Below are 57,671 nucleotides of genomic sequence, written 5' to 3'. Positions count from 1 at the left end.
TGTGACTCAAATTTATTACTAGCGAATTGACTTCGCAAATGTTGTCCTTTTTCAAGGCCCTGCACATTTGTTTATCGAAACTTTGTTCAGTTTTCAAAGGTCTACTTGTTTAACACAACTATTACAGTGTACCTAACAAAAACACCTCTGTCAAGATAATCTTGAAACAAAATTCAAACTTTTTCAAGAGCCTCTTTGATCCATTGATCTAAACGGATTTGAATTGGAGAAAATCCAGTTTTAACTTTTCGACTTGTCCAATAGTGTTTATGATTACAACGTACTTTAATTTTGGTAGCTCGCTGAGGCGGGTTTTCAATACACCTTAATGAAAGACTTATTTTATTTGTATACTCATCGATATCAACAATCATCACCTTCACTTTTTGACCGACACTGAGTATTCGGTGAATATCCACCACAAATCCAGCATGACATTCAGAAATGTGAATTAATCCCTGAGTTTCTTCATCAAGTGCTACAAAAGCTCCATAGGGCTGAATGCCGGTAACTTTTCCTTTGACAATCATCCCGATCCGATATTCCAATTTTTTCACCCCTTACATCGTATATCTTATGAACTACAAATTTTTACTAGATCCACATATTTTTTACACCGGAGCTAGTCGCTAATTGTTATTGATCTTGATCAAACATTTATGTTCTTCTCACCTCACAGCACAATTGCTTGCAAAAACCGCCGACCAGATGATCACTTAACGTTTAAACCACACATTTTATTATCACAAAATAACTGCCTCTTCAATAACAATATCAGCTTGTGGTCGATCATTAACCGTTTTGACATTTGCAATCTGATCTACAACTGTTAAACCCTTACGGACCTGTCCAAAAACTGTATGCCGATGATCTAGCCAAGGAGTACCTCCCTGTAAATATTGTTGAATAACTTCTGCTGGATAACCGGCTATTTTCATTTGTTCTTCCATTTGTGCTGGCAAGTTTTTATTTTGAACAATGAAAAACTGACTGCCATTGGTATTAGGACCAGCATTCGCCATTGAAAGAGCACCGCGAAAATTAAATAGTTGATTGGAAAATTCATCAGCAAATGGCTGCTGCCAAATGCTTTCTCCACCCCGTCCCGTACCGGTTGGATCACCGCTTTGAATCATAAAGTCTTTGATCACCCGATGAAAAACTACATTAGTGTAATAGCCCTTTTTAATTAAACCGCAAAAGTTTTCAACCGTTTTGGGCGCATAGGCTGAAAAAAGTTCAAATTCTATCTCTCCCAAAGTAGTTTTTAGCTGAACTTTAGGTGTACCTTCACTTGGTACTGCTAACTGTGGAAACATAATCGTTGGCTCCTTTTACTTAAATTAATTTCTATCTCTACTTGCAAATTATTCGCTAAATTTAATTTTAACCAAAAAAAGTAAATTTTTCCAATTTAATTTATTTTGACTTATATTTATGCTAAGGTATTTTAGTGTAATCTTTTATGAAAGGGGAACAAACCATGTCGTTTGAAGTTTACGATTTGATTATTATTGGTGGCGGTCCAGTCGGAATTTTTGCAGCAACTTACGCTAAAATGCGGCAAGCAAAAGTTCAAGTTATTGAAAGTCTGGATCAATTAGGAGGTCAAGTTACGGCACTCTTTTCTGCCAAAAAGATCTATGACATTCCTGGCTATCCAATGATCAAGGGAACAAATCTAATTCAAAATCTGATCAAACAAACCAAACAATTTGAACCTGAGATCCATTTAAATGAAACTGTCCAAAAAATCGATCAAGAACCCGACTGTTTTAAGTTAACAACTTCTCAACGTCAATTAATGACTAAATCAATTATTATCGCTACAGGAATTGGTGCTTTTCAACCTCGCAAATTGAAATTACCAGAAAGTTCTGTTTTTGAAGGAAAACAACTCCAATATTTTGTAAATGATCCTGATCAGTTTAATGATAAAGATCTGATTATTGCTGGTGGTGGCGATTCAGCAGTTGATTGGGCCTTAGAATTTGCTGAACGAGCAAAATCTTTGCATATTGTTCATCGACGAGAAAACTTTCGAGCTCTCGAAAGCAGCGTTGCTCGACTTAAAGAAACCAAGACTGTTTTTGAAACTCCTTATTTAATCAGTGGTTTAAAGGCTGCTGACCAACAGCAGATTCAAGTTCAACTTAAAGAAGTTCGTGGAAAAAAGCAAAAAACTATTAACGCAGATTTTTTGTTAGTCAATTATGGAATCATTTCCAGCAACAAGTATTTAAATGCTTGGGGATTGAATGCCCAACATGGCTTAATCCCAGTTGATTCAACGATGCAAACTGCTGTCAAAGGAATTTATGCGATCGGTGATGTCGCAACTTACCCGGGAAAGCTTAATTTAATTGCAACTGGTCTTGGTGAGGCTCCACTCGCTATTAATAATGCAATGAATATGTTATATCCAGATCGGCGACAACCTGCTCATAGTACACAACTAGTTAAAAACTTACCTCAGTTTAAAAATAATTAAACTCGCTACAGGGAGAAAATAATGAATTTCTTAATAGACTTTATTTTTCATATCGACGATCATTTAGTTTCGTTGATCAATACTTTTGGCAATTGGACCTATTTAATTTTGTTTTTAATCATTTTTATTGAAACAGGTGCGGTTATTTTACCCTTTTTACCTGGTGATTCACTTCTGTTTGCAGCCAGTGCTTTGGCAGCTAACGCTAACTATCATTTAGAGATTTGGCTGCTGGTCGCTATTTTTTGGACGGCTCCGTTACTGGGTGATGGATTAAATTTTAAAATTGGTCAACGTGTTGGTGATCATATTACACCTAACTCATTTTTGGGACGTTTTATCAAAGAAACTGATTTGACCAAAACGCGAAATTTTTTTGAACGCCATGGAGCTTTGGCGATTTCATTAGCTCGTTTTATGCCAATTATCAGAACTTTAGCACCATTTATTGCCGGAAGTAGTGGCATGCCATTTATGGATTTCTTTAAATATAATTTTATGGGAGCGACTGCTTGGATGGCGCTTTGCTGTTCTGGGGGCTTTTTCTTTGGCAACTTGCCATTTGTTCAAGAACATTTTTCGCTGATCATCATTGGAATTATTCTTGTTTCTTTACTGCCAGCAGCGATTGGTGCGCTGAAACACAAGCTTTCTTAAAGCGTTGGTCCTGATATAAATCTAAACCCTTTAAAATTCAAACCCATTAAAAATTATTGTTTTCAGCGAATAATTCACGAAAATTAATCTAAGAATAGCAAACAGCTAAAAGAATTTGAATTTTCTTTTAGCTGTTTGCTATTTATCTTTTAGTAATTTATTTCTAGTTATGATAAAGCAGCTCAACAATCCTCCAAAAAAGAGAATGGCGAACCATCCAAACATTGCCGCAAAAAAGCTCTCGGGCAACACTTTAATAATTGGATCAGTTTGCGGATCAAAAACCCAGTCTTGATTGCGAAAAAGCAACTGATGAAAGGCAATAAAGAAATCCGAGAAGTCTAGTACCGCAAAAGCCAAAATAATTGCTGCAGCTGTCAAAAGATAACAACTGGGCAAATATAGTTGCCACCAACTATCAAGGCGCTGCATCTGCCGTAGCTTTTTGATTGCTGGCCAACTGCTAATCAGTAAACATAAATAATTGATCACTACTAGTTTCTTAACATCTTGAAAATGTATTAAACCTTCAGTTGACATTTTAAATTTGAGCTTTAAATCCGTGATCCATGGAAAATTCAAGTAAGCAATTAATTGATGGTACTGAGTAATCAATTGATGATTAGACAGATCAACTTTAGCACCAAGATGATAATGATAAACAAAATAATAATAAATCGGCGTAAAATTGAACGTTAAAATAATACAGCAACTTAAAAAAAATAGCACTAAACAAATCAACTGCAATCGCTCAAGCCAGGCTGGCAATTTCAAATTAAACCTCCCACTGATCAAGCGAATCAATTTGAAAGGTTGGTTGGATCTGCTGTTTGGCCACTTGCTCTTTAGTCGAAACTCCAGTATAAACTAACAAAGTATCAATCCCAAAGTTGATCCCGGCTTTAATATCAGTTTGATAATTGTCCCCAACCATGATCACTTGATTCTTTTTTAACCCGATTTTTTTCAAAGCTTTTTCCATAATGATTGTTTCGGGTTTGCCAATATAAGTAGCCTTTTGCTGGGTTGAACACTCAACTAAAGCAATCACCGATCCAGCCCCAGGAACCAATCCGCGCTCATTCGGCAAATTTGTATCCGCATTGGTTCCGATAAATTTAGCACCACGCTTAATGGCTAAAGTCGCTAATTCAAATTTATGATAAGTAACATCATAGTCTAAGCCTACTACAGCATAGTCCGGATCTTTTTCTTCAAAGCGAAAACCTTGGTCTAAAAAAGCTTGTTTCAATCCCAATTCGCCAATTACATAGACCGTTCGTTTATTAGGATCTAAATCAGCTAAATAATCAGCTGTCGCCAAGCCGCTAGTATAAACATTTTCAGGTTTAACATGAATATCAAAATTTTTGGCCAGATTAGCTGCTACAGCTTTTGGCAGCTGGGTACTGTTGTTGGTAACAAACAAAAAAGGCACCTGTTTTTTCTGCAGCCGTTCAATAAAACGTTTAGCTGCTGGAATCTTAACCTTGCCGCGATACATTGTTCCATCCAAATCAATTAAATAGCCTTGATAATTTTTCATTCTCTTTTTTACCTGCCTTAAATTAATGTTTTTGTCGAATTGTAAAATGACGCTGATGTGAATTTGCAGTTTTATTTTGATTAACAACCGGTACCGACCGCTTTTTATTAATTTTATTTTTACGTTCATGGATCTCAAAATCAATTTTGGCAGTCGGACGGCGATTACGATTTTTAGCTTGCGTATTGTCCCGTCTAGCAGTATGTTGAACTTCTTTTTTTCTGCGCCGGTAACGTTTAGCTGGGGTCACAACCTGCAAATTTTTCAGAATAAAATAAGCACAACCAAAATTGCAATATTCATATAAGTAATCTTGTAAATGGGTAATGTTTTGCGAAGGATACCCCCTAGTGTTACTTTCACCATAAAAGCCATGCAGTCTCAGTTGATCAAAGCCCCAGTCACCGACTATATAATCATATTTTGTCAGGATTTGACTAAATCTTTCTTCTAACTTATCAACTTGAAAACCGTCACGATAATTTTTGATTAAAAGGTACGGTCGTTCATCAATCAGTAACTCATTTTTCCCTGTGACCTGCACTTTACTGGCATATTCTTTTAAAGTTTCAGCCTTTTTAGCTAATTGTGCTTGGCGTTTTTCCTTTTTTTCGCTATTCATAATCACTCTTCTTTCTCAGTGGATACTTGGTTGCCAAATAATCGCCGACAACATCCCGCAAAAAACAATCACCCCAATAGCTGGCATGGCCGGCTATTTCGAGCGTCGGGAAATATGGACAATAAATAAAATTATCAACCGTTCCCAGCTCGTATTCCGATCCCAGATCAATTGATTGCCCGTTAATTAAAACTTCCTTAGTCAATGAGTTATATTGAATGCCATTGTAAACTAATTCACCAAAAATTTTACCGCGAAAACCATTTCCCTTAACAAAAGCGTTTCGCAAATGATTGCGATTTTTTTCCATTTCACGAATCAAACGCCATAAATTGTAACCGTTCAGCCGAACACGAACAATTCGCATTGGATGCGGTAATATTCGATGTAAGTCATTCTTAGTAATAATTCCTTGATGTAAATCTCCTAAAAACAAACCGCCATTCAAAATCGCCAATTTAGTTTGCGTCAACTTCTTCACTGCAGCCAAACCAATCCTAGTCAGGGGTGAATTGCCAATCAACGAAGCATTCAAAGCAACTGGCAACTCAGCTATCTTGAATTGTTGCAGCAACTGCTCACCTTTTTTTTGATACCCATCGATTTCAAGCTGATCACCAGCTGCTTCAGGCAGTTGTTCTGTTTTAATTACTTCAGCTTTAGCAGCCGTTAAATGCTGTTGATCAAAATTCAAGGTAACCTTGCCAATGTATCGACCCCATTTGCCCGCTGCACACAACAGAGTTTTACCCACCCATTCACCCCTCGGCAGTAAATGATGAGTATGGCTTCCTAAAATCAAACCAATTTGCGGATACTTTTTAGCAATTTGCCGATCCAAATTGATCCCTAAATGTGACATTAAAACGATCAAGTCAACCTTAGGCTGGATTTTGGCAAGTAAAGCCGGCAAGACTTGATCAACTGACAATGCCTGCCAATCATTCATATCATAGGTTGCGGCAAATGGCATTGTACAAGCAATTAAGCCAATTTTTACGCCTGCTTTTGTTTCAATGATTTCGCTTTCTTTTGTCCAATAAGGTTTTTGGCCAGTTTGACGATCAATTAAATTGTCTAAGATCAAAGGAAAATTTGCTTGCCGATATAAAGCTGCTAGTTGTTGATGCGAATTACCGATTCCCTCATTATTACCAATCGTTGCTGCATCATAACCGACTTGATTCATTAATTTAATATTGATTTGACCATCAGTTGCTTCAGTATAAGGATGGACTCGATCCATCGTATCTCCTAAGTCAACAGTAATAATTTTGATATTGTTTTTTTTTAACCTAGCTCGTTGAGTTAAAATGTATCTTCTGATCCGCGGAAAATTTTCAAAATGCGAATGCAAATCATTAGTATGAAAAATAACTACTTGCTCATTGGCCAAAAATAATACCTCCTCAATGTATTAGAACAGCCTCTTTTGAAAATCAATCTTTTTAGCTTGAACCATTTCGTTGACTTGAGCTTGTGAAAAAGGCGTTCCAAATGGTACCTCTTCTCTTAAATAATCACTCTCCGGCGTATCAACGCCAACATTTAAGTTGGTAACTGAATTTAAACTGGCGTGATGAATGTGACCATGAAGATTAATTCCATTTTTGGAAACTCCTAATAGTAACGGATAATGGGTCAAAAAGAATTGATGATGATCAAATTTTAACAGACAACCAACATCATGGAAAATAAATTTTCTTCGCTGATTTGCTAGTAAATAATTATGCTGTTGTAAAAACTTAAAGAAAGCCCGTGAATCATGATTACCTTTGATAAACACAATCTGTCCAGCCAAAGTTTCCAATAAGGACAAAGTTTGCTGGTAAGCCACCTTTTTACTAGCAATTAAGGCCACATCACCTAAATGATACACGATATCATTATCGGTAACTGCTTGATTCCAATGGTCGACGATAGTTTGATTCATCCATTCAACATTTATAAAAGTTCTTTTAGCAAATTGTGGACTGTAAACCATTTTTTGATCATAAAAATGTGTATCTGCAGTAAAAAAAAGCATTTTACTCCCTGCTTTCAAATCCTTTCAATAATTATCTTACAACTATGTTTCAAATAACAAAAGAATAACTGCATAAAAAGACTGCCCCTCCAAGATAGAACTTAATCTAATCTTGAAGAGGCTAATTAATAATCGTCTTCAGTTTCTTTTTAGTGATTGAAAAAGGCCGCCTGATCCATAAAAGCTAAATTATCACCTGCTAATTTTCAATCCAGTCACAATTACTTAGCTTTGATCCTCACATTACTCAAAGACCATAAAACCAATAGCCAGATAACGGCTGCTAATAAGGCAATTAAAGTCATTTTATCCAAACACATCACCCAAGCAACAAACAGCAAGAATCCGAGCACCAAATAATCAGTTATCGGTCTTTGGACTCTTTTGGTTTGTAGCTTTATCTCCTTGCGACATTTTAAATGCGCACAAATGATCATTGCCCAAATAAACAAGAAACAAGTAGTCGCCACACTAGCAATAAAAGAAAACAATATCGTATTTGGAAAAACAAAATTGGCAATCACTGCTATTCCGATTACCGCCGTTGAAAATAGAATACTATTGGCGGGAACTTGACGACGAGAAAGATGACTCAACTTTTTAGCCAAACTGCTTTGTTGTCCGTGACTAAGTGAAAACAGCATACGGCTAGTACTAAAAATCGAACTGTTGCAAGCCGAAGCCGCAGCTGTTAAAACAACAAAATTAATAATTCCGGCGGCAGCTGGAATCCCAATTAATTTAAAAACTTGAACAAATGGGCTCTGATCTGCTGGAATTTGATTCCAAGGATAAATACAAATCAAGGCCAGCATTGATCCAACATAGAATAAAATAACTCGGAATGGAATCTCATTGATTGCTTTAGGAATTGTCATTTGCGGCTTTTGGGTTTCTGAAGCTGTAACACCAATCAATTCGATCCCAATAAAGCCAAACGTAACCATTTGAAAAGCCTTCACAAACCCAGAAACTCCAGTAGCAAAAAAACCGCCATAATTAAACAAATTCATTACTGAAGCTGTCGAATGTGGAGTTTTAAAACCAACAATCACTAAAAAAACTCCCGTGATGATCAAAGCAACAATTGCCACAATTTTAATCAAAGCAAACCAAAATTCTGTTTCACCAAATAATCCGACTGCCGTTAAGTTAGTCGCTAAAAGCAATAATAAAATTATCATTCCAGGCAACCAGCGTGGTACATTGGGAAACCAATACTGAAGGTACAAACCACTGGCGGTTAAATCTGCCATAGCAATCGTGATCCAGCAAAACCAATAGGTCCACCCCGTCACAAAGCCAATTTTTTTGCCTAAATATTTTGTTATAAAATCAATGAACGAATGTTGCGTTAAATCCGATAACAATAAATCACCCATTGACCGCATTAACCAAAAACAAATTATGCCGGTAATTAAATAAGCCAAAATAATTGCTGGCCCAGCAGAATGAATTGATTTACCAGATCCAAGAAATAATCCGGTTCCAATCGTCCCACCAAGAGCAATCATCTGAACATGCCTACTTTTCAAGCCACGTGCTAGGTCTTGATCATTATTCAACTAAAAAGCACTCCAATCATTTTGCAAAAACGCACTTATATAATTATACCTTGCATTTTGAATGAAGTAAAATTCAAGCTTTTCAGTTTTAAATGATTAAAATTCATCACTAATTAAATCCACCTAATTTGAATACATCTTCTGCTATCATTAGTTCTTCATTAGTTGGAATCACCCAGACAGCTATTTGAGAACTTGCCTGGCTAATTTTAGTAATTTGGCCAATAGCTGAGTTTTTTTCTTCGGCTAATTTAACACCAAAAAGACCAAGCTGATCGCAAATCAGTTGCCGAATAACTGGCACATTTTCACCAATCCCGCCCGTAAAAACTAAATTATCAACCTGACCTAATTCAGTAATATAAGCACCAAGATACTTAATGATTCGGTTAACGAAGATCTTAATAGCTAATTTGGCCTGCGGATCAGAGTTAACCTTAGCTAAGATATCACGTAAATCTGAAGAAATTTGTGAAATCCCCAATAAACCGGATTTCTGATTTAAAATATCCAACATTTGCTGCGGAGAAATTTGTAATTTTTCCTGTAAATATACCAATAAGGATGCATCAACATCTCCAGAGCGAGTTTGCATCGTAATCCCTGAAACGGGTGAAAAACCCATCGTGGTATCAAAGGATTTGCCATTTTTAATTGCACAAATTGAAGCTCCCGAACCTAAGTGCATAATAATCGCATTACTTCGCACAGATGGCTGTCCAGTCAATTCAAGTAGCCGGTTAAAGACATACCGGTAGCTAATCCCATGGGCACCGAAACGACGCACATGATATTTTTTAAAATATTGATAAGGCAAACTATAAAGATAGTTCTCTGGTGGCAATGTTTGATGAAAACCGGTGTCAAATACTGCTACACTAACTGCCGCGGGCAATTCCTGCTGAAAAGCTTTGATTGCCAAAATATTACCTGGATTGTGTAGAGGGGCTAACTCCTTAACTTGTTCCATTAAATTCAAATTGGCCTCATCAATGATAACAGATTTTGAAAAAAAGCTGCCGCCATTTACAAAACGATGACCAACACCCTTAATTTCAGTTAGTTTCTCAACAATCCGATATTTTGTCAAAATTTCCAGTAAGCAATCAACAGCAGCTTTATGGTCAGGAATCTTTAATTGCTCCCGATATTTTTTATTTGCAACTGAAAAACTGAACTCGCTTTTTTTCATTCCGATTCTTTCAATCAGTCCCGCTGCTAGGATCTGTTTTTGTGGCATCTCAAAAAGTTTCCACTTCAAGGATGAACTTCCCGCATTAACTGCCAGTATTTTAACCATACTCAATCTCTCCTAAAACTCTAGTAAAATAAATTCCTATGCTGCCAAATCTTGACTTGTTCAATAAAGTTTTCCAGTTCGGCATGATCTTTAATCTTTGGAAACTCGCCAATCAAAACTGGAGCTGCTTGCTTTGCAACTGAACCTTTTTTTTGCAAGATTAATAATGACTTTTGAGCTTCTTTTGAAGCAAATAAATCTGGTGGCAAATTCAGTAAGCCTTGAAAATGAGAAAAATTTTGAATAACTTTCAATAACGCTTTAGCTTCATCTGTTTGAAAAATGATCTTTGGAACCAAAAAAATCCCTAAGCCATTTGGTTTTAATTGCAACAAAGATTGCTCAATCAGTAAATGATGAACGAATGAATGCCCCTTAACTGAACGACTAGTAAAATTTTTAGTTTTCTCATCTAGTGGGTAGTACCCGACTGGCAAATCCGCTACAACAGCATCTGCTTTCGGAGTAATCCAGGGATCAATCGCATCTTGATGATATAACTCAATTTGTGCTTGTTGTAGTTGAATACTCATCGAAGCAATTGCTAAAAGCGTATCATCGTTATCGATTCCCCAAAATTCAAGATTAGAAAAACCTACTTTTTTTAAAAATTGATCCAATGTTAATAATAAATTAGCCGTTCCAACGGTTGGGTCAACCAGAACCAGCGGCTTAGAAGTTGGCAGAAAGTTTTTTAAGAAATCAGCAATTAAAACACCGATCGAATCTGGTGTTAATTGATGGTTGGCTTGAATTTTGTCAACGCTTTGGGCGCGAAATAAAGCAAACTGGATAACTTGCCTTTTTTGTTCAACTGTCAAAGCTAAATTTGAAAATTGCCGATAAATTTCTGTCAGTTTTTTTTGCTCAGCTTCGGTTGGGCGATTATTTTCAACCATTATCTGCCCAGTATTTAAATTATCCCCAGATTCAATCAAAGCATCTAAAAAAGACGAATTAAGTGACTTCATCAATAAATTAACTGATTCTAAAAATAGATCGAATCCTTGTTTTACTTTTTTTATTTCCATAGCTAAGCTCCTGTTTCTATTGTCAAACTACTTTTACTAGTTTAATGATTTCTAGACTTTATTTCAAGAGTTATATTTTACTCATTCAAATTTAAGGGGAAATTTAAAGTAATCTGACGACCATTTTCTAACGTTATGTTATATTTAGCGCCTTGACATTCAACCCTTTGTTGAGCAAATTTCATAATTTGATTCTTCTTAATACCATTAGCAATTGCTACATTTCGAAGAATTACAGCTTGATTATGATCTAATTGACTCTGATAGCCGCTCATTCTTTGCTGATACCATAAAATTTGCAGACAACTCCAGGAAGCAAAAATCATTAAAAATATAATACTTGGAAACAACATAAAAGCTTTAATTTTCATTTTTAGTTAAAACATACCTCACTAAATGATAATTTTTCTGGTGAATCATAGCAGTAATTTTTAAATAACCAGCAGCATAGTCAATATGATAATCATCTACATTATACAATAACGGTAAATATCCGCCCTCAGTTGCTACTAGTTTGATTAAATTCTTTGAACTATCAAAAACTAAATGGTATTTTTTGTTAGTCACTGGACTATAAAAAAGACTTGCTGATTGATCAGCTACATGTTGTAATTCTAAATTATCGCCTAAAAGCGTCGTTGAAAATCTTTCCCAATCTAGCTGATCTATTTTTGCCTCACTAAAAAGCTGTCCACGTGCTGTTGTTAAAATTGCACTGACTAAGAGTGTAAAAGTTAGCGTAATTCCTAAGGCTAACAAACATTCAAGCAAAGTAAAAGCATCTCTTTTCACTCCTATTTCACCGCCTCATTTAAGAGCTGTTGTTCTTTTGAAGAAAGTTTTTTGGCTGACTGATCTAATAGTTTATAACTTATATTAACTGTTTGTTGGCTTTTTTTTAACAGAACGCTTTTTTGCACTTCTAAATTGTTTAAATAGTGGCTTTCTTCAAATAAAAAAATTATTCCCAGACAAAATAAACTTAATGCAATAATCGTTTCGGCCAAGACGAATCCCGGCTTGCTCGTTTTGTTTGACATAGTACTTCCCCCAACCAACCTGAACTACAATTTTGAAATGCCGTTTTTCATCCGTGGAATTGATTAAAATAGTTGTACCTTGAACCTGACCTGTTTCATTAATTAAAATTTGTTTGAAACTAAAAATATACAAGGTTTTAGGCAGGTTAATCGTCGCAAGCAAACGGTTTTGTTCGTAAAAAGTGATCTTGTCTTTTTCAAATTTAATAATTCCCCTTTCTTTACGTTGCGAAACTAGTGTAAATTCTCGGTTCCAAGTATATTTTAAACTGTTCCAGAAAGTTCTTTCTTGATAAACTGCGGTCAAACCGCCAGCTGGTTTAATCGTAAATAATAGCAAACTGGTAAGCAATGTCAGCACTACTAACATCTCAATCAACGTAAAAGTTTCATTCCTGAACTTTAATGTCAGCTTTGACCGCCTTTTGATATTGCGCATCATTCAAAAAACCTTCCTTTTTTAAGTCATCAAGTGAAACGCTTTGAGTATCATGCTGATCACGATATAAATCTGCTTGAGTCTGAACAACTTGATTTAAAGCTTGATTGCTAACCGTCTGGGCGCGATTCTTTTGTGAATTAATATTCGGCAAAATCAACAAGATCAGCAAAGCAATAATAAAAAGCACTATCGACATTTCAATCAAGGTAAAAGCATTTGTTCGGCTTTTAATAATTTTCATGAGAAATTCCCCCAAGGTTTTGGTATAAAGGTAATAATATTTCGAGATAGGTACCGACGATCACTAAAGCAACTAGTATAAACATGATTGGTTGAATCAATTCGATCAGCCGGTTAAAACTTGCCAGCAAGCGTTGATAGGTCACGGTCGAAAAATACAGCAGCTCCTCACTTAATTGATTGGAAGTATGCCCTTTGCTGAAGAACAGCCGAAACTCGGGCGGTATGAAAGCTCGTTGATCTGGCAAACTTGTTAAAGTATTTCCTGATAGCGAGGCTTTATGCAAGCAACAACTAAATTGAAATAACAATGATTTTTCATCAAAATTCGTTAACAATAAACAGATCTTTTGCAAATCCAAACCGCTTTTTAACATCAGGCCCAAATTAAAAGTTAAGTAATAATAGGCATATTCACGAAAAATTTTTCCTAAAAACGGTAGTTGACAAAGCCAGTCCCATTTAGAAAGATACTTTTTTTGAAAAAAGTACTTTCTAACTCGTAACAAATAGACTCCAACTCCGCTCACTGCAACTCCGATTAAAATCTGCATAAGAAAATCAAATGAGTTTAGGCGATTAGAGTTAGTTTGAAAATCTGCTAATTCTGGTTTTAACCAATAATTGACCATGATTGAGAGCATGACCATCAAAGCAATCAATAAAAAAGGATAAAATAAAATTCCTTGCAGATGTTCCTTTTGCCGTTGCCGTTGACCATAAAATTTGGCAAGTTGCTCTAGGCTAAGCAATAGCATCCCATGCTGCTCAGCAATCCATAACTGATCCGCAATATCACGATTAACAAAAGGTCGCAAGCTTGAACTTAAGCTCTTGCCTTGCAGCAATTCTTTTTCTAACTGCTGATACTTATTTTTACTTTGTGGAAAGAGCAGCGGTAAATCATTCGCAATTTTTTTGATTGAAAAACCAGCCTTTAGTAAATCACTGCAAGTTTGAAAAAAATCGGTTTGTTCTTTCAAGGTCCATTTTGAATTATCCAGACCAAAAATTTTCTTTTTCAATTGCTGAAATCCAATTCTGTTTTTGACAAAAATCAAGTTTTTTCCTCCAATCATTTGAAATTTCTGCTGTCAGCTCACAATTAAATAATTCTGGTGTAATTGGTAGTTGTTCACAAAGAAGTTTAAATTGCGTGTCGACTGTTGGAATTAAGCGCTGATAATTGATCAAGCGAATACTAGACCATAAATCAGATGCAGCAATTTGCCAATCAATTAATCTCTTTAAAGCACTGCTTGCGCAATTGGCATGCAACGTACTAAAAACCAAATGACCGCTTAAAGCCGCATCGATCACGGCACTAGCCGTTTGCGCATCGCGAATTTCTCCAATAATCAAAATATCCGGACGATGTCTTAAAGCCGCTTTCAATAATTCTAAGTAGGTCATTTGTGCCTGATAATTGACTTGAAATTGCTGAAAATCAGGCTCGTAAATCTCGACTGGATCTTCAATCGTCATAACTTGAACCCGGCTAAAACTTTTAGCTAGTTGATACATCGTGGTAGTCTTACCTGATCCCACTGGACCGCAAAATAAGATCAGGCCTTTTTCTTGAGCTTTAATTTTCAACTGCTGAAGTTGATCAGGAAAGAAAAAATTATCCTGCTGAAAAGCTTGTTGATAAATCAACCGCATAACTAATGATTCAAAGCCTCGGAAATCACCAATCGTTGAAATTCTACCAAAAACTTTTTGCTTTAATTGACCATCCTCCGCAAAAATCATTGAACCAGTTTGTGGTCGCCGGTGTTCTGAAAGCATTAACCCCCCTTTGAATTTTAAAAAATTGATTAGCTGTGTCCCTTGTTTGACAGATAATTTTCGATATTCTTTCAGAAAATTGCCCGCCAAAAATTTTACTTCCACAAAATCATTTTTTTGCGTAATATAAACGTCACTGGCATTTTGACTGATAAAAACAGCGATGAACTCTTTGACAAATTTTTCAACTTCCATTTTTTCACCTCCCTGTTGGTTAATACGTCAGACAGGCAAAGTTTCTCCATAAAAAAAACCTTTAAACATTTCTCGGCTTAAAGGTTCCTAAGAACTAATTAGTTATTCTTTTAAAAAACTTAAAAAAAACTGCAAATGATCTTAATAAATCATTCGCAGTTCACTAGTTAAAAATTAATTTTCCGGTAACTCCCCGGCATGAAAGACTTCAGAAACATCATCTTCATCTTCCAAGCGATCAATCATGCGTTCAAATTGTTCCACCTTATCAGTAGGTACTGCAACATAATTTTTAGGGATCATAGTTAATTCCGCATTCGCCAAATCATATTTTTTTTCTAAAGCATCCCGAACTGCTGTGAAATCTTTTGGATCAGTGTAAATTTCAAAAACATCAGTTGAGGTTTGCAGATCCTCTGCACCGGCATTGATAACATCTTCAAACATTTGATCCTCAGTTACATCAAGATCCTCTCTTGCAATGGCAATATAACCTTTGCGATCAAACATAAAACTAACCGAACCAGTTTCGCCTAAGCTCCCACCATTGCGAGTAAAATCAGCTCTGACAGCTGAAGCAGTCCGATTGCGATTATCTGTTAAGGCATGAACTAAAACTGCAACGCCCCCAGGACCATAGCCTTCATACGTAATCTCTTCGTAGTTTGCTCCATCTGCTCCAGTTGACTTATCGATTGCACGTTTAATATTATCTTTTGGCATATTAGCTGCTCGAGCCTTATCAACCATTAAACGCAATTGTGGATTCCCATCTGGATCAGGACCGCCAGTTCTAGCCGCCATATATATCTCACGTGATAATTTTTGGAAAACTTTACCACGTTTTGCATCCTGAGCATTTTTTCGGCCTTGGATGTTATTCCATTTAGAATGTCCTGACATTTCTAATACCTCTTTCCAATTAGTAATAGCAAATTGACGTTACAGTCAAATAAATTTTAACAAAACAATTAATTTAAAGCAAATTTACTTACTACCTTCTTTTACGTTTAATCAGCATTACTAATAAGATGCCTGTCAATGCCCCAAAGCCATCCAAAATCACATCTTGAAACAATGGTGTCCGGTCACCAGTCAACATTTCATGAAATTCATCCAAAGCCGCATAACCCAGCGACATTAATGTACACACAAAAATTGTTAATAAATTATTCTTAAGTCTGGTTCTTAAAGCCAACACAAAGAAAGCACCTAATGCCAAATAAATAAAAAAATGGGCTGCTTTACGCATAAAAAACTCAACAAATTTATAGTACCCACTAGCCGCAATACTGATTGTCTGACCAGCATACGTAAAAGAAATTTGCGATAATTGATGTTCAAATGGTTTAAAAGACAAATATTTTTCAAGAAAAGGAACTGAGGTCTGTTGCTGATAGGTCATTGAAGAACTGATAAACAATCCCCCCATAACTAAAAGCGCCAGCAGTAAGTATAATCGTGTATCATTTTTACTTTTCAAAAAATCCCCGCTTATTATTTAGTTGATGACCGTTTAATAAAACCATATGGCAATTCAACGGTCTTTTCAGCTATCTCTTCTTTATTCATTAATTTCGTCAAATATCGCATTGAAACAGCCCCAATATCATATAATGGCTGAGTGATCGATGAAAGTTTAGGACGAACGATTTCAGTAATTTTTGAGTTATTGCTAGTAACGATTTCAAAATCCTGAGGAACTTTAACTCCAGCATCCTGTGCACCATTCAAAACTCCAGCTGCCAATTCATCATCACCAACAACAGCTGCAGTTGCTTTAGCGGAAACAATTGCTGGCCATAACATTTCACCAGCATGATAACTATAATCAGTCTCAAAAACCAATTCTGGATCAAATTCAATTCCATTTTTTGCTAAAACTTTTTTATAACCAGCCAGTCGATACTTGCCGTTAATTGGTTCTTTCAAAGGTCCAGAAATAAAAGCTACTCTTTGATTGCCGTGATTTAATAAATCGGCAACCGCTTCTTCTACCGCAGCTGCATAATTAATGTGCACACTGCCAAACTCTTCTTGATCATCAATTGATCCAGACAAAACAATTGGTGTCTTGCTATGAGCAAATTGCGAACGTAACTCAGAGCTGATACTGTTGCCCATGTAAATGATACCATCAACCTGCTTGGCTAATAAAGTGTTCAAGACCGAAATCTCTTTTCGTGAATTGCCATCAGAATTTGCTAAAATAATATTATATTTATACATTGTGGCAACATCATCAATTCCTCGAGCTAATGAGGAAAAATAGATATTAGTAACATTGGGGATGATCACCCCAACTGTAGTGGTCTTTTTGCTGGCTAGACCTCTAGCAACCGCATTAGGACGATAATCCAAGCGATCAATGACTTCTAGGACTTTTTTTCGAGTAGTTGGTTTTACATTTGGATTTCCATTGACAACTCGTGAGACGGTTGCCATTGAGACGTCAGCTTCTCGCGCTACATCGTAAATCGTAATTGTATGTTTTTCCATTATGTGTCTCTCGCTTTCATTTCATTTTCATTATCACTATCTAATTTAGCAAAATAATTCGACAATTGCAAGCGGTTAATTAGCTGAAATGGCTTATTTTCATTAAGTTTTCATTATTTTCAAAGAGTCAGCTGCTGTGAATTTAATTCAAATCGCTAAATATGCTATAATCAAAGTAATTAAATTAGGGGAAGCGGTCAAATGTCACATCTTGAAAATATTCAAACCTGGTTAGCTAAAAATAATTATCAAATCGGTTATATTAGCGATTATCAAAATATTCAATACTTTACTGGTTTTAGCAGTGATCCTGTTGAACGAACGTTGGCACTGTTTATTTTTCCTGATCAGGATCCATTTATTTTTGCTCCGGCTTTGGAAGTTGAAGCAGTTAAAGAGGCGGGTTGGAATTTTCCGGTCTATGGCTACCTAGATCATGAAGATCCATATGGCATTATCAAAGACAAAATCTTACAGCGAATCACTCAGCCGGAAGACTGGGCAATTGAAAAAGGCAATCTTAATGTTAGTCGTTTTGAACAATTACACCAAAAATTTCCTAATTCAAAATTTAATGGTAATTTGACACCCGTGATTCAAAAGGAACGTTTGATCAAAACCGCAGATGAAATTGAAAAACTGCGAATTGCTGGAAAATGGGCGGATTTTGCTTTTGATGTTGGATTCAAAGCCTTAACGACCAAACGGACAGAACAAGATGTTGTCGCTGAAATCGAATATGCACTGAAACAAAAAGGAATCATGCATACGAGTTTTGACACAATCGTTCAAAGTGGAACCAACGCGGCTGAACCACACGGGGCACCTAAAAAAGATTTTATTCAACCAAACAAGCTAGTCTTATTTGATTTAGGAGTAATTTATGAAGGCTATATTTCTGATGCCAGTCGAACGGTTGCTTTTGGACAGATCGATCAAAAGTCACAAGATATTTATAAAGTCTGCCTTGAAGCACAACTAACAGCACAAGCTGCTGCTAAACCGGGAATTACGGCTGCTGAATTAGACCAGATTGCTCGAAGTATCATTAAAAGATCCGGTTATGGTCAATACTTTATTCACCGTTTAGGACATGGTATGGGGCAAAGTGAGCACGAATTCCCGTCAATCATGGAGGGAAATGACTTAGTTCTCAGGCCTGGCATGTGTTTTTCAATTGAACCTGGCATCTATATTCCAGGAATTGCAGGTGTCCGAATTGAAGATTGTGTTTATGTCACCGCTGATGGTGTTGAACCATTTACGCATACTTCCAAAAACTTAAAAATCTTACCAGTTAAATAACCCTTACTACCCTTTAAAGATAATTAACCTTTGATAATAAAGAACCCCCTAAATTATTTTTTCAATTTAGGGGGCTTTTAAGAATTACAATTTTTAATTTCGTTATTCTCCATGCGGGAAAAAGGTCTCAGTTGGATGGTCCTCTTCAAAATCAGCTGCCGCTTTAGCTTCTCCAAATGCTGAGCGTCCATCGATCACGATCTCATCATCATTTTCACCATCAAGTTCTTCTTGCTCTTGGTGCTGATTCGCCAATTCTTCTTTTAGTTCATCAGTTGCATCTTTTAAAGAAGTAAACGCCTGCTGCAACTTATCATTGTTTTTCAAACTATCTGCCGCATCGAGCACCCTTTCTTTTAAATCGGCAAATGATGTTTTAACATCGACCTGATTATTCAGATAATCTTTAGCATAATCGTAATAACGTAAGCCAACTTCAGTTCCGTTATCTTTAAGTTCTTGCAGCTTAGCTTTAATTTCTGGTCGATGCTCTTTTAAAACTTTTTTGGTAACTGTATAAGCTGCGATCCCTGCAGCTAAACCAAATAAAAGTGATGTTTTTTTACTCATCCTAAATTCCTCCTCAAATTGAACTAATGATCATTTTTGATTATGTTTTTTATATAAATGGCTAAGCATATTCCAAACTATCGCAGTTTTCCCAACTTTTTTTGAAGAACTTGTAACCCTTTTAGCCAAATTTTTGCTGGCATCATTTAAGTCTGAAACACTTTCACTCAAGTCTGCAACTGTCTTAAAAAACGGATCGATCGTCTTGACTTTATGATTAACGTCATCGAGTAAAACATTGGTTTTGGCGAGTAGATCTTCAACTTCTTGGGAAATTGAATCAACATCCTTGGTCAAGGAAGTAACTGATTGCTGCGTTTCTTTAACGACCTTACCTAATTTGACGATCAGCATACACAAAAAAACGACCAGCAATAAAAAAGCTAAGGCGGCAATCAAGCCAGCCAACTGTCCAAACGTAAGTGTCATCCAAAATGTCCTCCTATTTTTTTCACTTTGCTTAACAATAGCATTGCTGAAACAAAACTGCAATTAAAACAATACTTAGTCTCTTTCTTAATTATACTGCAGTTTGTCTTAAATTTTGCTATGATAGACAGAGAAATAAAGGAGTGTTGCTGCAATGCATTTTTTTTACTTAGCTAAAGATAACGGATCATTATCATCTTCTGTTTCCAAGCAGATGAGTCAACAAACGAATATTATCACTCACTATTTTACTAATATTGACTGGGATAGTGTTATTAGTAAAATAGTGACCACTTTCCTTTCAATTATTCTGCTTTCCATTTTGTTTTTTATGATTAATTGGATTGGTAAAAAACTTATTAGCCGCAGTTTCAAGCATCCTAAAAGAAGCGACCATCTCTCGGCCAATCGACTGCAAACAATTTATACATTATCCCTCAACATTTTTCACTATAGTATCCTATTTTTTTACTTTTATGCAGTTTTGTCAATTTTAGGAATCCCTGTTGGTACCTTGATTGCTGGTGCAGGAATCGTCAGTGTTGCCTTAGGTTTAGGTGCTCAAGGTTTTGTCACTGATGTCGTAACAGGATTTTTTATCTTGCTGGAACAGCAATTCGATGTCGGTGATGAAGTGAAAATTGGAACGATTTCAGGAACGATCCATGCAATCGGTCTACGAACAACACAAATCGTTGATTATGATGGTACCTTACATTATATTCCTAACCGAAATATCACCATCGTCAGCAACCTATCTCGTAATGATATGCGTGCTTTAGTTGATGTCTATTTTGATCCAAATGAGGATATTCAGGGGATGAGTGCGGTAATAAAGCAGGTAAATCAACAATTGGCACCAAATTATCCTGAAATTACACAAGGGCCAACTTTATTAGGAACCATTGATAATGGTCATGGGAACTTAGCATTGAGAGTCATCATCTACACTAAAAACGGAGCGCAATATACTGTGCAACGTGATTTTCTGGCGGCTTATCTGGAAAAACTTACGCAGGCTGGTTACAAAATCGCCAATTCACCATTAAATTTGACCACATCGTCTTAAACAAAAACTTCAATTGAGATAAAGCTAAATAAAGTCTCCTAAACTGCTATTAAAGCCACTTTATAACGCTAGATGTTTTTGACCTATCATTATATATACAGCTTTTTTACCAATTAGAAGACCTTAACTTAATTATTTACTTTTAATTTCATTTTGGCGTCGTTTCAAGAAACCAATCATAGCAGTCACGCCCTTGATGATTGCTCCTTCATTAGGTGCCAAATGCTCAGAATGCAATGAATATGGGCTCTCAACTCCTAACCAAAACATCGTTCCCGGAATTTTTGATAATAGAAAGCCAAAATCTTCTCCAGTCATTGCTGGTCGCGTTTCTTGATAAACGACCCCTGGAGCATTTTCCATGTAGCTAATAAATGACTTGGTTGTTTGCAGATCATTTTCAACTGGGTAATACCCACCTTGATGCAAATCTAAATCCAATTGGCATTCAAATCCAGCAGCAATTGATCGTGCAATCGTTCGTACCCGTTGCTGAATCTTTAAGTTAATTTCTTGGGTCAAAGCTCGAATCGTTCCATCGATTTGTGCTGTCCCGGCAATTACATTACCAACCGTTCCAGCATTGAAATGCCCTAAAGTGACTACGCCAGCTTGAATTGGATCAAGATTGCGGCTAACGATTGTCTGAATTTGAGTAACAAAGGTTGAACCTGCCACGACCATATCATTAGCATTTTGCGGAAAAGCCGCATGACCGCTTTTTCCAATAAATTTAGCATGGATTTCACATGTTCCGGCAAATAAGGTCCCTTGGCGACAACCAATAACCCCAGCCGGCAATTGCGGATTATCATGAAAAGCATAAATTTCATCAGGCAGCCACTCATCCAAAGCTCCTGCCTCATATAATTGTTTGCCACCACTGGCATTTTCTTCAGCTGGCTGAAAGATAAACACTAAATTCGTCATTGGCTGATGTTCAGCAAAGTAACTTAAAATTCCTAATGCGACTGTCATATGAATATCGTGACCGCAAGCATGCATTTTGCCAGGATGCTGCGAACTAAATGGCAAACCGGTTTCTTCAGTTACTGGCAGGCCGTCAATATCCGTGCGATAGCCAATTGTATAACGCGACTGGCTACCTTGAACATGAACTAAAATTGCCGTTTTCCAAGTTTGAATTTGTAAATAGGTCTGCGGCATTGCCTGAATAATTTTCAGCAACAAAGCCTGGGTTTCAAACTCCTCCATGCCAATTTCTGGAATCTGATGCAGTTGTCGCCGAATTGCAATTAAATTTTCTGCTGATAGACTCATCTTATCATTCCCATTCTTCCAATTCGCTGATTAGATTTTACGCAAATCATCGACTAGTTCTTTTTTCCCTTCAGCAACTTGGGCAACATCCTTAATTTTACGTGCTGGTACCCCAGCGACAACTGTTCCCGGAGCGACATCTTTCGTTACAACAGCTCCAGCTCCAACTACTGAACCAGCACCAACTCGCACCCCTTCTAAAACGACTGCATTTGCACCAATCAAAACATTATCTTCGATCACAACTGGCTGAGCAGAAGGTGGTTCAACGACCCCGGCTAAGACCGTTCCTGCTCCAATATGACAATGCTTGCCAACAATTGCTCGTCCACCCAAAATGGCACCCATATCAATCATCGAGCCTTCTCCAATTTCTGCGCCAATATTGATCACAGCTCCCATCATAATAACCGCATTGTCACCAATTTCGACTTGATCACGAATAATTGATCCTGGCTCGATTCGTGCATTGAACTTTTTCTTATCAAGTAATGGAACACCAGTATTCCGACCATCATTTTCAATTCGATACTTTTTAATCTTAGCTTGATTCTTTTTTAAAAATGTCGCTACTTCTTTCCAGTCACCAAATAATACTCCAGCTTTTTTACCAAAGTAAGCGTCAAGCTTTTTTGGAACTTTGAGTTCATTTAAGCTCCCCTTAAGAAAGACCTTGACTGGCGTAGTTTTTTTTGCATCCGCAATTGTTTTGATAATTTCATTGGCATCTAATTTTGGCATATAAATTCTCCTTAGCTTTCTTGCTTAATTTTTTCTGTTTGTTTTTCTGTTACTGTAAAATAATGTTCCAACTCATGAGCGGTATAATTAAATACTTTCATGATCTCACGGCGGGTAACAATCCCAGTAAATATTCGATTTTTGTCAACCACCACTAAAAATGGCTGGTCAACTAACAAATGTAGAATTTCTTCAATATCATATGGCAATTCAATCGTTGGTACATCAGTCTGCATGACTTCTTTTACCTGGTGTCTTGCTAATGTTGATGGATCAATTCCATTCATCCCTAACATTGTTTCAGTTATCATTGATAGTGACAACAGTCCTTTAAAATGCTGCTCATTATCAAGAACCGGAATTCTTGAATATTTGATTTTAGTCAAAACTAAAAATGCATGATCCAAATGGTTGGTTTCCTGCACATTAGCAACAATTTCGGCTGGAATTAAAAAATGATCCTGGCGCTGGTCAAATAAACTTTCAATCGACTTAGCAATCAAAATTTAGCCCCCTTAGTTTGAGCTTGCTAAGTTTATTTTAGGTTATTTAAAAAATAAAATCCAATCTTTTTCTTACAAAAAAGAAAGCTTTAAAAAATTTTAGAAGTCAACAAAAAAAGCAAATTGGTCTCTTGACCAGTCAGCTTTTAATAGGGTTAATTCAAAGGATCACCGTACCATTGCTGATAAAGTGATTCAATTACCTTTCGCGAACTTAAAATAAGTTTTGCAGCAGTTGTTATACAGTCCTGATTATTGGCAGCTAAACACTGATCGAACCAATCAAGTAAATAAACTAAATTATCCGCTGTTTGCTGATCAGCCACCAGATTTTTTGACCGTCCTGGCAGCAGTAAAACAGCTTTTTCAGTTTGCTGATCAAAATTCAAAACTTTAATTTTGCCATCAGTCCCATACAAAACAATTTCATTTTCAAAACCTGGCTCAGCGGTAATCAATACATTACTCAAAATGTTTTTGGCCTTGAACACTAAATTGCAACTTGAATCTGCCTGACCAATCTGACTATTTTCTAAACCTTGCCATTGAGTAATTGGATGACCACATAAAGACTGAATCAGTGCAACAATCATTGATCCGCTATGAAATAATGCCCCACCACCAGCTGATAAATCAGTAAACCAAACCGGTGGATTTTTGATCCCTAGTTTGACATCAATAAACCTTAAATCACCAATTATTTTTTGAGCTACCAAAGCTTTGACTTGTTGCATAAGCGGCGAAAACAGCGGTGAAAAGTCCTCAAAAACTAGTAAATTTTGCTGTTTTGCTAAGCGCAAAATTTCATTAGCACCAATAAAATGCCGCGTTAACGGTTTTTCAATTAATAAATTTTTATTGTTTAACAATCCCTGCTTTGCTAATTCAAACTTTGACTGTTGATCAGCAGCCAAATAAATTACATCAAGATCCGCTGTTAACAGTTTTCGTTGATCAGAAAAAACTGTTAATTGCGGATTGAGTTGCGCTAATTGTTGATTTACCGTTGAGTTTCCAACTACTCCACTTAAAATACCTGTTTGACTAGCTTCTATTGCAGCTGCAAGTCGCTGAGTTGCAACTTCATCACCAATAATGCCGTACCTAACTGCCATTTTTTTCACCTCATCTGGAATTGAATCATCTGGTTACTACTGTCATTGTACCAAATAATTTACTAATTCCACATGTTAAATTTTTTAGCATGATTTAAAATCAGCAATCAGTTGACGTAACTGTTGACCATCAGCTTCATCACTAATTGTCAACCTCAGCCAGTCTTCAGCCAAGCCTCGACGTAACTGAAAACCATTGTGTAATAAATTATCCGCTAACTTCAGCGCCTCTGGAAACTTAAAGAAAATAAAATTAGCTTGACTGTGGAAGTATTTGATTTGATTTGCGGCAAAGAACTTTTCCCATTTGTCTCTTTCTTGGGCTGTCCTTTCGATTGATGAGGTTACAAATTTTTGATCTTGCAAGGCTGCCAAAGCGCCAACTTGAACTAAAGAATTTAAATTATAAGGTAACCGAACAGCTTGCAGATAATTAGCTAATTCTTGATCCATTACCGCAAAACCAACTCGCAAATTAGCTAGACCATAAACTTTTGAAAAAGTCCGCATTACCACCACATTTGGGAATTGCTCTAGCAACGGCAAAGCACTTGGCTGATCAACCTCAGTAACATAATGAATATAGGCTTCATCAATCAAAACTAGAACCTCTGAGGGAACTTGCTTTAAAAATTCTGCTAGTTCAAATGGCGTTTGATACGAACCGGTCGGATTGTTAGGATTACAGAGCCAAATTAATTTAGTTTTTTGATTAATCTTGGTCAGCATTTGTGATAAATTATTTTTTCCAGTTTTGGGATCACAGGGAACTGAAACAACTTTAGCTCCTTCAATCTGCGCATGAAGTGCATATTCAGAAAAAGTTGGTGCTGTTTGTAAAATTTCATCCCCAACTTCTAAGAAAATTCGCGAAATCAGTTCAATAATTTCATCAAGACCGACTCCAAAGACAAATTTTTCTGGTGGAATCTGCAGTTTTTGAGCAAGCGTCATTCTTAAAGTCGTCGCATTGCCATCAGGATAACGATTTGTTTCACCAAAATTCCAATTAATAATTGCTTGTTTAACTTGCTTTGAAGTCCCAAAAGGATTTTCATTAGCTGAAAGGCGAACCAATCTTTTCAATCCCAACCGTTTTTTGACAGCAGCTAAAGGTTCTTCTGGAACATAACTTGATAATTGCTTAATCTGATCTTTCACTTGGCAACCTCCCTTAAAGTTTTTTAATCTCACGTCTTTCTTGCGTTTTGCTCATTAACCCTTCACGCTTGCCCAACTCTTCTTTGATTTGATCGAAGCTAACTCCTTGCTCAACTAACAGAACCATCAAATGATATAATAGATCAGCTGTCTCATAAACTAGTTCACTTTTATCTGGGTTTTTAGCAGCAACAATTACTTCTGTCGATTCTTCTCCGACTTTTTTTAAAATTTTGTCAAGTCCCTTATCAAATAAATAGTCCGTATAGGAACCTTGAATTGGGTTTTTACGACGATCAACAACTGATTGGTACAATTCATCAATTTCCTGTTTCATTTTTTCTCTCCTTGATCTCATCTGATTTGATTGAAAAAGCAACTGCGATGACCAGTATGGCAAGCTGGTCCAGCTGGAATAACTTTGATCAGCAAAGTATCTTGATCACAGTCGAGGTACATTGCGGTCACTTTCTGTGTATTGCCACTGGTTTCACCTTTATGCCATAAGGTTTGCCGTGAGCGTGACCAAAACCAAGTCTGCATAGTCGTTAAGGTTTTTTGAAAGCTTTCTTGATTCATCCAGGCAACCATTAAAACTTCATTAGTTGCTTGATCGACCACAACTGTTGTCAATAAACCCTTCGAAAAATCTGGTGTTAACATCTGACACTCACCCCCGCGGCTTTTAACCTTTGCTTGACTTCAGGAATCGTTAATTCGCCGTAATGAAAAACTGAAGCTGCTAAAGCTCCGTCAACTTGAGCCTGTTGAAAAACATCAATAAAATCTTGTATCTTGCCAGCTCCACCCGAAGCAATGATTGGTACATCAACAGCGGCGACCAGTTTTTGGTAAAGCTCAATTGCAAAACCATCTTTAGTTCCATCTTGATCCATGCTAGTGACCAATAACTCTCCTGCTCCTAAAGCAACGACCTTTTTAGCCCAAGTCACCGCTTCTAAATCAGTTGCTTGTTGACCCCCATGAGTATAAACCATTAGCTGACCGGTTTGGGGATCTGTTTTAACATCAATTGCCACCACGATGCATTGATTGCCAAACTTTTTAGCGCCAGCGGTAATCAGCTGCGGATCAGCCACCGCGGCTGAATTAAGTGAAACTTTATCTGCTCCAGCCTTTAAAAGTGCTTGAATCTGGTCAACTGAAGAGATCCCGCCTCCAACAGTTAATGGCATAAACACTTGACACGATACCTTTTCAACCACATCAACCATTGTTCGACGCTGCTCATTGGTGGCTGTAATATCTAAAAAAACTAACTCGTCTGCTCCCTGTCGCTGATAATTAGCTGCAATTTCAGCTGGATCACCAACATCCCTTAAATTAACAAAATTGATTCCTTTTTTGACCCGACCATCATCGACATCCAAACAAGGAATAATCCGTTTAGCCAACATTTTGATTCACCTCCGCAATCTTTTGCAAACTGATTTTACCAGCAAATAACGCTTTGCCAATAATTACATCTTTAATGCCCTGCTGTTGAAGCTGCTGAACATCAGCTAAATCGCGAACACCACCGGAAGCAACAATTCGGCAACTAGTAAATTGCTGTTGTAAGCGAACTAGCAATTCAATATTAGGTCCTTGCATTGTTCCATCACGATCAACATCAGTGACAATAAAAGTTTTGGCTCCAGCTACTGCAACTTCAGCAATCAAAGCTGACATTTTGGTCTGAGTCTGTTCTACCCAACCATTAACAGCCACCTGTCCATCTTTACCATCGATTCCGATCACAATTTTTTCAGGACCATACTTTTTCAATGCTTGACGAACGAATTCGGGGTCATCCAAAACAGCTGAACCAATGATCACCCGATCAATTCCTAGAGCTAAATAATAAGCAACTGTTTCTAAATTCCGAATTCCACCGCCTAGCTCCAACTGGCCGCTAAATTCCTGACGAATAGCTTTGATCACGGTACTGTTCTGCGGTTTGCCTAATTTTGCTCCGTCAAGATCGACCAAATGTAAACACCCAACTTGAGCCCGTTCGAATTCTTGAGCTTGTTGCTTGGGACTGGCATTGATCAATGTCTTTTGATCAAACTTTCCTTTAAATAAACGGACACTTTGACCGCTTTCTAAATCAATAGCCGGAAAAATCACGCTGAGGTCACCACCTTTTGTACAAACATTTCTAAGACCTTCAAACCAACTTGACCACTTTTTTCAGGATGAAATTGAGTTCCATAAATTTTGCCACGTTTGACCATTGCAGGAACCTTAACTGCATAATCAACTTGGGAAATTATATATTGGGAAGCACATTTTGCATAATAGGAATGGACAAAGTAGGTATACTCATCAGCTAAAAAAGCAAACGGACTTTGAGGTTGAAGCACTTCATTTTGATTCCAACCCATTTGCGGGACTTTAAAGCCTGGTCGATTTTCAAAAGCAATTACCTGACCAGGAATCAGTCCTAACCCTTGATGCAAACCATACTCCGTTGAACTATCAAATAAAAGCTGCATTCCCAAGCAAATCCCCAATAACGGTTTCCCTGCATTAACCTGCTGCTTAATAATTTGATCAAGTCCAGTTGCTTGTAAATTAGCGATTGCTGGAGCAAAAGCACCGACTCCCGGTAAAACGATACCTTGACATTGTTCAATCACAGCTTTATCAGCTGTTAAAACCGTTTCAAGCTGCAAATAATCAAAAGCTTTTTTTAAATTATAAGTGTTCCCGGCATCATAATCGATAATTGCTAGCATTAAATCACACCCTTTGTCGAATTGACTCCCTTGATTGCTGGATTAATCGTAACCGCCTGACGCATAGCCCGACCGAGTGCTTTAAAAAGACTTTCAATTTTATGATGCGTATTGCGACCGTATAAAATCGTTGCATGCAAATTCATCTGATTACTAAAGGCAAAAGCCTGGAAAAAATCTTCGACCGTTTCTGTTTCAAAACTTCCCAACCGCTGATTTTCTAAATTTGCTTGAAAAACTAAATATGAGCGTCCACTTAAATCCACGCAGACCCGACCAAGCGTTTCGTCCATTGGTACAAGGGCTGTCCCGTAACGTTCAATTTGTTCTTTATTGCCCAAAGCTTGTTTAAAACATTCACCTAGTACAATTCCTGTATCTTCAACCGTGTGATGTGAATCCACCTCCAAATCTCCATTAGCTTTAACAACTAAACCAAAGCGACCGTGTTTGGCAAACAAGGTTAGCATGTGATCTAAAAAACCGATCCCAGTTTCAATTGAGATTTCTGACTGTTGATCAATATCTAATTTAATACTGATCTGGGTTTCCTTTGTTTTTCGTGTTATTTTGGCACTGCGCATAAAATGACCTCCTCATTTGAAAAAAGTTCTAAAAACTGGGCAATTCGAAAGTGCTGTTTTATTTAAAGCGCTGCTCAACTGCTCGGGCATGTCCTTCAAGGCCTTCCGTCCGGGCTAATTTAGTAATATCTGCTAAATCTGCTTTGAGAGCCGGCTGGGAAAATTGGATAAATTGGGTCTTTTTAACAAAATCATAAACTCCCAATGGTGATGAGAACTTCGCAGTCCCACCAGTTGGCAAAACATGATTAGGACCAGCTAAGTAATCACCCAACGGTTCGGAAGCGTAACGTCCTAAAAAGACTGAGCCGGCATTACGGATCAAACTCAAATATTGAGCTGGATCTGCCAACTGAATCTCTAAATGTTCTGGCGCAACTTCATTCATCAAAGCAAACATTTCTGGAATTGAATTCATTACTGCAATAAAGCCACGGTCAGCTACTGAGGCAGCTGCAATTTCTTTTCTTGGTAATCTTTGCAACTGATCGTCAACCGCTTGACTGACTTTTTGAGCCAATTCTAAACTATTAGTGATCAGCATTGGCCGTGCTCGTTTATCATGCTCGGCTTGAGATAAAAGATCAGCCGCTAATTCTTTAGGATCGGCCGTTTCATCGGCTAAGATACCAATTTCTGATGGTCCAGCTACCATATCAATTGCTACTTGACCAAAGACCTGCTTTTTGGCAGTCGCAACAAAAATATTACCTGGTCCAACAATTTTATTGACGGCCGGGATTGATTCTGTTCCATAAGCTAAAGCAGCAATTGCTTGGGCACCGCCAACTTGATAAACTGCATCAACTCCAGCAATCTTGGCTGCTGCTAAAACTGCTGGTGCAATTCCAGTCTTTTGCGGCGGAGTGACCATGATCACCTGATCGACCCCAGCAATTTTAGCTGGCAAAGCTGTCATTAAAATAGTTGAAGGATAAGCGGCGGTCCCGCCTGGAACATATAATCCAACTCGCTCTAACGGAGTAACTTTCTGACCGCGAATGATTCCCGGGACATGGGTATCGATAAAGCCATTTTCCAATTCCATCTGATGAAAACTGGTAATATTCTTTTTGGCATGTTCCAATGCTTGTTTCAAAGCTGGTGAAATTTCATTCAAAGCCGCAGTCAACTGTTCAGCTGGAATTTCAAAATCTTGGATCTTGGTCTGATCAAACTTTAATTCATATTCTCTTAAAGCTTGATCTTTTTTTTGACGAACATTAGCTAATATTTCACGAACAATTTTTTCAATTTTCAAATCTGTTGTTTGTTGTGTATAACGTTTAACAACTTTCTTCATTTCAATTAGTGATTGTTGATAAATTTTCATTTGCTTGCACTCCCTTGTTTAACGACTTGTTCCAATTGATCAGCGAGTTCAAAGATTTCTGCTGCATGTTGTTTAAGCGACATCCGATTAGCAACCAGTCGGGTTGATACTTGGTCAAGATAATCATAAACATACAAATTGTTCTCTCTTAATGTTCGACCTGTTTCAGTAATATCAACAATTGCATCCGCCAACCCAATTAATGGTGCTAATTCAACCGAACCTTCAATTTTAATAATTTCAACGTCTTGCCCCAATGATTCAAAATAACGCTGAGTAATCAAGGGATATTTTGTGCCAATTACCTTGCGGCCAGGTTGATTAAAATTAAAATCACTTGTCGAAGCTAACACAAATTGACATTGACCAACTCTTAAGTCCAGTAATTCTGATTGCTGATTACGATGTTCCGTTAAAATATCACTACCAACGATTCCTAAATCAACTGCTCCTGAATTGAGATAGGTGGTTACATCAGGTCCTTTCGCTAAAATAAATTGAAATCGGCCATCAACCGTATTAATGATCAATTTGCGATTTTTTTGTTTTAGGCCTGAGCAATCGATTCCAGCTGTTTCTAAAAGCGGAACGACTTGTCCTTCAACACGGCCCTTGGTTAAAGCAATTTTAAGTGGCATCTTCAAGATCTCCTTGTGCATTTAAACGATAAAGTTTCACGCCTAGGCTTTGAGCATTGCGCTGAGCATGGCGCAAATCCAGTGATAAACTTAATTCCAGTTCTGGATATTGTTCACAAATCTGGCTGACCAAGGCTAATTGTTCTGGCTCAAAGAAAAGCAAGTCATGCTTATGACTATCAGCTGAAATTGTAGCTTCATCAACTAATAGATCAATATCAATCCCCATCCCAACTGCTGGTTCAGGCTGAGATTGAAAATTTTGCAATAGTTGATCGTAACGACCGCCGCTAAATAAGTAATCCGAAATGTCTTGCATAAAACCTTTAAAAGTCAAACCGGTATAATAATCTTGCGGCGGAGCTGAGCTTAAATCGACCGTGACTTGCTGATTAGGCAACTGCGCCGTCCAGTCGGCAAACTGCATAATTTTTTCAAACAGTTCTCGAGCTTGACCACTTAGTCCCACTTTTAAGACCTGTGCTTGAACTTCCTGATAATCTCCAAATAAGCGGGGCCAAATTTTCAAAAACTTAAAAATCGGTTGCTCAATAAATTGGTCGATCAGTTGCGAATAAAGCGGTATGTTTTTTTGATATAAAGCAGCTTTGATTGCCTGTTTTAATTCTTGATTCGAACTTAATTCATTTAAAATTGTATCAATAAAACGTGCATCTGCTAATTCAAGCTGAATCTTACCTTGCAGTAAACGCCGACTCAATCGATTGATCAATAACAAACATTCACACTCAGCTTTGGCCGAAGCATAGCCAACAATTTCAATTCCAGCTTGAGTTTGTTGATTATAGCGGCCAGAAAGCGGTGGAGCAATTTTAAATCGATCACCAACATAATAAAACTTTTGCGGCAGTTTCAAATTGTTAGTCGATAAAAAGCGCGCAATCGGCAAAGTCAAATCTGGCCGTAAAACAACTGTCTCATTATTATTATCTAATAATTGATAAGTTTGCATTTGTTTCAAATCAAAATCAGCAAAGACTTCTTGATATTCCAAAACCGGTGTTGTTACTTTCATATAATTCCGTTGTTGCAGTTCCGTTTCAACCAAATTGATCAATTGGGTCTTTCTTTGCGCTCTTTGACCAAATTCATCACGCGTTCCCAACGGAAGATTAACTTTATGCATTTACCTCACATCCTTACTTATAAAAAAAATCCTCTTGGCATGATAGCCAAGAGGACGATAAACCGTGGTTCCACCTCAATTTGTCTATTTTTTTCAAAATAAACCTCAGTGCTTGTTAAGCAAAGGATAACGGACTGACCGGACACAGCTTACTTTTAAATTCAGCCATTCAATTTGCAGATGTGGTTCATACTTGGATTTGACTTCCTTTCCCATTCACGGAAGCTCTCTTAACAAATTACCAAGTACTACTCTTCTGTTCATCATCATTAAAAACATTAAATTACAATTAATTTACGGTTAGCATACCCTTTAATGTTTTCTTTGTCAAGTCGAAAATCCAGTTCATTTAAACAATGAGCGCAAATGCCAACCATGTCCAACCTCAGCCACTGAATGTGCATCAGAACCAAAGATTAGTGGAATTTCTAATTCTTCTGCCAATTTAGTAATTTGGATTCCAGGATAGAATTGGTTGCAATACGGTTTATATAAACCAGCCGTATTAAAATCTAATTCTCGCCTCTGTTGTTTAATTATTTTTAAAATTTTTTCAATCAATTGCAAATTTTGTTGATCAAATTCAGCCGGTAAATGAAAATAATCTTGATATTTTTGGATCAAATTTAAATGTCCCAAGCGTTGTGGTCGATATAAACCTAAATTAGCTGTAACTTCTTGTAGGACCAATTCAAAATACTGCCGATAAAGCTGCTGGGGAACTGACAGCCATTCAGCAAAGCCGGTCGCAAAATCAGCTGTTGTATAATCCACACACCAGAGGCCGTCATCTTTGCCAGGCATAAAATGAATCGACAAAATATTTTGATCCGTTTGAGGTCCGACCTGATCGAGAAACTCTTGAATTTGTTTTTCAAATCCTGGTAAATAATCAACTTCAAACCCAATCGAGATTTTGATTTGATCTTGATATTTTTGCTTCAAATGATTAACCAATTTAAAATATTCATCCAACTGCTCCCAAGTTAAAGAAGCAGTTGTTAAACCTTCTGGGTCACCTCGATACTTTTGTTCAAAACCGCGGGGTAAAGGAGCATGTTCTGTAATACAGTAATGGTCAAAGCCTAATTTGATTGCCCGTTCAATCATTAATTCTGTTAGCTCGTGGCTACCATGCGGGCAAAGCTCTGTATGAGTGTGTCCATCGATTTTCATTTTACTTACTCCTCCTAACGACCAAAAAATTGATTTGACTCGCTAAATTTTAATCGTAATACTGAATCAAAAACTTTTTGATCCGTCGCTGATATTCAGCTGGATCGATCCAGTAGCTTTCAGCATGCGTTGCATTTTGGACGATCCATAATTCTTTGGGAGCACTGGTTGCCCGAAAGTTTTCCAAAGACATCTCACTGGGAACAAATTTATCCTTTTCCCCATGAATAAAAAAAATTGGCAGTTTGTTTTTCCTTAATTGCTCAACTGAAGATACATCGCCTAAATAATAGCCTAAACGATGATGATTGATCGTGCTGACAAGTGGATAAAGCGGATATTTGGGCAAATGATATTGCTCTTTCAACAAATAAGTCATCTCACGATCAATACTCGAATAACCACAATCAGCAATTAAGCACTTAACTTGTGGTGGCAATTTTTCACCACTCAGCATTTCGACGGTTGCTGCCCCCATGCTAACGCCAAATAAAACGATACAAGTCGAATCTCCCAGACGATTAATCACTTTATTGATCCATTTGAGATAATCTAAACGATCCAGCCAGCCAAAACTAATATACTTGCCCGCACTTTCCCCATGGGCTCGATCATCAGGCAGTAAAACATTAAAACCCAAATCATAGAACATTTTTGCGTAATTTGACATCGTTTCACCATTACCCTTATACCCGTGGGAGATAATCACCGCCCGGGTTGAAGGTTTCGGTGCTGGAATAAAATAAGCAGACATTTGTTCATCTTCACCTGCCAAAGTAAAAGTCCAGTGTTCCTTATTGACCCGTTTGAACCACGCAACAAACGACCAATATTGATTGGCATATTTCTGCTTTTCTTGGGATGTTTCCGGTACATAGTTGACCCTTTTAAAAGCAATCTTAAATAGATACTCACTCGCCAAATATGACAGGGCTCCTGCCCCAATGAACGTTCCAAAGAAAAATTTCTTTTTTTCCAACTCTGAAGTCGATCCCTTCTAAATCCGTTTAAACAAATTATATTCCTAAAATGCTGCTTATGTATAGAAAAAACTGCGGCTTGAGCAAGCTGCAGTTTTAATTAACCGGGTTAAATTATTATTTATTTAAACGCGCATTAAGTTTTTGGCTAAGTTCTTCAAAACCCGGGCGATTCAACAATGCAAACATATTATGCTTATATGCTTCAACACCTGGCTGATTAAATGGATTGATACCATTCAGATAGCCAGAAACAGCTACAGCTGCTTCAAAGAAGTAAATCAAATAGCCAAGTGTATATTCACTGCGATTTGGAATGTTAACAATCATGTTTGGCACATTGCCATCAGTGTGAGCCAAAACAACTCCTTGAAAGGCCTTAGTATTAACAAAGTCCATTGACTTACCTTCCAAATACTTCAAACCATCTAAATTTTCGGCTTCTTTAGGAATCTTAACATCGTGGTTGGGCTTAGCAACTTTAATGACCGTTTCCATTAAATTCCGCCGACCCTCTTGGATATACTGTCCTAATGAATGCAAGTCAGTTGAAAAGTTAGCTGAAGATGGGTAAACGCCCTTTTGATCTTTGCCTTCTGATTCACCCATTAATTGTTTCCACCATTCACCAAAATATTGCAAGGTTGGTTCATAGTTTTCCAAAATTTCAGTTGTATAACCTTTACGATAAAGGATGTTCCGCAAAGCAGCATATTGATAAGCCTCATTCTTCTTCAGATCTGAATCTGCATAAGCTTCCCGAGCATCAGCTGCACCTTGCATTAATTTATCAATATCAGCGCCAGAAACAGCGATCGGCAAAAGCCCAACTGGAGTTAAAACAGAAAAGCGGCCACCAACATCATCGGGAATTACAAAAGTTTCATAGCCTTCAGCATCAGCTTCGGTTTTTAATGCACCTTTAGCCCGGTCGGTTGTGGCATAGACCCGTTCTTTAGCTCCCTCTTTGCCATATTTAGCAATTAACTTTTCCTTGAAAATTCTAAAAGCAATTGAAGGTTCAGTAGTTGTTCCTGATTTAGAAATAACATTAACTGAAAAATCACGATCACCAATTAAATCTAACAAATCATAAACATAGGAAGAACTGATCGAATTACCTGCAAAGAAAATCTGCGGAGCGTTCCGTTTTTCCGCTGGCAAAAGGTTAAAGAAAGTATGCTGCAAGAATTCAATTGCTGCCCGCGCACCCAAATATGAGCCGCCAATTCCAATAACAACTAAAACCTCAGAATCAGACTGAATCTTTTTAGCTGCTTTTTTAATTTGCTCAAATTCTGTTTTGTCATAATCAACTGGCAAATTCAAAAAACCACGAAAATCATTGCCGGCACCAGTACCTTCGCGCAATTCATTATCAGCAGCACTAACCAAGGCCTGCATTTCGTTTAATTCATTAGGATGGACAAATTTAGTTAAATTGGAACTATCAAAAGAAATATGAGCCATTAAGAATCTCTCCTTTACATTTTATTACTAATGACATTATACAATTTTAAATTCTGTTTGTAAGCCCTTTTTAACGATAAATTATGAATAATACTTAAAATCACTTAAAATCAAGTATTATTAAGCTCTGACTTTGACTAACAAATCAAACCAGTTTGCAAATAATTGTCGACAATCAGCTAACCATTGACCCTTGATCTGCTGATTCTGGGAATCAAGAAAATAATTTTTCGGCGGAATTATTTGCTTCCCTAATTTTAAATCACGTCGATACTCGTCAGCCAACATGGTTAATTGATATTCAGGATGACCGGTAATAAACAGTTGTTGCTGATCACTAGTTTCACAGATTGCTGGTCCAACTTGTGGCGAACCAGCTAAAATCCTTAAATCACTCTTACTAAAATCAAGCGAACAATTCGTAGTATAGCGTGAAAAAGGCAGTTGCATCGTCCGGTTTAATTTTTTAAACAGCGGATGGGTTTGCTGAAAATCAATCGCATAAATACCGAAAATTTTATTTTTTACAGGATATTTTTTGATTTGGCCTAAAATATACATTCCGGCTTGAGCAGCCCAGCAAAGCGAAAGGACACGCGAACAATGGACTTGTGACCAGCTATAAATCTGGCAAAGTTCCAACCAGTAATCTACTTTTTCAAAAGCTAATTTTTCAACAGCCGCGCCCGTAATGATCAGGCCATCGAAATATTGATCTTGAATTTCTGGAAAGCTTTGGTAGCCAGCGATATCCACCATTGACTTTTGATTTTTAAAATGATGAGTCGCTGGGTAACAAAAAGTCGGCAAAATTTGATAGGAGCTTTTTTTAAAGAAGACATTTAAATTAGCTTGCGTTTTGGCCTTATCAGGCATTAAGTTTAAAACTAGAATTTTTAAAATTGGTTTACTATCCATTTTATTTCACCCCAAATCAAAAAACCTCCATGCTAAAATTAGCATGGAGGGACGTTTTTACTCGTGGTACCACCCAGATTTGTCTTGTTCTCACAAACAACACCTCAAAAGTACTCCAAGGAATACTCAGACACGTTATCGGGTGTCACCGGCAGGCAAGCTTGCACTCACCTGCAGCTCCGAGCTCATTTTCTCTTCTCTTAAGGTTCCACCCTTTCACTCTCGGTGGTCGCTAGCTACCCGCTAAAAAGATACTCTTCTCATCAACACTTTATTGCAAATTATGATATGGCATTTTCAATTTAAAGTCAAGTAAAAATTACTTCAACGTTGGTAAGTTACCAGTGTAATGGTTAACTCGTTTAGTCTTGCCAAAAATACAAAGTCCAAGAAACTTTAACTGCTGATCGGTCTTATTTACCAAGGACTGACGATAATCTTCATAAGTTGGCGCATGCTGAGCAGCATCAGTAAATGAAATTACTTCTAATTCATCCTTAGCGATGGATTCTTTTAACCCGCGTAATTGATCACCATTAGCAGCTAAAACCGGAACTGGGATTTTGATTAATCCTGGAAAAGGTTGCTCATCGAGATTTTGGAGATCTTCACCATTGATTTCGGGATGCCTTTTTCCCAGGGCACACCCCAAAATCGACACCGTATTAGCAATCATCCCAATTGGCAATTTATCATCAACAACCATCACACATTTTAAATTCACTACTAATTCCCCCTATGAAATTGTTTTCAAATTTAATGTTAAAAGTATAAAGCTGATTTTCATAATTGTCAAACTGCTTTAAAAATGATTTCATAATTATTCTTTAAATCGGAAGCTCAAATTGACTTGATTTTATAGAATGGTTTAGAATAGAGCGATAGTTACTCTGGAAAGGACGGTTGTTTTAATGCAAAAAATCAAAACCAAACTAAGTACACGCTGGGGATTTTTTGAATTACTAGTGTTTCTTTTTTGGTTAAAGACCGTTGCTGTATATTTGATTGATTTTCGGCTAGGAGTTAGTGGCTTGGTTGGATATGCTACATTATTATTCAATCCATTAGCAACAACTTTATTATTATTTGGAGCAGCACTCTATATCAAAAGAACTGTTCCAGCTTATCTGACCTTGATCATTATTTATTTGGCAAATACCGCTTTATTGTTATTCAATGTCATTTATTATCGTGAATTTACTGATTTTATGACGTTTAATGTGATTTTTGGCTATTCAAGTGTTTCCGAAGGCTTAAGTACTAGCTCCGTGGCGCTTTTAAAACCGCAAGATATCGTCATTGTTGCAGATTTGGTTTTACTAATTTTAGGTTTCATTACTAAAATTATTCGTTTTGATCCGCAGCCAATTCCTAAAAAACAAGCAATTGCATTAACATCTTTTTCAATCTTTTTAATTTTTTTTAATTTAACAATCGCTGAAGCACAGCGACCACAACTATTAACCAGGACCTTCGATCGCAGTTATTTAGTCAAATATCTAGGACTGGATGCTTTTACTTTTTATGATGGTGTAAAAACTGCTAAGAATAGCCAAGTTCGCAGTGAAGCATCTAGCACTGATCTCAATCAAGTCTTAGCTTTTACACGCAAACATTATGCCAAGCCTGATTCCAGTTTATTTGGAATTGCTAAAGGCAAAAATGTGATCGTCATTCATCTTGAAAGCTTTGAACAATTTTTAATCAATTATAAATTAAATGGTCAAGAAGTTACGCCATTTTTAAATAGCCTTTATCACAGCAAATCAACTTATAGTTTTAGTAATTTCTTTAATCAAGTTGGTCAAGGCAAAACTTCAGATGCTGAAAATATGTTGGAAAACAGTGTCTACGGCTTACCTCAAGGTTCATTGTTTTCAGCTCTTGGGACCGATAATACCTTCCAAGCTGCTCCTGCTATTCTAAATCAGCGTGCTGGTTATTCGAGTGCTGTTTTCCATGGCAATAAAGGTTCTTTCTGGAATCGTGATAACGTTTATAAGAATTTTGGTTACCAATATTTTTTTGACTCAAGTTATTTTAATACTTCAGCTAATAACTTAACTGAGTATGGTGTTAAGGATAAATTACTATTTCATGATTCCATTAAGTATTTGGAACATTTACAGCAACCTTTTTACGTTAAATACATTACTGTTACTAATCATTTTCCCTACGACCTGGATAAAAAGAATTCAACCTTTACAGCGGCTAATACTGACGATGACTCTGTCAATAATTATTTCGTAACCGCTCATTACCTTGACCAGGCGATAAAAGAGTTCTTCACTTATCTTAAAAAGTCTGGTCTTTACGATAATTCGATCATTGTGATTTATGGTGATCACTATGGGATTTCTGATTCTCGTAATTTAAAGTTGGCAACACTTTTAGGAAAATCAGCAGCCACCTGGAATGACTTTGATAACATGCAAATGCAGCGAGTACCATTTATGATTCACATTCCCGGCTTAAAATCTGGTGGCGTTCAAACGACTTATGGTGGCGAAATTGATGTATTGCCAACTTTACTGCATCTTTTAGGAATATCCTCCAAACGTTATATCCAGTTTGGTACCGATCTTTTTTCTAAAAATCATGATCAAACAGTGGCCTTTAGAAATGGCAATTTTATTACCCCTAATTACTCATACGTTGACGGTGATATTTACCAAAACAAAACGGGTGAGCAAATTACCCACCCGTCAGCTAAGTTGTCTGCTAAAATCAAAAAGAATAGTCAAAAGGTCAACAAAGAGCTTTCGCTATCAGATAGCTTAAATAACAAGAACCTGTTACGTTATTATGTGCCTAAAGGATTTAAACCAGTCGACCCTAAGAACTATAATTACAAAGACGACTTTGGTCAAGTATTGCAAATTGAAAAAATGCTTAAGCAAAAGTCTACTAGCTTATGGTCAAAAAATGGTGATCATTCGACAATTTCTGATTATACTTCAGATGCACCAGAGATTAAAACAACTGATAACAATGAGAAAAACTTGGAGAGTGCCTACTCATCAGTTGATCAAGCTGCTTCATCTTTATCATCCAGCCAAGCAGCTCAAAGCAGCAAGTAATTATTATCAGTCAAATAAAAAAAGGGTTACTGGAACGACTTTTACAAGCCATTCCAGTAACCTTTTTTATTAACCTTGAACGTCGTCATTAGTTAGATTTTCATCTGGAAAAATTAGAGTAAAAGTCGTTCCTTGATCTGGGTGACTAATAACTTCAACCTTTCCATGATGAAGCTGCATCAATTGCTGAACGATTGCTAAGCCTAAGCCTGATTCACCATATTTGGTATTTTTCCGTGAAGCATCTGCTTTGTAGTATCTCTCCCAAATATTTTTCAGTTGATCTGGCGTCATCCCAATTCCAGTATCACTGATTCGAAAAATAGTACTTTCAAAACCTTTTTCAGCGGAAATCTGAATGTTGCCGTTTTGCGTGAATTGAATTGCATTTTGAGTAATATTAAAAATCACTTGGACAAAGCGATCATAATCGGCAAAAACGTTAAGTTTATCAGGTCCAGTAACTTCAAGCGTGTCTCCAGCCGATTGAGCTTTTTTCTTTAGCTGTGTCTGGATGTTATGCAAAACATGCATAGCTTCAAAAGCCTGCCGTTTAAGCAAAATTTGACCACTCCGAATTTTTTCATAATCAAGATTTTCGTTAACTAGCCGAATTAAGCGCTTTGTTTCATTACGCATCAATTCAATGCTTTTAGCTTTGCTTTCTTCTGGGATCGCATCATAAGCTAAACCTTCCAATAAACCGTTGATTGTCGTCAGTGGTGTCCGCATTTCATGAGCCGCATCAGCCATAAACTGACGACGCCGTTCTTCTTGCCGCTTGATTTCTTTTTCTGATTTCTTCAAAGAAAAAGTCATGCTGTTGAAATCATTGGCCAATTCATCGATTTCATCACGATCTTTATTAGGAATTTGAATATCAAAATTACCACTAGCAACTTGTCTGGTCGCCCCTTGAAGCTGACGAATTCTTTTAGTTGTATAATGCGCAACTAAATAGCTGATGGCAACTCCAATCGCTGCCGAAATCAGCAGCATATAAATCAGACTTCTTTGAATTTTTGCAAAACTTTCCTCAAGGCTTGAGACCTTGGCACCAACAGAAACGACCGCCACCAGATCACCTTGCCGATCAAAACATGGCGCAAGAATATCTGTCATTTTTTGTTGCTGGCGATTGCCCTCTTTGAAATCACCGGGCCCTCTTTTCCAACTAAGATCGTTTTTTCGGCGGATAATATTACCTTTTTTCAGCTTCCGCCAATCTTTTTTAGAAATTGTCGACTGAAATCCCATTGTCTGAGGATAAAGAACTCGATTACAACTGGTATAAATCGTAAAATGAACCTCCTGATTTTGCAACAGCAACTCATAATTCCTTAATTTTTCACTATCTAAAGAGAAAATGACTTTTCCCTTAGAAGTTTGCGTCACACTCATTGCATCAGTTTTTAAACTATAGGCATAGCCTTCAAGCTGATTCCAGGTGTTCTCATAAATTAAAGATTTAGTCAATTGAAAGGAAAAGATTCCCAAAAGTGTCAGCAGTACAACAATAATCGTAAAAAAAGCCAGCATCTGCTGATAAATGAGTTTCATTAGCTTTCAACCTCAGAATCATCAAATTTATAGCCCACACCCCAAACTGTTTGGATTACCTGTGGCCCAACCTGCTCAATTTTTTGGCGCAATTTTTTGATGTGCGCATCAACCGTTCGCTCGTCACCATAAAACTCGTAGTGCCAAACCAGCTGTAATAACTGATCTCGTGAAAAAACTTGGCGTGGCTTTTGAGCCAAAGTCTTCAATAAATCAAATTCTTTAGGGGTTAAATCCGGGATCAGTTTTCCATTTAGATAAGCTTCCCGTGTTTTAGTATTCATTTTGAAGTGATCAGTCACTACATCAAATCTCTGATCTTCATCTGCTATCACTGTACCAGCTTGGTGAGCAGTTAATGCTGCCCGACGATGCAACGCCTTAATTCGAGCAATTAAGGTAATTGGGCTAAAAGGCTTGACTACATAATCATCAGCTCCCATTTCTAAACCCAAAACCTGATCGCTTTCCGAATCCCGGGCTGTTAAAATAATAATCGGGACAGTACTTGAAATCGCACGAATTTCAGCATTTACCTGCATACCATCCTTTCCAGGTAGGTTCAAATCAAGGGTGATCATATCCCATCCATTTGGATCTGCTTTAAATTTTTCCATTGCTTCGATTCCATCATAAGCATAGACTACATTCCAATGTTCTTTTTGAAAAAACATCGACATCATCTCGGCTACCGATTTATTATCTTCAATCATCAATAATTTCAATCTGCTCCACGTCCTTTAAAAGTTCCTACACCTCAACACTTGACTATCATAACGCAAATTTGCAACTTTTCTTTGAATTTTCAGTAAAAAAATCTGGCTGTGAAACTAATTCTTAATTACTTAACAAAAGCTTGAGACATCTTTGCCCCAAGCTTCTTAAAAAAATATTAAATGGAGATGGCGGGGCTCGAACCCGCGTCCAAGCATATTGCCATTCGAATATCTACGTCCATAGTCATGTTATTTAAATTTCATCACTGATCACGCCACATGGCCTGGCTAACATCAGCGACTAACCTGTTAATCCTCTTTCAGTTACCTCAGATGGTGCCAACTGACGCAAGTCCATTATTGTAGGACCCAGCACTAGTACATGGACAATACTAGGTGGATCTACGCTACTGCGCTTAGGCAGCTAAAGCGTAAGAGTTGTTATTATTTTTTGCAGTTATATTTAACTGAGCGTCTTTACGTCACGCAACTACGAGACGCAATTCGAACTCAACCTATACCTGTCGAATCCAAAACATCCCCATGACTTTATTTTACCATGAGCAAAATCAAAAACCAACTAATTTAAATTTTTAATAAACAACAACTGCTTCTTTTTGACTCAGATTATTATAAACATTAGCCATAACATTGCTTGGCGTATTGACACAGCCACCAGATCCATTATTTAAGTAAGCATCACTTGCCCAATTTGTTCGCCAGCTAGCATCATGAAAGCCACAGCCACTGCTGGTAAATTGAGCCCAGTAATTGACATTAACTGAGTAATTAGCGTTGCCAGCTTCACTGCCTTTTAACACGGACGGTGATTGTTTATACATAATGTACCAGAGTCCCTTAGGCGTATCTTCACCAGTGCTATGTTTGCCTGTCACAACATTGGTAGAAACGACCTCTTGTCCATTTTTATAAATCCACAAATGCTGTTGCGAAATTGAAACTTCGGCATAGCTATCACCAATACCATTATTGCTCAAACCATAGCCCGTTCCATAAGTCAAGTAGCCAACACCATAAATATCTTGCTTAGCTTCCAGTGATTTTTTACCTTTCAACAAAGCCTGTTCAATATGTTCAACTGCCTGCTCAGATTTTAGTGCCCACCCATATGAACCGCCATCAGCAATTTGAACTGTATTGCCATCATGAGTTTTAAATGAAATACCTTTTTGGAGAGTGGCATCTTGTTGATTGATCTTGGCAATTTCATCAGTAAGGTTGGTTGATTCAATTTTATACTTACCATTTGCATAAGTTACTCGCTGAAGATTACTTTTAGTTGAAAAGTTGTATTTATTATTTTGAACTTGATATTCAACTGATCGCTTGCTTATTTGTTCAAGTTTTCTTTTTTCATGCTGAACTCGTTGACTTTTTGCCTTGACTGGTTGTAAATAAACGGCTGTCAATTTAACTTTAGGTAAAAATTGTTGCTGACGATATTGTTTCAATAACGCCTGCAGATTATACTTATTGCCGGCTTTAGCTTGGATAATTTTGATTTTACCACCAGTTAAAACTGCATACGCATCTTTCGGAGACTTGCGTTGTCGATTCTCTTGAATTAATTTTGCTTTGAGCGTAGCAGTTGTTTTGGTGCCTTCATGTTTAGCAACTTCTGACGGTTCAATTAAAAAGCTCTGCTGCTTAGAACTTGGAAAAAAGGTCCATTGACGTTTGATCAATTGCTTAACTTGTGGTAAATCCTTATCAGTAAAATCGGAACCGGAACGATGATACTGATAAATCAATTTGTTCTTCAAATAAATCTTCTGTGAAACAGATTTCTTCTGGAGTCGTTTCAATGTCTGTTTGGCATTTAAACCGCCAACGTTGATTCCATTAATAACGACATTTTGATTAAAATGATTGTAACGATAATAGCCGATACCGCCAATCAATCCAATCAAAATTACCACAATTATGCCAATTAATTTTTTTCTCTTAATGACTCTCACCTCATTATTAAACTAAAAACATCTGAGTCTACCAGAATTAGAATAACATAAATCAGTCAAAAAATTAATCCTTCAAATCCTTTTACTCAATAAATGCTAAAACTACAAAGTTTAAAATAAAGAGCCCGGTACAAATTACCAACATTGGGTGAACTTCGGAAAACTTTCTTTTTGCCAGTTTGACAGCTAAATAAAAAATAAAGCCAGCCGCAATCCCGTAAGAAATCGAGTAACAAAGTGCCATAAAAACTGAGGAAAAAAAAGCTGGAATTGCATCTTCTAAATTAGTCCAGTCAATATTTTTGAAAGACCCCATCATCATGATTCCAACAATAATCAATGCTGGTGCTGTTGCTGCATCAGGGATGATTGCAATTACTGGAGCTAACAAACTGCTTAATAAAAACATGCCAGCAGCTGTCAAACTAGTCAAACCAGTCCGTCCACCTACCCCAATCCCTGAAGCACTTTCAACAAAAGTCGTGACATTAGAAGTTCCAAAGATTGCTGCCACAACTGAACCAATTGCGTCTGAAAACAAAGAGCGATCCATTTTTGACTTAAAACCATGTCCATTAAAAAATTCTTTCTCATCCTGTTTTGAAAAAATTCCAGTCCGTTTCCCAGTTCCAATAAAAGTTCCAATCGTATCAAAAATATCACTGAGACTAAATGCAAAAATCGTCATTAAAGCCAACAAAAACCGACCTGGATCTTGAAATAGTGAACCCATTCCTTGCTGACTAAATGCTGCACCAAAGGTTGTACCAAGTTGCTGAAAAGCCATTGGTAAAGAATTACTGCTAATTGCCGATACCTGGGTAACTCCCATAGGGATCCCTAACAAAGTAGTTGCAACAACTCCAATCAAAATTGCTCCTTTAACCCTTTTGATCACCAAAAAAGCTGTAATTATTAACCCAATCAGCGCTAGAATTGGTGCTGGTTGGTTAAAAATAATCAAAGAGGGCGTGACGCCACCATTAGATACAATTGACTTAACACCATTTTTAAAATGCGTTAAATCAGCGTGGTAGGTCGTACCATTAATTGAAACAATTCCAGCTTGATCGGTAATAAATTTCAAAAAGCCTGCATTTTTTATACCAATATAAGCAACAAAAATACCAATTCCGCCACCGATTGCATGCTGCAAAACCTCTGGGATTGCTTTAATAATCAGCCGCCGAATCTTAGTGATCGTAATCGTGACATTAATCAATCCGCAAAGGAAAACCAAGGCTAAAGCTTGCTGCCAAGAGAATCCTAATTGTAAAACAACAGTATAAGCAAAAAAAGTTGCTAGTCCTAAACCTGGTGCTTGCACATATGGGACATTTGCAAACAACGCCATGATTAAAGTACTAACAACTGAAGCTAAAATTGTTGCCAAGAAAATTGCTTGCGTTGGCATCCCAGTTGAGCCTAAGATACTCGGGGCTACAAACAAAATATAAGCCATTGCAAAGAAGGTCGTTAATCCTGCTAAAACTTCAGTACTAACGTTTGTCTTATTTTCCTCAAGTTTGAAGAACTTTTTCATAATCGCTTCTCTCTCCTCTAAAAAAGAATAATTACATTATAGGGCAACTGAAAAGCTCTTTAAAAAAAGATAAGACAATTCTAATGAAGCTTCTAGGTAAAAATTAATTATTGAAAGCCGGTCGAATCACCATTACCGAGCAAGGAGCATTTTGAGCTAAATAACTGGCCTGTGAGCCAATAAAAATCTTTTGGCGACTGTTAACGGATTTCGTTTTCGATCCACAAATCAAAACGTCTGGTCTAAATGTTGGAATTACATCATTAACGATCGTTGCTGCCGGTTTACCTTCACGAATGAAAGCCTTAACTTTCTCAATCCCGACGTCATGAGCTTTAGCAATATATAGTTTTAAAGTTGCTTCCAAATTCTGACGAATTGCAGTTCGCTTTTCTGGACTCAAAGCTTCAAAAACATTTAAATCTTCAAGTTCCAGTACGGTAACGATTCCTAAAGTAGCCCGATTAGTCTTAGCCATGCTCAAAGCATACTTAAAAGCTGCAAGCGATGAATCAGAGTCATCTTCATCGACTGCTACCAAAATTTGGCTGAAGGGTCGATCTACCAATTCAAAGTTTAAATCTACATCATGTCTTTTCATTTTTGTTTCCTCTTTTCACCATTTGACGGGGCTCCATAAACGTCCGTCCAATTCGCCTTGTAACTGTTCGATCCTTTTTTGTTGTTCTTGCACCAATTGCGCTAACCCGCGATAAAAAGCCCGCTGCTGATACTCTGAACTGTTTTTAGCTAATATTTCAAGTTGCTGCAAGACCCATTCGTTATTTTCCATTTAAGCTATCATCTTCTCTAAAGTTATGAACCATTTGCGCCAGTTCTGCCAATTCTGCTTGATTCTCCGTCACTTGCTGTTTAATCAAGTTTAATCGTTGTTGTAAGCGTGAATCCTTACTCTGACCAATTAATTCTGTTAATTTTTGCAAAAACCAGCTTTCCTGCATTTCAAAATTTTGTGGCTGCGGTAATTCAAGAAATTGTTGATAAGCCAATAGTAATTGTTGACGTTGGAGTTGCGTTTGATAAGCAAAACGCTCAATCAAAAAAGGTGGCAATAACTGCATTTGGAAATGCTTGGCCAAGGCAGCAAAAGGACTAAGCAATTCTGCAAACGAATATCCGACACGTTCTCCTAATTGAAATTCACTAGCTGCATGACTGAAACTAACGACTACCCCCAACTCTTTACCACGTAAATTAAAACCAGAACTTTCTGGCAGGACATCATCCAGCCATTTTTTCAAAAGAGCCGGTGCACTATACCAGTAGAGGGGAAACTGCAAAATAATTCTTTGCTGCGTCATGAGTAAATTTCTTTCATCATTAATTTTAAAAACTGGCTTAGAAGCTAATTCATGCCAAGTAATATTTTTTAGTAAGCTGGCACTGATTTTCAAAAACTCTTGTGTTTCCGAATTTCTTGGCTGGGGATGCCCAACAATAATTAATGTTTTCAATCTTGTTTCACCTTCATCTGATCCATGGTCTGATTCAACAAGTGATCAACAAAAACATTGCCTTGCTCATCTGCATGACCTTTTGTCCAGCTAAAATGTAACTGGGGGAACTTTGCTAAAATTTTGGCTAGTTTTTGCCATAGTTCTTGATTAGCAACTGGTTGGCCTGCAACAGTCTTCCAACCCCTTTTTTGCCAATTATTTAACCAATGTTGCGTAATAGCATTTAAGACATATCGGGAATCTAAGGTTGCAACGATTGACTTTTGCTGCCAATTTTGTTTCAGTAAAAAGCTCAACGCCTGATACAAGGCCATGATCTCCATTCGATTATTAGTTGCCCCAAACTCACCGGCAGAATCAGCATACTGCTGGTGCGCAAATTTGATTAAATACGCCCAAGCTGCTACATCGTCAGCCTTTACATGTTGATTTAACCGGTTCCCATGATTTCGCGAACCACCATCCGTCCAAATTCTAATTTCTGCATTTTGCAAGTCATTACCTGTTTGTGATTGAGTAAGAACTGATTTTTTTTCTACTGACCAAACTGGATTTTTCAACCATATTTGAGCGGCTGTCAAATCATTAAATCCCTTAAAACGTGCTTGAGGAAAATTGTGAACCTCTTGTTGGCAAGCCGCCCAAGTCGGATAAATTCCGGGATGACGTCCATGAGCGACAACGTAATATTTAAATGCGATCACTGCCACTTCCCTTCAGATTACTTAGTTTGATTTTAACTAATTAAAAAGCTTTCAGCAATTTATAAATAACTATACACTGCAAAAAACATCAAAATTGTTCCTGCTAATACCATTATATGCCAATAAACATGCGAATACTTTAATTTGCAAATACTATAAATCATTGCTCCAAAAGTAAAACACAGGCCGCCACCCAAAAGCAAGCTAAAACCCCATTTGCCTAAAGATTGCCAGAGTTGTTGAAAGCCGACTAAACACAACCAGCCCAAAACTACATAGATTGTGGTTTCGATCCACTGAAATTTGACTGGCAAAATTAAGTGCAAGCCAATTCCAGCTAATGACAGAATCCAAATAGCTAACAGTAAACGTGGACCTAAGTTTTTATCCATGCCCAATAAGCAAAATGGTGTATAGGTGCCCGCAATTAAAATAAAAATACTAGTATGATCTAATAAGCGAAAAATTCGATTGGCTCTAGTGAAGTATAGTGAATGAAAAAGCGTCGATGAAAGGTACAAAATAATCAGTGCGCTTCCATAAATTAAGAATGGCCCCAATTGGTGCGGATGGTGTGCTCCTTTGATAGTTAAAAGAATCAGTGCAACGATACTTAAAATTATCCCAATTCCATGAGTTATACTACTCCAAACTTCATTAATAATTTGTTCTTTCCTATTGAGCATTTGACTTCCCTCAAATCTATTTAATTGTAAATATAATATAACATAGTTTACAAGTCTAGATAATCTAAATAATGTATTCATAACATTTTTTTTAAAGTTTAGCTTATCTAATATTATGCTATAATCTAATTAAATACTTTAAAACAAGTGAGGCTAGAATTTTGGAAAATAATCAGTTTGAAATTCAAATTGCTGAACTAGGTAGGGCCAAACTGCCATTATGGAAAGAGTTTCCAGATTTCGAACTTTATATGGACCAACTAGTTAACTTAGGAAATCGTTATTTACAGTTTCTACAGGAAACTGAAATTACTCCTTCTATGATTAATAGTTACGTCAAAAAAGGTTTAATGCACCGGCCAAATAAAAAAAGGTATAATACTGCTAATGTTGCTGAGTTAGTAGCAATCAGTTTATTAAAATCAATTTATTCGCTAGATGCTATCAAAAAAGGCTTGCAGGATGCAACTAGTCAAGCCTCAATTGAAGATGCCTATGATTATTTTGCTACTTCATTTAATCAAACTCTAAATGAAATCACCAATAAATGTTTCACTTTTAAATTTGATACCCAAAAAGATCCACTCTTGTTGACAGAACAATTTTCAATCCATGCTGTTATCTATAAAATAATTGGTGAAAAATTAATTGATCTGTTAGCTCAAGATAAAAATCATTAAAAAGCCTCGGCTTAATTTAAAAAACAAGTTCAATTTTTTACTTACAGCTAGATTTAATAATAAATTTTTCCCAATTGTTGCAAATATTTTTGATTCTTTTCAAAGCCAAATTTTTTTGTCGATTTGCTGATGATTATCGCTAGCAGTGACTTCCCAGCCATATTGTTAAGCGTTCCCTTCGTATCAACTAATCGATCATTCCTTAGAATAAAGGTTACTCCTTGAGCTATACGCAAATCTTCGAAATTGTTACATATGCCAGTACAATAAAAAATCTAGCAGAGCCAATACCCTTAAAAAACGATCGAACCGGTCAAAGGAATACGCCATTTGGTACAATACGCATGAACATTCCATCGGCAATTGCCCGCAAAAAATCAACAATAATTTCCCGCGTTCATCGATAGCAGTGGCACCTAAGACAAAAAGTACACAAAAAAAAATGGAAAGTATACTACTATCACTCAGTGAAACAAAAACATTCATCGAAATATGATTGACCAAATACCACTATGTTTAACTTTGTGCGCAGTTTAAACATAGTGTCCGATGCTTTACTATGTGTATAATGAAATCAATATATTCACCTAAATGAAGCAAGTTGCCAACGATCAAGTCCAAATAATTACGATCGTTAGCATAACTGATAATAAAGGAGCTGAAACTAACATGCAGGCTTATTCTTCTTGCATTCATCAAATTATTCATTGGTTAACCGATACCCAACAGGACCAGATGATTTACCAATAAGAACTGCTCTAAAAACAATCTAAACAATTAGGCTAGCGTTTAAAATTTCTAGAAATTTTAAATTCAGTTTGACATCAAAAGAAAATTCGAGTACTATGTAATAGTTGATTGCTAATAAACAACGTTATTTATTGGGCATTCGCCAAATTGGTAAGGCAGCGGACTCTGAATCCGCAATGTACTGGTTCGAGCCCAGTATGCCCAATTATAGGTTTATAAATGCTATTAAATCTTCTCAAATGTTGATTTAATAGCATTTTTGTTTGCGTAGTTTTCTATATTTTCATTAATTCTAGTTCTTCAGTGCACATGAAGTATACGTGAAAATAGATTATTGGTTAGCATCTTAATTATGCAATTAGCTATTTAAAAATTAGTAATTCAGGTACTCAACCATATTTTAAATATTAATAAATTCCGTCCTCTAGCCAATTTAAGTGACAAAATTCTTTCATCAATATTTACAGATGAAAAATCATGTTACTTTCTGGATTAAGAAAGATAAAGCCAGCTAGTCCAAAATTTTTTTTAACTGATTAGTTAAGGCAGATTTTTGACTTCCCATCAATTGGTAAAAGAATGGTTTTAGTTGATCAGCATTAGCAACATACCGCACCTGACTGTTATCAAGCGCAATTTTTATGATTGACTCAGTTTCTTTGGTCGTCCAACTTTTTATTTTCTCCATGTTTGCAATAATTTTGTATGTTCGCGCAAACGAACGACTATCTTCTAAAGCAAGAATCAAATTAGTCTTACTTCGCTCTTCAGCCAACTCCCGACTATCACTCGCAATTACTTCATTTTGACAGCAATAATATTTTCTTTCCAATTGCTCGTTTTTAGCGGTTCGTTCAATAATGGCTTTCACTAAACCACTAAACAATCTAATGTTTGGTTTGGAGTGTAATCGGCTGGCGCAAAATATTTAATTCTTTCGTCACGCATCATTTTATATACTTTACTTTTATCGTTGCTTTTTGCATCATAAACTCCAATCGAATATCCACCCCGGGAATTAACTAGTTTCATGCAAGGAACATCAGTATCGCTGTCACCAATATAAATCATGTTTCTAAATGGAACCTTCAACTGAGCTGGTGAAAAATGATCATTTACACGCTGATCATTCATATCCAGCAGACCTTTTTCAATTCGAAAAAGAAATTGTGTCTTATTCGTATAATTAACCGCTTGTGCTGGCCAAATTGCAACATCATTCTGATCAAATAAAAACGAACTGGCAAAAATTTTTTTAAACTTTCCACCAACCTTAGATCCCTCGATCATCTCTTTTAAACCAGATGAAATAATATAATGTTCAACATTAACGCCAACTTTATCACCATAGTCTTGAATTCGATCAAACCATGCTTCAACTCCGGGAAATAGTTTAACTTGAGATCCATACTTCATTAAAGCCTGACGGGTAAATAAAGTCTTTCCCACTGACTTTTTTTTCATTTCATACATCCAAGCCAAGTTTTGATCCATTTCCGCTTGTTTAGCAAGATTATTTGATTCATTCCAAAAAGATTTAATATCATACCCAACTGACTGAATAAATCCTTGTGCTTGCATATCATCTGGTGACAACGTTTTATCAAAATCATAACATATCGCTACAACTGGTTGTTCTCTTCCTTTATTCAAAATTCAACCCCTCGATCTAAATTCAAATTATAAACACTTGACTTAATTTATAATTACGCATTTTCAGTTTTAAATTTCCAAAGGCAACCTTCTTAAACTTGAAAAACTTCAAATTAACCTAACACTGAATAAAAAAATAATTATTATGTCACTTTGAAATTTGCACAAAATGGCTTCGCTAAATTGCCAATCAAATGATCTAATTAGCAATGAATTTAAAAAAACTGAGGTCAAAAATTAATTTGCCTCAGTTTTAAATAACTGCTCTAAACTATGAATTTAAGTAATACTGAATATGACTTTTTAAATACTGCAAGAGCTCAGCCTCATTTTGAAACTCATGCGGGCCCTTTTGACCATGCAGACGCAAGGAAATCTTACTGATTTTGATTCGACCAGTCCATGTATAGGTATGCTCAACAATAAAACGATTATTGAGCTTATTTCTACCAAATTTTAGCACGTATACCTTTTCTGGAACAATCAGCGGATTGACGTGCTCTTTTTCATAATTAATGTGACTCGCCTGCAAAAAATTTTTTGTTTTTCGTAGCATGTCATCCCTCCTCACCTTCAAAATCCATTACTAAAACTTTCAAACCTTAACTTCATTACTAACATTATAAACATCAATAGTCTAAGTAGCAATCGTTTTAATCGCAAAAAAAAGTCCACCTCCACAGATGGACAAGCAATAATATCTTCATCACCCGTACGGGGATCGAACCCGTAACTCCGCCTTGAGAGGGCGACGTCTTAACCAATTTGACCAACGGGCAAAATACTCTTATTATTATACATCAATAAAAAAATTTGTCAATTTTATTTCTGAATGATCGTCAAATATTGCAGCCAAACACACACTCCAAAAATAAATAAACAGTAAATAACCCCACCGACAATTACTAGTTCAAATCCACGCCAGGCAATAAACGGTCGTGAAATCATAAAAATTAATGTTAAAATTGACCATTTTAGCAGTTTTAAGTACCATTGTTTCAATTCTTTTTGCATAATTTTTCCTTAATTACCGCTTGAATTTCTGTGTTAATTCATTAATAATTGAAAACTTTCGATCATAAAAGTTAACAACAATTTGAGCAACTGTCACAGTGACAATCGCAAATGTTCCACCAATTTGGCTAAACTTTCCTCGTGGAAAGCTAATACTACCGGGATTCAAAAATAAACACCCCTGCTGATATTCAACTTTCAACTGATGAGTATGTCCAAAAAAACAAAAAGTAGCTTGATTTTTTTGGGCAGTGGCAATTAATTCTTTCATGCCAAAATTCACATAGTAATGATGACCATGGGTAAAAAAAACCTGACCAACTGAAGTAGTTAAAAGTTGCTCATTAACAAAATTACCAGGAAAATCACAATTACCTTCCACCACTTGATATCGTCTGCAAAGTGGATCGGATTTTTTCAACCGTGAATCACCGCAATGAATCATTAAATCAACTTGATTTTGATATTTTTCAGCTATTTTGGTCAAGATTTCTCGATCAGAATGATTATCACTAACGACTAAAAAACGCTTTGGTTGTAATTTATTCATCTTATTCCCACCAATCATCAAATTTTTCAGCTAGCTGGTTGATCGCTTGACCACGATGACTAACTTGATTCTTTTCAGCTACACTCATTTGGGCAAAAGTCTTATAAAACTTTGGCAGATAAAAAAGTGGGTCATAACCAAAGCCATCATTACCAGCAGGTTGTTGCAAAATATATCCTTTAACTTCACCTTCAACGATCAGTGGCTGACGATTGGGGCTAGTTACAGCTAGTGTCGTATGAAAAACAGCATCTCTTTTTTCATTTGGAACATTTGCCAACTTAGTTAAAAGTTTTTGATTATTAGCTGCATCATCATGATCGCCAGCGTAACGGGCCGAGAAGACACCTGGTTCGTCATTCAATGCACGGACCATTAATCCAGAATCATCAGCCAAAGTAGTTGTTTGTAATTCTTTTGTTAAAGTATTAGCTTTGATCAGCGCATTTTCTGTAAAAGTCTGACCATTTTCAATAATTTGTGGCGGATTTTCTAAATCGTTCAAAGTTATAATTTTAAAACCTCGTGGTTCAAAAAACGATCGAAACTCCCGTGCCTTGCCTTGATTTTTTGTTGCAATTAATATTTCTTTCAAATTCACTCTTCCAATCTAATTAGCTTTCTTGATGATTATACGTGAAATTAAGTATTTTTTTCAAGTTACCCAAAACTTTAACAATTCTTTTAACCGTCAAGCTCATCTTCAAGGTATAATAAGTTTATAGATTATAGTTTAGAGGAGATCGTCATGGACGCAAATGATTATCAAAATTTGGTAGAAAAAAAGGACCTAGCAACTTTAGTCGGCTATGAAACATTGCGTGATCTTTTACTACCAGAATTATTAGGGGATAATCCAGACATTTTATATTGGGCTGGTAAAAAATTAGCACGCAAATTTAATTTAGCAAAAGATGAAGATCTGCCAATCTTCTTTCATCAAGCTGGTTGGGGAAAACTTGAACGACTTAAAGCCCATCAACAAAAACAACTCTTCAAGGTTTCTGGCCCAATCATCGCTTTACGCTTGAAAAAAAATGCTGAGTTTCAGTTAGAAGCTGGGTTTTTGGCTGAAACAATTCAAAATCAACTAGGATTTGTCGCTGAGGCGATCATCAAAGATCAAGACTTACGGCATGGATCGGTGACAATTCTTGTTCAGCAGGATCCAGAAGATCCGATTGATTTAGCTCTTATTCCTAATAAGTCAACCTTACATCTTACAGAAAATGAAGCTCAAAAATAAGAAAAGCGATCCAAAGTTATGCCTGACTCGCATTAACCTGGATCGTTTTTGATTTTTTAGAGATATTGTTCCAGTTTTGCCTGGATTTGTTCTTTAGGATGATATCCAATTAAGGTATCGACAACTTGACCATCTTTTTTGATCAGTAAAGTTGGAATGCTCATGATGCCAAACTCACTTGCAACTTTGGTGTTTTGATCAACATCAACCTTACCAAAAGAAACCTTGTCACCTATTTCCTCATCAAGTTGTTCAACAACTGGGCTCTGCATCCGGCAAGGACCGCACCAAGTTGCCCAAAAGTCAGTTAGGCTAACACCTTTACTGGTTGCTGTTTCAAATGTATCATCAGTTAATTCTTTTACCATGATTTTCCCCTCCACTAATTGTTTGTAAGTAAATAATATCAGATTTTTTTTAAAACTCAATCTTTCTGCTTAAATTTATTTCAACTCAACAATGGTTGCTCCATCACCACCAGCATTGGCCGGAGCAAATTTAAAGCTTTTCACTCGCCGGTTTGTCTGCAAAAACTGCGTGATCCCTTCGCGTAAAGCACCAGTTCCTTTGCCATGAATAATGGTTACTGAAGCATAACCTGCCAGCAGTGCCGAGTCTAAATAGTGATCTACTGTTGTCATAGCAGTTTCGTATCTTTGACCACGTAAATCAAGCACCGGAGAAACGTGCACCTGCCTGCTAGACTTAAATGATGAACGAATCCGAACTTTTTCTGGCTTAATTTTTATTTTCTCTAAATTACCCTCAGCAATTTTCATTTTCAAACTGCCAAGCTGAACTTCCCATTCATGTTGGTCGGTTTTTTCCAACAAAGTTCCTTGCTGATCATAAGGTTTGACCAAGACATCGTCGCCAGGCTTTAATTGCTGATCCAATTTGGCTTTACGTAAAACGCGATTTTTACTTAATAATGGTTGATGTAATTCATTCATTTTCGTTTTAGCAGTAATCAGCTGATTTTCTTTAATCGGTGCGCCAGCATTTAACTTCATCTGCCGCAACTCACTGATCAGTTCATCGGAACGCTGACTAGCCTGATCAATAATTTGATTAGCTTGTACTTTAGCTTGTTCAAGTAAATGCTCTTTTTGCTTTTCAAATTTATTAAAGGCAACTTGCAAATCATGATGTAGTTCTTGCCCTTCAGTTAAATATTTGGTTAAGCGGGCGTCTTCTTCTTCAACTTGCTGGCGCTTTTTGACTAAATCTTGAATCATCTGATTTAGGTCCTGACTTTGATTTGAAGTCAGCTGCCGGGCAGCCGCAATAATTTCTGCTGGCAATCCTAGTCTTTGTGAAATTTCAAAAGCATTACTTTGACCAGGTATTCCGATCAACAAACGATATGTCGGTTGTAATGTCTGGCTATCAAATTCCATACTAGCATTGATTGTTGATAATCTCTCATAGCCATATGCCTTCAACTCTGGATAATGGGTTGTGGCTACTACATAGCTACCGAGCGCCGCTAATGCATCCAAAATTGCTACCGCTAAAGCTGCACCCTCTTGAGGATCGGTTCCTGCTCCCAATTCATCTAGCAAGACAAGTGAGCTTTGATCACAGTTATTTAAAATTTCAACAATATTAGTCAGATGTGCCGAAAAAGTACTTAAATTTTGTTCAATTGATTGTTCATCACCAATATCTGCAAAGATCTCTTCAAAAACACCAATTTGACTGCCTTCAAAGGCTGGAATAAACAAACCTGATTGCCCCATTAACTGAATCAATCCCAGAGTTTTTAAAGTAATCGTCTTGCCACCAGTATTCGGTCCGGTAATAACCATCGTCTGGTAATCCTGCCCAAGCATAATATCATTTCGAATGACTTTTTTTTCATTCAATAATGGATGCCAGGTTTGCCGCAAATAAACTTGATTGTCAGCTGAGAGTCGTGGATTAGTGGCTTTTAGCTGTTGAGCATATTTAGCCTTGGCATTGGCAAAATCAAACTCTCCAAGTAAATCGACATTTGCAGCAATCTCTTTGGTATAAGGTGCTAAACTAGCCGACAAAGCTGCTAAAATCCGCTGAATTTCTTCACGTTCATTGGCTTGCCGCTCTCTTAAGCGATTATTTAAATCCAATGCAGCTGCAGGCTCAATAAATAAAGTCTGCCCAGAAGCACTTTGATCATGAACCACACCACCAAAATGCGCCCGATATTCTTGCTTAACAGGGATCACATAACGATCATCACGAATCGTAATGACTGGTTCTGTTAAATACTTAGCTGATTTACCTCTGATCAATATATTTAACTGACTACGCAACTGCAACCGTAATTGGCGCATTGAACGCCTGATCGCTGCTAATTTTTCCGAAGCATCATCAGTTAAATGACCATCCTCTTCAAGAGAACGCAGCAACTGCTTGGTTAATTGCGGAAAAACCTGTAACTGATCAGCCAAAGCATTTAGTGAATGTAATTCAACTTCCTCGACAGCCAATTGATCAAAAAATCTTTTAACCTCAGCCGTTGAACGTAAGACTTTGGCAACTTCAGCTAATTCTTTTCCATTCAGTGCTGCATTGATTTTTAACCTTTTTAACTGCAAATGTACATCAGCTAATTTGGGTAATGGAATACCACCTTTTAAACGTAAAATATCAGCCGCGTCTTGCGTCCGATTCAAATCAAGCTGTACTTGTTGGTAATTTGAACTAGGATACAAATTTGTCAACAAATTTTGCCCAGCTGGAGTTACTAGATATTGCGCCACCTGTTGTTTGATTTTATCGTATTCAAGCGTCGTTAAAACTTTTGTATTCACTTTTATCCCCTCTCAAGAAAAAGTCAGTTTGTCCAAAATCAGTGGTATTTGCTTCAAAATCAACTGAGCCAGCCATGATTCGTTAATTGCTGTTTGTAATGCCGTACTTGGCCAAAAATTAATAACTTTTAAACTTATATAAACTAATAAAATAGCAATCATTAAGGCAATAAGGCCGCCAGCAAAAGCGTTCAGTCCGTGAACTAATGGCAGTTTAGTCAACCAGCCAAACAAATTTGCTAAGCGCTTAAGGATAGTAAATCCAATCATACTTATCAATAAGTAACAGAGCCAGTAGCTAAAATGAGCTGAAATCAAATCTGGCTTGCCAATTACTATTAGAAAGTTTTCAACCAAATTGCTGAGTTTTCCAGCCAAGCTTTGCGCAAGTATCAAGATTACAATTAATCCCAAAAATCTGATCAGCATTTGCAGCAGCCCCCAACGCGAGCCCTTCAAATAAGCAACGATTAAAGTTATGATAATCAAAACGGTCACAATCATTTACTCACCTGCTTTGTCATTTGACGATTGCTGGTCATGCGGTTGCTGATATTTTAATAATTCTGATTGCTTATACAATTGATCAGAAACTGCATTGATTGCCAGCAAAATTGCTGCTTTTTCG

At 36.9% G+C, this 57,671-nt stretch carries 64 protein-coding genes, 2 tRNA genes, 1 other RNA gene, 1 pseudogene and 1 other annotated feature (1 of these 69 cut by a window edge); of the genes and pseudogenes, 8 read left to right on the top strand and 60 right to left on the bottom strand.

Translation table 11 applies throughout. From position 1 onward, the window contains the following. Positions 1–173: 173 nt before the first annotated feature. On the bottom strand, positions 174–548 hold the full coding sequence (locus tag KH893_RS01220; RefSeq protein ID WP_281164345.1) for a CvfD/Ygs/GSP13 family RNA-binding post-transcriptional regulator: 375 nt from the start codon (positions 546–548) through the stop codon (positions 174–176). 195 nt (positions 549–743) lie between these two features. Then, positions 744–1,319, bottom strand: a complete 576-nt coding sequence (locus KH893_RS01215; RefSeq protein ID WP_281164344.1) for a peptidylprolyl isomerase — start codon at positions 1,317–1,319, stop codon at positions 744–746. 164 nt (positions 1,320–1,483) lie between these two features. On the opposite strand from KH893_RS01215, the gene KH893_RS01210 reads away from it, so the two are divergent. Further along, on the top strand, positions 1,484–2,491 hold the full coding sequence (locus tag KH893_RS01210; protein WP_281164343.1) for an NAD(P)/FAD-dependent oxidoreductase: 1,008 nt from the start codon (positions 1,484–1,486) through the stop codon (positions 2,489–2,491). Positions 2,492–2,512: 21 nt separating this feature from the next. Continuing rightward, entirely contained in the window at positions 2,513–3,148 is a 636-nt protein-coding gene (locus tag KH893_RS01205; protein ID WP_281164342.1) for a VTT domain-containing protein, read from the top strand. Positions 3,149–3,286: 138 nt separating this feature from the next. Here KH893_RS01205 and KH893_RS01200 read toward each other — a convergent pair whose 3' ends face one another. The 17 genes from KH893_RS01200 to ccpA form a co-directional block, all read right to left on the bottom strand. Beyond that, positions 3,287–3,922 (bottom strand): TIGR01906 family membrane protein, encoded by a 636-nt coding sequence (locus tag KH893_RS01200; RefSeq protein WP_281164341.1) that lies wholly within the window; start codon positions 3,920–3,922, stop codon positions 3,287–3,289. A 1-nt stretch (position 3,923) separates the two neighbouring features. Then, the gene (locus KH893_RS01195) at positions 3,924–4,694 is read right to left on the bottom strand and encodes a TIGR01457 family HAD-type hydrolase (protein ID WP_281164340.1); all 771 of its coding nucleotides are present in this window, start codon (positions 4,692–4,694) and stop codon (positions 3,924–3,926) included. A gap of 22 nt (positions 4,695–4,716) precedes the next feature. Continuing rightward, positions 4,717–5,316, bottom strand: coding sequence for a YutD family protein (locus KH893_RS01190; protein WP_281164339.1), 600 nt, complete (start codon positions 5,314–5,316; stop codon positions 4,717–4,719). After that, positions 5,309–6,712 carry a bifunctional metallophosphatase/5'-nucleotidase gene (locus KH893_RS01185; RefSeq protein ID WP_281164338.1) on the bottom strand — a complete coding sequence of 468 codons (1,404 nt, stop codon included), beginning with the start codon at positions 6,710–6,712 and terminating at the stop codon, positions 5,309–5,311. Before KH893_RS01185 ends, KH893_RS01190 begins: the two co-directional genes overlap by 8 nt. A 21-nt stretch (positions 6,713–6,733) precedes the next feature. Beyond that, a complete protein-coding gene (locus KH893_RS01180) occupies positions 6,734–7,342 on the bottom strand; it encodes a metallophosphoesterase (RefSeq protein ID WP_281164337.1) in 609 nt (202 codons plus the stop codon). A 221-nt stretch (positions 7,343–7,563) separates the two neighbouring features. Further along, the gene (locus KH893_RS01175; RefSeq protein ID WP_281164336.1) at positions 7,564–8,907 is read right to left on the bottom strand and encodes an amino acid permease; all 1,344 of its coding nucleotides are present in this window, start codon (positions 8,905–8,907) and stop codon (positions 7,564–7,566) included. Between the two features lie 109 nt (positions 8,908–9,016). Continuing rightward, positions 9,017–10,207, bottom strand: a complete 1,191-nt coding sequence (locus KH893_RS01170; RefSeq protein ID WP_281164335.1) for an acetate/propionate family kinase — start codon at positions 10,205–10,207, stop codon at positions 9,017–9,019. Between the two features lie 20 nt (positions 10,208–10,227). Then, positions 10,228–11,238: a class I SAM-dependent methyltransferase gene (locus KH893_RS01165; RefSeq protein WP_281164334.1), complete on the bottom strand. Its 1,011-nt coding sequence runs from the start codon at positions 11,236–11,238 to the stop codon at positions 10,228–10,230. A 77-nt stretch (positions 11,239–11,315) separates the two neighbouring features. After that, positions 11,316–11,609, bottom strand: a complete 294-nt coding sequence (locus KH893_RS01160) for a hypothetical protein (RefSeq protein WP_281164333.1) — start codon at positions 11,607–11,609, stop codon at positions 11,316–11,318. After that, positions 11,599–12,030, bottom strand: coding sequence for a hypothetical protein (locus tag KH893_RS01155; RefSeq protein WP_281164332.1), 432 nt, complete (start codon positions 12,028–12,030; stop codon positions 11,599–11,601). The genes KH893_RS01160 and KH893_RS01155 overlap by 11 nt, the downstream gene beginning before the upstream one ends. A gap of 156 nt (positions 12,031–12,186) precedes the next feature. Continuing rightward, on the bottom strand, positions 12,187–12,720 hold the full coding sequence (locus KH893_RS01150) for a hypothetical protein (RefSeq protein ID WP_281164331.1): 534 nt from the start codon (positions 12,718–12,720) through the stop codon (positions 12,187–12,189). Continuing rightward, the gene (gene comGC, locus KH893_RS01145; RefSeq protein WP_281164330.1) at positions 12,668–12,961 is read right to left on the bottom strand and encodes a competence type IV pilus major pilin ComGC; all 294 of its coding nucleotides are present in this window, start codon (positions 12,959–12,961) and stop codon (positions 12,668–12,670) included. The genes KH893_RS01150 and comGC overlap by 53 nt, the downstream gene beginning before the upstream one ends. After that, a complete protein-coding gene (locus tag KH893_RS01140; protein WP_281164329.1) occupies positions 12,948–14,021 on the bottom strand; it encodes a type II secretion system F family protein in 1,074 nt (357 codons plus the stop codon). The genes comGC and KH893_RS01140 overlap by 14 nt, the downstream gene beginning before the upstream one ends. Further along, positions 13,957–14,943 (bottom strand): competence type IV pilus ATPase ComGA, encoded by a 987-nt coding sequence (gene comGA / locus KH893_RS01135; RefSeq protein WP_281164328.1) that lies wholly within the window; start codon positions 14,941–14,943, stop codon positions 13,957–13,959. The genes KH893_RS01140 and comGA overlap by 65 nt, the downstream gene beginning before the upstream one ends. Before the next feature lie 174 nt (positions 14,944–15,117). Beyond that, positions 15,118–15,846, bottom strand: coding sequence for a YebC/PmpR family DNA-binding transcriptional regulator (locus KH893_RS01130; protein WP_281164327.1), 729 nt, complete (start codon positions 15,844–15,846; stop codon positions 15,118–15,120). Positions 15,847–15,937: 91 nt separating this feature from the next. Beyond that, the gene (locus KH893_RS01125; protein WP_281164326.1) at positions 15,938–16,426 is read right to left on the bottom strand and encodes a VanZ family protein; all 489 of its coding nucleotides are present in this window, start codon (positions 16,424–16,426) and stop codon (positions 15,938–15,940) included. 14 nt (positions 16,427–16,440) lie between these two features. Next, positions 16,441–17,442, bottom strand: a complete 1,002-nt coding sequence (gene ccpA, locus KH893_RS01120) for a catabolite control protein A (RefSeq protein WP_281164324.1) — start codon at positions 17,440–17,442, stop codon at positions 16,441–16,443. A 201-nt stretch (positions 17,443–17,643) separates the two neighbouring features. On the opposite strand from ccpA, the gene KH893_RS01115 reads away from it, so the two are divergent. After that, positions 17,644–18,747 (top strand): M24 family metallopeptidase, encoded by a 1,104-nt coding sequence (locus KH893_RS01115; protein ID WP_281164323.1) that lies wholly within the window; start codon positions 17,644–17,646, stop codon positions 18,745–18,747. Between the two features lie 102 nt (positions 18,748–18,849). On the opposite strand, the gene KH893_RS01110 is transcribed toward KH893_RS01115, so the two are convergent. Continuing rightward, positions 18,850–19,317 carry a hypothetical protein gene (locus KH893_RS01110; RefSeq protein WP_281164322.1) on the bottom strand — a complete coding sequence of 156 codons (468 nt, stop codon included), beginning with the start codon at positions 19,315–19,317 and terminating at the stop codon, positions 18,850–18,852. A gap of 30 nt (positions 19,318–19,347) precedes the next feature. Beyond that, positions 19,348–19,746 (bottom strand): DUF948 domain-containing protein, encoded by a 399-nt coding sequence (locus KH893_RS01105; RefSeq protein WP_281164321.1) that lies wholly within the window; start codon positions 19,744–19,746, stop codon positions 19,348–19,350. A 154-nt stretch (positions 19,747–19,900) separates the two neighbouring features. Between KH893_RS01105 and KH893_RS01100 the strand changes: the two genes are divergently transcribed. Next, complete coding sequence (locus tag KH893_RS01100) at positions 19,901–20,815, top strand: mechanosensitive ion channel family protein (protein WP_281164320.1); 915 nt, start codon at positions 19,901–19,903, stop codon at positions 20,813–20,815. Between the two features lie 132 nt (positions 20,816–20,947). On the opposite strand, the gene KH893_RS01095 is transcribed toward KH893_RS01100, so the two are convergent. The 19 genes from KH893_RS01095 to KH893_RS01005 form a co-directional block, all read right to left on the bottom strand. Then, positions 20,948–22,096 (bottom strand): N-acetyldiaminopimelate deacetylase, encoded by a 1,149-nt coding sequence (locus KH893_RS01095; RefSeq protein WP_281164319.1) that lies wholly within the window; start codon positions 22,094–22,096, stop codon positions 20,948–20,950. 30 nt (positions 22,097–22,126) lie between these two features. Continuing rightward, positions 22,127–22,837 carry a 2,3,4,5-tetrahydropyridine-2,6-dicarboxylate N-acetyltransferase gene (gene dapD / locus KH893_RS01090; protein WP_281164318.1) on the bottom strand — a complete coding sequence of 237 codons (711 nt, stop codon included), beginning with the start codon at positions 22,835–22,837 and terminating at the stop codon, positions 22,127–22,129. A gap of 11 nt (positions 22,838–22,848) precedes the next feature. Then, entirely contained in the window at positions 22,849–23,340 is a 492-nt protein-coding gene (gene cbpB, locus KH893_RS01085) for a cyclic-di-AMP-binding protein CbpB (protein ID WP_281164317.1), read from the bottom strand. A 155-nt stretch (positions 23,341–23,495) separates the two neighbouring features. After that, complete coding sequence (locus KH893_RS01080; protein ID WP_281164316.1) at positions 23,496–24,455, bottom strand: Gfo/Idh/MocA family protein; 960 nt, start codon at positions 24,453–24,455, stop codon at positions 23,496–23,498. A gap of 84 nt (positions 24,456–24,539) precedes the next feature. Further along, complete coding sequence (gene hisC / locus KH893_RS01075; protein WP_281164315.1) at positions 24,540–25,616, bottom strand: histidinol-phosphate transaminase; 1,077 nt, start codon at positions 25,614–25,616, stop codon at positions 24,540–24,542. A 13-nt stretch (positions 25,617–25,629) separates the two neighbouring features. Further along, complete coding sequence (hisE, locus tag KH893_RS01070; RefSeq protein ID WP_010579789.1) at positions 25,630–25,953, bottom strand: phosphoribosyl-ATP diphosphatase; 324 nt, start codon at positions 25,951–25,953, stop codon at positions 25,630–25,632. A 17-nt stretch (positions 25,954–25,970) separates the two neighbouring features. Further along, entirely contained in the window at positions 25,971–26,279 is a 309-nt protein-coding gene (gene hisI / locus KH893_RS01065; RefSeq protein ID WP_281164314.1) for a phosphoribosyl-AMP cyclohydrolase, read from the bottom strand. After that, positions 26,273–27,034: an imidazole glycerol phosphate synthase subunit HisF gene (hisF, locus tag KH893_RS01060; RefSeq protein ID WP_281164313.1), complete on the bottom strand. Its 762-nt coding sequence runs from the start codon at positions 27,032–27,034 to the stop codon at positions 26,273–26,275. The genes hisI and hisF overlap by 7 nt, the downstream gene beginning before the upstream one ends. Further along, positions 27,024–27,749 carry a 1-(5-phosphoribosyl)-5-[(5-phosphoribosylamino)methylideneamino]imidazole-4-carboxamide isomerase gene (gene hisA / locus KH893_RS01055; RefSeq protein ID WP_281164312.1) on the bottom strand — a complete coding sequence of 242 codons (726 nt, stop codon included), beginning with the start codon at positions 27,747–27,749 and terminating at the stop codon, positions 27,024–27,026. The genes hisF and hisA overlap by 11 nt, the downstream gene beginning before the upstream one ends. Next, positions 27,746–28,360, bottom strand: a complete 615-nt coding sequence (gene hisH / locus KH893_RS01050) for an imidazole glycerol phosphate synthase subunit HisH (protein ID WP_281164311.1) — start codon at positions 28,358–28,360, stop codon at positions 27,746–27,748. Before hisH ends, hisA begins: the two co-directional genes overlap by 4 nt. Further along, positions 28,360–28,944, bottom strand: a complete 585-nt coding sequence (gene hisB, locus KH893_RS01045) for an imidazoleglycerol-phosphate dehydratase HisB (protein ID WP_281164310.1) — start codon at positions 28,942–28,944, stop codon at positions 28,360–28,362. Before hisB ends, hisH begins: the two co-directional genes overlap by 1 nt. A gap of 58 nt (positions 28,945–29,002) precedes the next feature. Further along, positions 29,003–30,277 (bottom strand): histidinol dehydrogenase, encoded by a 1,275-nt coding sequence (gene hisD, locus KH893_RS01040; protein ID WP_281164309.1) that lies wholly within the window; start codon positions 30,275–30,277, stop codon positions 29,003–29,005. Continuing rightward, positions 30,274–30,924 carry an ATP phosphoribosyltransferase gene (gene hisG, locus KH893_RS01035; protein ID WP_281164352.1) on the bottom strand — a complete coding sequence of 217 codons (651 nt, stop codon included), beginning with the start codon at positions 30,922–30,924 and terminating at the stop codon, positions 30,274–30,276. The genes hisD and hisG overlap by 4 nt, the downstream gene beginning before the upstream one ends. After that, on the bottom strand, positions 30,905–32,062 hold the full coding sequence (locus KH893_RS01030; RefSeq protein WP_281164308.1) for an ATP phosphoribosyltransferase regulatory subunit: 1,158 nt from the start codon (positions 32,060–32,062) through the stop codon (positions 30,905–30,907). Before KH893_RS01030 ends, hisG begins: the two co-directional genes overlap by 20 nt. Positions 32,063–32,109: 47 nt before the next feature. After that, positions 32,110–32,335, bottom strand: a binding site (T-box leader). A gap of 72 nt (positions 32,336–32,407) precedes the next feature. Next, positions 32,408–33,238, bottom strand: a complete 831-nt coding sequence (gene hisJ / locus KH893_RS01025) for a histidinol-phosphatase HisJ (protein ID WP_281164307.1) — start codon at positions 33,236–33,238, stop codon at positions 32,408–32,410. 49 nt (positions 33,239–33,287) lie between these two features. After that, entirely contained in the window at positions 33,288–34,217 is a 930-nt protein-coding gene (locus tag KH893_RS01020; protein ID WP_281164306.1) for an alpha/beta hydrolase, read from the bottom strand. A 118-nt stretch (positions 34,218–34,335) separates the two neighbouring features. Then, positions 34,336–35,688: a glucose-6-phosphate isomerase gene (locus KH893_RS01015; RefSeq protein ID WP_281164305.1), complete on the bottom strand. Its 1,353-nt coding sequence runs from the start codon at positions 35,686–35,688 to the stop codon at positions 34,336–34,338. A gap of 120 nt (positions 35,689–35,808) precedes the next feature. Beyond that, complete coding sequence (locus KH893_RS01010) at positions 35,809–36,606, bottom strand: homoserine O-acetyltransferase/O-succinyltransferase family protein (RefSeq protein WP_281164304.1); 798 nt, start codon at positions 36,604–36,606, stop codon at positions 35,809–35,811. Positions 36,607–36,925: 319 nt separating this feature from the next. Further along, positions 36,926–37,330, bottom strand: coding sequence for a DUF2000 domain-containing protein (locus KH893_RS01005; protein WP_281164303.1), 405 nt, complete (start codon positions 37,328–37,330; stop codon positions 36,926–36,928). Between the two features lie 187 nt (positions 37,331–37,517). Here KH893_RS01005 and KH893_RS01000 point away from each other — a divergent pair, with 187 nt between their 5' ends. Beyond that, on the top strand, positions 37,518–39,686 hold the full coding sequence (locus KH893_RS01000; protein ID WP_281164302.1) for an LTA synthase family protein: 2,169 nt from the start codon (positions 37,518–37,520) through the stop codon (positions 39,684–39,686). Positions 39,687–39,755: 69 nt separating this feature from the next. On the opposite strand, the gene KH893_RS00995 is transcribed toward KH893_RS01000, so the two are convergent. The 10 genes from KH893_RS00995 to trhA all read right to left on the bottom strand — a co-directional run bounded on the left by KH893_RS00995 (position 39,756) and on the right by trhA (position 48,352). After that, positions 39,756–41,246: a sensor histidine kinase gene (locus KH893_RS00995; protein WP_281164301.1), complete on the bottom strand. Its 1,491-nt coding sequence runs from the start codon at positions 41,244–41,246 to the stop codon at positions 39,756–39,758. Next, the gene (locus KH893_RS00990) at positions 41,246–41,971 is read right to left on the bottom strand and encodes a response regulator transcription factor (RefSeq protein WP_281164300.1); all 726 of its coding nucleotides are present in this window, start codon (positions 41,969–41,971) and stop codon (positions 41,246–41,248) included. The genes KH893_RS00995 and KH893_RS00990 overlap by 1 nt, the downstream gene beginning before the upstream one ends. A gap of 169 nt (positions 41,972–42,140) precedes the next feature. Beyond that, positions 42,141–42,505, bottom strand: a transfer-messenger RNA (tmRNA) gene (ssrA, locus tag KH893_RS00985). Between the two features lie 50 nt (positions 42,506–42,555). Beyond that, complete coding sequence (locus KH893_RS00980; RefSeq protein WP_281164299.1) at positions 42,556–43,902, bottom strand: L,D-transpeptidase family protein; 1,347 nt, start codon at positions 43,900–43,902, stop codon at positions 42,556–42,558. A gap of 121 nt (positions 43,903–44,023) precedes the next feature. After that, positions 44,024–45,484 (bottom strand): NCS2 family permease, encoded by a 1,461-nt coding sequence (locus tag KH893_RS00975; protein WP_281164298.1) that lies wholly within the window; start codon positions 45,482–45,484, stop codon positions 44,024–44,026. A gap of 103 nt (positions 45,485–45,587) precedes the next feature. After that, positions 45,588–46,085: a universal stress protein gene (locus KH893_RS00970; protein ID WP_281164297.1), complete on the bottom strand. Its 498-nt coding sequence runs from the start codon at positions 46,083–46,085 to the stop codon at positions 45,588–45,590. A gap of 15 nt (positions 46,086–46,100) precedes the next feature. Further along, positions 46,101–46,277, bottom strand: a complete 177-nt coding sequence (locus KH893_RS00965) for a hypothetical protein (RefSeq protein WP_281164296.1) — start codon at positions 46,275–46,277, stop codon at positions 46,101–46,103. Then, the gene (locus KH893_RS00960) at positions 46,267–46,959 is read right to left on the bottom strand and encodes an NAD(P)H-dependent oxidoreductase (RefSeq protein ID WP_281164295.1); all 693 of its coding nucleotides are present in this window, start codon (positions 46,957–46,959) and stop codon (positions 46,267–46,269) included. The genes KH893_RS00965 and KH893_RS00960 overlap by 11 nt, the downstream gene beginning before the upstream one ends. After that, positions 46,956–47,663, bottom strand: coding sequence for a ribonuclease H family protein (locus KH893_RS00955; RefSeq protein WP_281164351.1), 708 nt, complete (start codon positions 47,661–47,663; stop codon positions 46,956–46,958). Before KH893_RS00955 ends, KH893_RS00960 begins: the two co-directional genes overlap by 4 nt. A 62-nt stretch (positions 47,664–47,725) precedes the next feature. Next, positions 47,726–48,352: a PAQR family membrane homeostasis protein TrhA gene (gene trhA, locus KH893_RS00950; protein ID WP_281164294.1), complete on the bottom strand. Its 627-nt coding sequence runs from the start codon at positions 48,350–48,352 to the stop codon at positions 47,726–47,728. A 161-nt stretch (positions 48,353–48,513) separates the two neighbouring features. Between trhA and KH893_RS00945 the strand changes: the two genes are divergently transcribed. Continuing rightward, positions 48,514–49,032 carry a DUF1836 domain-containing protein gene (locus KH893_RS00945; protein ID WP_281164293.1) on the top strand — a complete coding sequence of 173 codons (519 nt, stop codon included), beginning with the start codon at positions 48,514–48,516 and terminating at the stop codon, positions 49,030–49,032. A gap of 882 nt (positions 49,033–49,914) precedes the next feature. Beyond that, a tRNA-Gln gene (locus KH893_RS00940) sits at positions 49,915–49,987 on the top strand. A gap of 306 nt (positions 49,988–50,293) precedes the next feature. Here KH893_RS00940 and KH893_RS00930 read toward each other — a convergent pair. The 6 genes and pseudogenes from KH893_RS00930 to KH893_RS00905 all read right to left on the bottom strand — a co-directional run bounded on the left by KH893_RS00930 (position 50,294) and on the right by KH893_RS00905 (position 53,594). Continuing rightward, positions 50,294–51,438, bottom strand: a pseudogene (locus tag KH893_RS00930) (HAD family hydrolase). 268 nt (positions 51,439–51,706) lie between these two features. Further along, entirely contained in the window at positions 51,707–51,991 is a 285-nt protein-coding gene (locus KH893_RS00925) for a hypothetical protein (RefSeq protein ID WP_281164290.1), read from the bottom strand. A 150-nt stretch (positions 51,992–52,141) separates the two neighbouring features. Beyond that, positions 52,142–52,214: transfer RNA gene (locus tag KH893_RS00920), tRNA-Glu, on the bottom strand. Positions 52,215–52,257: 43 nt separating this feature from the next. After that, complete coding sequence (locus KH893_RS00915) at positions 52,258–52,449, bottom strand: hypothetical protein (protein ID WP_281164289.1); 192 nt, start codon at positions 52,447–52,449, stop codon at positions 52,258–52,260. A gap of 13 nt (positions 52,450–52,462) precedes the next feature. After that, on the bottom strand, positions 52,463–52,999 hold the full coding sequence (locus KH893_RS00910) for a metallophosphoesterase (RefSeq protein ID WP_281164288.1): 537 nt from the start codon (positions 52,997–52,999) through the stop codon (positions 52,463–52,465). A gap of 1 nt (position 53,000) precedes the next feature. Further along, complete coding sequence (locus tag KH893_RS00905) at positions 53,001–53,594, bottom strand: XTP/dITP diphosphatase (protein WP_281164287.1); 594 nt, start codon at positions 53,592–53,594, stop codon at positions 53,001–53,003. Between the two features lie 153 nt (positions 53,595–53,747). On the opposite strand from KH893_RS00905, the gene KH893_RS00900 reads away from it, so the two are divergent. Beyond that, positions 53,748–54,245 carry a YslB family protein gene (locus KH893_RS00900; protein WP_281164286.1) on the top strand — a complete coding sequence of 166 codons (498 nt, stop codon included), beginning with the start codon at positions 53,748–53,750 and terminating at the stop codon, positions 54,243–54,245. A 56-nt stretch (positions 54,246–54,301) separates the two neighbouring features. Here KH893_RS00900 and trxA read toward each other — a convergent pair whose 3' ends face one another. From trxA to KH893_RS00880, 4 genes are all read right to left on the bottom strand, one after another. Continuing rightward, entirely contained in the window at positions 54,302–54,613 is a 312-nt protein-coding gene (gene trxA, locus KH893_RS00895) for a thioredoxin (protein ID WP_281164285.1), read from the bottom strand. 75 nt (positions 54,614–54,688) lie between these two features. Further along, positions 54,689–57,043: an endonuclease MutS2 gene (locus KH893_RS00890; RefSeq protein WP_281164284.1), complete on the bottom strand. Its 2,355-nt coding sequence runs from the start codon at positions 57,041–57,043 to the stop codon at positions 54,689–54,691. 12 nt (positions 57,044–57,055) lie between these two features. Then, positions 57,056–57,547 (bottom strand): CvpA family protein, encoded by a 492-nt coding sequence (locus tag KH893_RS00885; protein WP_281164283.1) that lies wholly within the window; start codon positions 57,545–57,547, stop codon positions 57,056–57,058. Then, positions 57,548–57,671 carry the end of a cell division protein ZapA gene (locus tag KH893_RS00880; RefSeq protein ID WP_281164282.1) on the bottom strand. Its footprint extends 152 nt past the window's final position, so 124 of the gene's 276 nt are visible here — the last part of the coding sequence; its start codon lies beyond the right edge, outside the window; its stop codon occupies positions 57,548–57,550.

The sequence above is a fragment of the Liquorilactobacillus sicerae genome, from assembly GCF_029916425.1.
GTDB lineage: Bacteria > Bacillota > Bacilli > Lactobacillales > Lactobacillaceae > Liquorilactobacillus > Liquorilactobacillus sicerae.
The sequence above is the reverse complement of the archived record's forward strand: the minus strand, read 5'-3'. Positions and strand labels throughout refer to the sequence as shown.

What these genes read in the sequence shown, in the direction of transcription:
- KH893_RS01160 (WP_281164333.1), bottom strand. Translation starts at nt 11,609, where the DNA reads ATGAAAATTAAAGCTTTTATGTTGTTTCCAAGTATTATATTTTTAATG.
- KH893_RS00975 (WP_281164298.1), bottom strand. Translation starts at nt 45,484, where the DNA reads ATGAAAAAGTTCTTCAAACTTGAGGAAAATAAGACAAACGTTAGTACT.
- KH893_RS01110 (WP_281164322.1), bottom strand. Translation starts at nt 19,317, where the DNA reads ATGAGTAAAAAAACATCACTTTTATTTGGTTTAGCTGCAGGGATCGCA.
- hisF (WP_281164313.1), bottom strand. Translation starts at nt 27,034, where the DNA reads ATGTTGGCTAAACGGATTATTCCTTGTTTGGATGTCGATGATGGTCGG.
- KH893_RS01080 (WP_281164316.1), bottom strand. Translation starts at nt 24,455, where the DNA reads ATGGCAGTTAGGTACGGCATTATTGGTGATGAAGTTGCAACTCAGCGA.
- KH893_RS01165 (WP_281164334.1), bottom strand. Translation starts at nt 11,238, where the DNA reads ATGGAAATAAAAAAAGTAAAACAAGGATTCGATCTATTTTTAGAATCA.
- KH893_RS01150 (WP_281164331.1), bottom strand. Translation starts at nt 12,720, where the DNA reads ATGATGCGCAATATCAAAAGGCGGTCAAAGCTGACATTAAAGTTCAGG.
- KH893_RS00885 (WP_281164283.1), bottom strand. Translation starts at nt 57,547, where the DNA reads ATGATTGTGACCGTTTTGATTATCATAACTTTAATCGTTGCTTATTTG.
- KH893_RS01170 (WP_281164335.1), bottom strand. Translation starts at nt 10,207, where the DNA reads ATGGTTAAAATACTGGCAGTTAATGCGGGAAGTTCATCCTTGAAGTGG.
- hisD (WP_281164309.1), bottom strand. Translation starts at nt 30,277, where the DNA reads ATGAAAATTTATCAACAATCACTAATTGAAATGAAGAAAGTTGTTAAA.
- KH893_RS01215 (WP_281164344.1), bottom strand. Translation starts at nt 1,319, where the DNA reads ATGTTTCCACAGTTAGCAGTACCAAGTGAAGGTACACCTAAAGTTCAG.
- KH893_RS01130 (WP_281164327.1), bottom strand. Translation starts at nt 15,846, where the DNA reads ATGTCAGGACATTCTAAATGGAATAACATCCAAGGCCGAAAAAATGCT.
- comGA (WP_281164328.1), bottom strand. Translation starts at nt 14,943, where the DNA reads ATGGAAGTTGAAAAATTTGTCAAAGAGTTCATCGCTGTTTTTATCAGT.
- KH893_RS01000 (WP_281164302.1), top strand. Translation starts at nt 37,518, where the DNA reads ATGCAAAAAATCAAAACCAAACTAAGTACACGCTGGGGATTTTTTGAA.
- KH893_RS00995 (WP_281164301.1), bottom strand. Translation starts at nt 41,246, where the DNA reads ATGAAACTCATTTATCAGCAGATGCTGGCTTTTTTTACGATTATTGTT.
- KH893_RS00910 (WP_281164288.1), bottom strand. Translation starts at nt 52,999, where the DNA reads ATGAATAAATTACAACCAAAGCGTTTTTTAGTCGTTAGTGATAATCAT.
- KH893_RS01015 (WP_281164305.1), bottom strand. Translation starts at nt 35,688, where the DNA reads ATGGCTCATATTTCTTTTGATAGTTCCAATTTAACTAAATTTGTCCAT.
- KH893_RS00900 (WP_281164286.1), top strand. Translation starts at nt 53,748, where the DNA reads ATGGACGCAAATGATTATCAAAATTTGGTAGAAAAAAAGGACCTAGCA.
- KH893_RS01100 (WP_281164320.1), top strand. Translation starts at nt 19,901, where the DNA reads ATGCATTTTTTTTACTTAGCTAAAGATAACGGATCATTATCATCTTCT.
- KH893_RS00915 (WP_281164289.1), bottom strand. Translation starts at nt 52,449, where the DNA reads ATGCAAAAAGAATTGAAACAATGGTACTTAAAACTGCTAAAATGGTCA.
- KH893_RS01105 (WP_281164321.1), bottom strand. Translation starts at nt 19,746, where the DNA reads ATGACACTTACGTTTGGACAGTTGGCTGGCTTGATTGCCGCCTTAGCT.
- trhA (WP_281164294.1), bottom strand. Translation starts at nt 48,352, where the DNA reads ATGCTCAATAGGAAAGAACAAATTATTAATGAAGTTTGGAGTAGTATA.
- KH893_RS01115 (WP_281164323.1), top strand. Translation starts at nt 17,644, where the DNA reads ATGTCACATCTTGAAAATATTCAAACCTGGTTAGCTAAAAATAATTAT.
- KH893_RS01180 (WP_281164337.1), bottom strand. Translation starts at nt 7,342, where the DNA reads ATGCTTTTTTTTACTGCAGATACACATTTTTATGATCAAAAAATGGTT.
- KH893_RS01095 (WP_281164319.1), bottom strand. Translation starts at nt 22,096, where the DNA reads ATGAGTCTATCAGCAGAAAATTTAATTGCAATTCGGCGACAACTGCAT.
- ccpA (WP_281164324.1), bottom strand. Translation starts at nt 17,442, where the DNA reads ATGGAAAAACATACAATTACGATTTACGATGTAGCGCGAGAAGCTGAC.
- dapD (WP_281164318.1), bottom strand. Translation starts at nt 22,837, where the DNA reads ATGCCAAAATTAGATGCCAATGAAATTATCAAAACAATTGCGGATGCA.
- KH893_RS00970 (WP_281164297.1), bottom strand. Translation starts at nt 46,085, where the DNA reads ATGAAAAGACATGATGTAGATTTAAACTTTGAATTGGTAGATCGACCC.
- KH893_RS01030 (WP_281164308.1), bottom strand. Translation starts at nt 32,062, where the DNA reads ATGCATAAAGTTAATCTTCCGTTGGGAACGCGTGATGAATTTGGTCAA.
- hisE (WP_010579789.1), bottom strand. Translation starts at nt 25,953, where the DNA reads ATGAAACAGGAAATTGATGAATTGTACCAATCAGTTGTTGATCGTCGT.
- KH893_RS01195 (WP_281164340.1), bottom strand. Translation starts at nt 4,694, where the DNA reads ATGAAAAATTATCAAGGCTATTTAATTGATTTGGATGGAACAATGTAT.
- hisJ (WP_281164307.1), bottom strand. Translation starts at nt 33,238, where the DNA reads ATGAAAATCGATGGACACACTCATACAGAGCTTTGCCCGCATGGTAGC.
- KH893_RS01205 (WP_281164342.1), top strand. Translation starts at nt 2,513, where the DNA reads ATGAATTTCTTAATAGACTTTATTTTTCATATCGACGATCATTTAGTT.
- trxA (WP_281164285.1), bottom strand. Translation starts at nt 54,613, where the DNA reads ATGGTAAAAGAATTAACTGATGATACATTTGAAACAGCAACCAGTAAA.
- comGC (WP_281164330.1), bottom strand. Translation starts at nt 12,961, where the DNA reads ATGAAAATTATTAAAAGCCGAACAAATGCTTTTACCTTGATTGAAATG.
- KH893_RS00925 (WP_281164290.1), bottom strand. Translation starts at nt 51,991, where the DNA reads ATGCTACGAAAAACAAAAAATTTTTTGCAGGCGAGTCACATTAATTAT.
- KH893_RS01010 (WP_281164304.1), bottom strand. Translation starts at nt 36,606, where the DNA reads ATGGATAGTAAACCAATTTTAAAAATTCTAGTTTTAAACTTAATGCCT.
- KH893_RS01190 (WP_281164339.1), bottom strand. Translation starts at nt 5,316, where the DNA reads ATGAATAGCGAAAAAAAGGAAAAACGCCAAGCACAATTAGCTAAAAAG.
- KH893_RS00965 (WP_281164296.1), bottom strand. Translation starts at nt 46,277, where the DNA reads ATGGAAAATAACGAATGGGTCTTGCAGCAACTTGAAATATTAGCTAAA.
- hisB (WP_281164310.1), bottom strand. Translation starts at nt 28,944, where the DNA reads ATGCGCAGTGCCAAAATAACACGAAAAACAAAGGAAACCCAGATCAGT.
- KH893_RS01210 (WP_281164343.1), top strand. Translation starts at nt 1,484, where the DNA reads ATGTCGTTTGAAGTTTACGATTTGATTATTATTGGTGGCGGTCCAGTC.
- hisI (WP_281164314.1), bottom strand. Translation starts at nt 26,279, where the DNA reads ATGTTAACACCAGATTTTTCGAAGGGTTTATTGACAACAGTTGTGGTC.
- hisH (WP_281164311.1), bottom strand. Translation starts at nt 28,360, where the DNA reads ATGCTAGCAATTATCGATTATGATGCCGGGAACACTTATAATTTAAAA.